Raw genomic sequence first — 57,671 nt, 5'->3', positions numbered from 1 at the left:
GCGACAACGAAGCCGATCAGAGCCAGAGCCTCGCCGAAGGCGGAGCCCATGATGAAGACGGTGAACACGCGGCCCTGGACCTCAGGCTGACGGGCCATAGCACCCGTAGCACCCAGAGCAGACAGGCCGATAGCAAGACCAGCGCCGATAACACCGAGACCGTAACCGATAACTCCCACGATTCCTCCTTTGTCGTGCGTGTCTTATTTCACGCAGGATAACCTTTTTATAACTGCCGGGCTCCATGGGTACGGGCACCGGCGGTTTAACGAATTGCCTTACCTTTAAGGCGCGAACGGAAGGCTACTCCTCCTCCGCGACCTCCTCTGCCTCGGAGACATACACGGCGGTAAGGACCGTGAAGACGTAAGCCTGGATGGCGCCGACCACAAGCTCGATCGCATAGATCAGGATGAGGATGGCAAGCCAGGCCAGCGAAGGCAGGGCGCCGACGGCGTGGGCCGCGGAAACCTGCTGAAGCAGCGGCTGCATGAACATGCTCGCCATGATGGCGAACGAGCCCATGACCACGTGTCCTGCGAACATGTTGCAGAACAGACGGACGGCGAGCGTGATGAGGCGCAGGAAGGTCGAGAAAAGCTCGACGACCCACACAAGCACGTTCATCGGGAAGCTCACGCCCTGCGGGGCGAGGCTCTTGATGTAGCCGATCACGCCGTGAGCCTTGCATCCGTAGTAGATGAAGTACACGAAGGCGAAGATGGCGAGCGCGGCGGTGGAGCCGATTGCGCCGGTGCCGGGCTTCATTCCCGGGATCAGGCCGATCATGTTATTGATCAGGATGAACAGGAAAAGCGAGCACAGGAACGGGAAGTGCTTCTTCCAGTTCTCACCCACGACGCCCTTGCCGATATCGTTCTCGACGTACTCGATGATGTACTCGAAACCGTTGACGAAGAAGCCCTTGGGAACCAGGGTCTGCTTCTTCTTGAACACGGCCAGGACGATCAGGAGCACGATCGTGGAGACGATCAGCCAAAACGAGTACTGCGTGATGCCGCAGCTCAGATCGCCCACGACAGGGGTGGAGCTGAACTCGCTGACCAGATGATTAATCTCATCAGGCAGCTTTTCAAAAATTTCCACGACTTACCTTTCGACCTCATGAGGATCTCGCAGCGCCTTGGCGACGCGAACCGTGCAGGCGGCCATAAAGGCCACGAAGCCGATCGCCTCGCCCAGGAGGAACATGCGAAATGCCTCTCCGAACAACACAAACACAACCAAGGTAAAGACGAGCAGGGCGATTGCCGAGACCGCCAGACTCACCATACCCTTGAGCATGTCCGCATTCTGTTTATCGTCAAGAACCGGCTTGAGCGTAAAGACAAAGGGAAGGAAGGCAATTGCGCCCGCGATGGCGCCTGCAACGATAGCGAGCAGATCGGCTATCTGAAACACTGGCGTCCTCACTTTCCTTTTTAACGCTTCACAGAACAGTTCCCGCCAAACATTGGTGACTATTGTACGAGCCAATCGCTAAAGTACAACCGAAAAAGCATCGGTTAATACGCACCTGTTCGTTTTCTTAAGACCTTCTTTATGCCGCAGGTACGGTAATACGTTTTTCTCGAACCCTGCAGGGCAAAACGTCCGTTAACAGGAGTGCGCGCGGTCGCCTTTTGTTCGTCCGCGCGCACCGTTTCTTCGTATTTGCAGCCGCGGCCGTCTTAGCCCAGCGACTAGAGCGTGCCGTAGATGCGGTCGCCGGCGTCGCCGAGGCCGGGAACGATGTAGGCAGCCTCGTTGAGATGGTCGTCGATGGCGCAGGTATAGATATGCACATCTGGGTCCTTCTCGGTCAGCGACTTGAGACCCTCGGGGGCCGCGACGATGCACAGCATGCGGATGTCCTTGACACCGCGCTCGCGCAGGTAGCTGATGGCCATCTCGGCCGAACCGCCCGTGGCGAGCATGGGGTCGACGACCAGGCAGATACGCTGGTCGATATCCTTGGGCATCTTGCAGTAATACTCGTGCGGCTCGTGGGTGACCTCGTCGCGCTCCATGCCGATGTGGCCCACGCGAGCGGAGGGCACCAGGTCGAGGATGCCGTCGACCATGCCAAGGCCCGCACGCAGGATGGGCACGATGGCGAGTTTCTTGCCGGCAAGCTGTTTGAACGTGGCGGTAGTGATGGGGGTCTCGACCTCGACGTCTTCCATAGGCAGGTCGCGCATGGCCTCGTAGCCGTCAAAAAGCGCGAGTTCGCGCACGAGCTGGCGGAACTGGTTGGTGCCGGTGTTTTTATCGCGCAGGATCGACAGCTTGTGCTGAACGAGCGGGTGATCGACAAGCGTCACACGGGACGCATCGTAGGTGACGGTCATGGGTTGATTGCCCCTTTCGTTGCGGCCGCAAAACGGCCTTGCTGACAAGGGCGCGCAGCAATGTCGCTACCGCACGCCATGCATTAGTTTAGCGGTTTGTTGTATCGAGCAGCTCATCGCGGCCCTACTGTGCGGTACTGAGCGAGCGCTTGACTGCATCACGCCAGCCCGCAAGGTTTTGCTCGCGGCGCTCGGCGGACATGTGGGGAAGGAAGGTCCTAACGATCTGGGCATTTTGCTCCAGCTCTTCCAGGTCTTCCCAATAGCCGACGGCAAGACCCGCCAAGTACGCGGCACCGATTGCCGTGGTCTCCACCGTCTCGCATTGCAGCACGGGGATATCCAGCAGGTCGGCCTGGAATTGCATGATGAACTCGTTGCGCGAGGCACCGCCATCGACAGACAGGCGCTCGATCGAAAGCCCCACGTCCTGCTCCATGGCGCGCAGCACGTCGTAGCTCTGATATGCCATGGATTCGCAGGCGGCACGTACGATGGTCGCACGGCTCGAGGCGCCGGTCAGACCGCACACGATACCGCGAGCATGCGGGTCCCACCAGGGAGCACCCAAACCCGCAAAGGCGGGAACGAAGTAGCAGCCCTCGTTGTCGCTAATCGAAGCGGCGAGTTGTGCCGACTCGCTCACGCTCGAGATGATGCCCATGTTGTTGCGAAGCCAGTTCATCGTTGAGCCGGCGGCAAAAATAGAGCCCTCGAGCGCATAGCTGACTTTGCCGTCCGCAGCGATACCGATGGTGGAGACCAGGCCATTCTTGGATTCGACGATCTCGTCGCCGGTGTTCATGAGCATAAAGCAGCCAGTGCCATAGGTGTTTTTGGTCTGGCCGGGACGGAAACAGCAGTGGCCGAACAGCGACGCCTGCTGGTCACCCGCCACGCCCATGATGGGCGGCATGTTGGTCATGATGTCGCTCGCGACGCGGCCGTAGTCGCCCGAGCTCCAGCGAACCTCGGGCATCATGGAACGTGGAACGTCAAAGAGTGCCAGCAGGTCGTCGTCCCAATCGAGCGTATGGATATTAAAGAGTGCCGTGCGGCTGGCATTGGTGTAGTCGGTGGCAAAGACCTGGCCGCCGGTGAGGTTGTAGATGAGCCAGGTGTCGATGGTGCCAAACATGAGGTCGCCCGCCGCCGCGCTTTCGCGTGCGCCGTCGACGTTGTCGAGAATCCACTGCACCTTGGAGGCCGAGAAATACGGGTCGAGCGTGAGTCCCGTGCGGGAGCGCACCAGCCCTTCTGCGCCCTGCTCGACCAGCTCGTCGATCAGAGGTGCGGTACGGCGGCACTGCCATACGATGGCGTTATAGATCGGCTGACCGCTCACACGGTCCCAGACCACCGTGGTCTCGCGCTGGTTGGAGATGCCGATGGCGGCAATGCGGTCGGAGTGGATACCGCTCTTAAACTGGACTTCCATCATGACCGCGATCTGGCTGGCAAGGACCGCCATGGGGTCTTGCTCTACCCAACCGGGACGCGGGAAGCTGGTTTTGACGCTGCGACGTGCCTGCGCGACGATGCAGCCGTACTCGTCGACGATGGTCGCAAGTACCGAGGTGGTGCCGCAGTCGAGCGCCATGATGTAGGAACCGCCAAAGTCAAACGAGGCATCTTCCATGCCCAGGCTGCCCAGATTCAACGACATCGCTTAAACCTTTCTATTGCATCGGGTCGGACAGGACCCGTTCGATCTCTGATGCGGGAAGTGCGCCTTGGCGCAGGATCTGGAGCTCGCCGTGCTGAAACGACACGATGGTCGAGGCGTCGCGACACGGGGTCTCACCGGCGTCGACGGCAACATCGACCCCCTCCAGGATGCGACCCTCGACGGCGGCAAAGCTTGCCGGCGAGGGCGCGCCGTGCGTGTTGGCGCTCGTGCAGGCAAGTGGACTGCCGCAGGCGCGGATGAGCGCCTGCACCACAGGCGAGGCCGACGCGCGAAGAGCCACCGTGTCATCGGCGGCGCGCATAAAGGTCGGCACGCAGGGGGCTGCCTTAATCACGATAGTCAGGGCTCCCGGCCAGCATCGTCGCGCGAGTACGCGGGCCTCGTTAGGGATATCCACGCCATAGCGGTCGAGTGCCTCGGCATCATCGACCAGCCAGGCAACCGTTTGGGTGAGCTCGCGCTGCTTGAGGGTAAAGATACGACGATAGCCGGTACCGAGTGCGGGGACCGCGGCGCCGTTGACGGTGGCCTGCGGATCTCGCGGCCACGATGGGAATTCGCTTGTATCTTGGGGCACGGCGTCCGAGAAGGCGTTGACTGCCACGGCGACACCGTAGACGGTCTCGGTCGGGATCAAAGCCAGGCCGCCGCGGCCGAGCACCTCGGCCGTGCGCTCGACGGCAAGCCGATGCGGCTCGCGCGTTCCCTCGTATACCCGATAGACCGTCTGCATGTGTATGCCAGCCCCTTACGCTCTGGTGCAAGTTTGTTTACTGTGGGGCATTCTCGCACGAAACGTTCAACCTATTTGCCCAGAGCGCATGTTGGTTTGGTGAGCGGCTCTAGTAGTCGGTGAAAGTGAGGGGGTTATTGGACTGCGACGAACTTCTTTGGCCTGCCGGCGTGGCGTTCTTGGGCGGCGTAGCGCTCGATGCTGTCTATCGTTATCATCCGACGGCCGTCGACGAGTTCAACATCGAGCTTTCCGGCTTTGACCAGCGCGGTAATCCGCGGAGCGGAGACTTTGAGGTCCAGCGCTGCGTCTTTAAATGTTCGGCACGCCGCTTCCCGAGCGTCCTCGTGGTCGATTTCGACTGAAAGGGCCACGACCTCGGCCGAGCGTTCGTACCCTGCCGGAGTCAAACCGTTGTTGAGGTCGTCGGCCAAAAACGCCATCAGTGCCTCGGTGGCATGGGCAATCGCTTCTTCGCGCGTATCGCCATCGGCAAAGGCGCCGGGAATCTGCGGGAAGCTAGCGCAGTAACCGTCGTCTTCTTTTATGAGAACGCAGTCATAGGTAAATCGCTGCCTCATTTTGCCTCCAACTACCATCCAGCTTGGCGACGAATACTTGCCCATGTGCCCTTCTTTGGTCGATCGCCACCAGAGCCGTTCACGGTGACAACACGGTCACCAGAAACATACTTAGCATGACTACCGACTTGCGCAACCTTCACGAATCCATCGTGCTTGAGTAGGGCAATGATTTCCCGAAAGGTAGGGGGTTGCATGGGCCGACCTCTTTCAGCCGTCCTAATTATAAACTAATTTATAATTTTTGCTAACCAGTTAATAAATATTACTGGCGCTGTTTGGGCTCGGTGACGATGGCTCGGACGATGCGGGGGCGATCGGTGAGGTCGTGGACGATGCGCACGTCCGACAGACCCGCTTGGCGGCAGAGCTCGGCCGCAGCGTCGAGCGCGCCCTCGTAGAGCTCGCAGGCAAAGAGGCCGCCGGCGCGCAACATGTAGGGCGCCGCGTTGAGCAAGCGGCGGAAGATATCGAGGCCGTCGGCGCCACCCTCGAGCGCCAGATCGGGCTCAAAGTCCTTGACCTCGTGCGGCAGCGAGCGCATGACATCGGTGGGGATGTAGGGCGGGTTGGAGACGAGTACGTCAAAGGTGCCCCACTCTTCACGGGGAATGGAGCTCACCAGGTTCGTGAGACTGAAGGCGACCTCGTCGGACGTGAGCCCGAGCGCATCGCGATTTTTGGTGGCCAGATCGATGGCGCGCGGCTCGATATCGGTAGCGGTGCAGGTAACGTGGCCGCGTCGCTCCCAGGCAAGCGAGAGCGAGATGCAGCCCGTGCCGCAGCCGACCTCGAGAACGCGGGCGATGCGGGGCTCGGTTGGAGCAGGCGCAGCGGCATCCTGAGCTGAAGCCATCTTCTGATCGGCACACTCGATGGCGATGCCGTATTCGTCGAGCTCGGGCTCGGCGGCTTTTGCGGCTTCGGCTTCTGCTGCCTGCGCGGCGGCTTCCTCTGCCTCGCGGTCGGCCAGCTCCTCGGCATAGGCACGGCTACCGAGCACGTCGCTACCCAGCGCAGCCTCATCGGCGGCCGTCAGGTTGGCAGCACGGCGCTCGGCGGTCGCGCGTTCGTCGGCCAGCGCCGCTTCGGCTTTGCGGGCCTGCTCGACCTCATCGTTCCAAGGCAGCTCAACACGCTGACGGGCAGCAGCCTCGGGGCTCAGCACCTCGGTATCCAGATAGTTCAGGACTTCTTCGACGAGCATCTCGGTCTCGGGGCGCGGGATGAGCACGCCGGGGGCGCACGCGACGTCGATCATGCGAAACTGCGTGCTGCCGGTGATGTACTGCAGCGGCTCGCCCTTGGCGCGACGAACGACGGCCGCGTGCATGGTCTCGAGCTGGGCCGCGTTAAGCGTCTCGTCCATGCGCATATATAAGTCGATGCGCGCCAGACCCGTAGCTGCGCACAGCAGCCACTCGGCAGAAAGACGGGGGTGCTCCTCGCCGCGCTCGGCTAGGTACTCCTTGGTCCACTCGAGACAACGCTTGATGGTCCAGATCTCGTTTGCCATGGGGCCCTCCCCTCTTAAGCGCCGGACGGCGCGCGAATGTCGGAGCAGATTGTACGCGAGGCCAGCGCTTGGCAAGGGACGATTGAAGGCGATTATCGATAATCAGCCCAGAATTTTGCTTGGAGCCTGCCTAGAGCGTTCATTCGTCGACGTCTAAATCTGCATCCGTCAAGCTTTTGGCAAGGTTGCCCCAAAACTGACCAATATCTAACCAAGAACTTGTCACATCGCTTGACGCGCGACCCATCAAAAATCGCTCCGCGACTTCTCGGACGCTTTTTCGAGCAATATTTTCGATAGCGGATATATGCCGTCAATTGCCTTAAGCAGGTAAGCAGCTCAAATGCCATCACAGCCGACTGAATAAAATATCAAGGCAATGTCACCAATGACTCCCTACGGATCATTTGACAACCAAGGAAACGCCGATGTTTTGGCAATGTCAGCGAGCGCCGCCCAGGGCGAACAAGTTGGCATGAAAAAGGCAGGGCATAGACCTTCTGGTCATGCCTTGCCTTTTGAATGACAAATTGTCGCCCTGGGCGGCGCGCAGCGTCAACCGGTCCGCCGTTCGGTAGAACGGCGGAACTTAAACTGCCTGTGCCAGCTTCTCGGCTCGCTCGGCGGCGGCGAGTGCCTCGATGACGGTGCCGAGCTGGTCGCCCAGGAGGACGCCGTTGTAGGTGGAGTTGAAACCGATGCGGTGATCGGTCACGCGGTCCTGGGGCTGGTTGTAGGTACGAATCTTCTCGGAACGGTTGCCGTGGCCGATCTGGCTCTGGCGCTCGGCACCGAGCTCAGCCTGCTGCTTCTCGAGCTCCATCTCGTACAGACGGGCGCGCAGCATCTGCATGCAGACCTCGCGGTTCTGAATCTGGGAGCGCTGCTCCTGCGACTGCACCACGGTGTTGGTGGGCAGGTGGGTGATGCGCACGGCGGAGTAGGTGGTGTTAACGCACTGACCGCCAGGGCCGGAGGCACAGTAGGTGTCGATGCGCAGGTCGGACTGGTTGATCTGAACGTCGATTTCCTCGGCCTCGGGAAGTACGGCGACGGTCGCCGTGGAGGTCTGGATACGGCCCTGGGACTCGGTCTTGGGAACGCGCTGGACGCGGTGCACGCCGGACTCGAACTTCATGACGGAGTAGACGCGGTCGCCCTCGACCTTGAACTCGATAGACTTAAAGCCGCCGGCCTCGCTGGGGCTGGAGTCGAGCACGGTGGTCTTCCAGCCGCGCGACTCGCAGAAGCGCTGATACATCTTGTACAGATCGCCGGCAAAGATGGCCGCCTCGTCGCCACCGGCGGCGGAGCGAATCTCGACGATGGTGTTCTTGTCGTCGTTGGGGTCGCTCGGGATGAGCATGTACTTAATGTCTTCCTCGAGCTGGGGAAGCTTGGCCTCGTTTTCGGAGATGTCCATCTGGAGCATCTCCTTCTCATCGGCATCGGTAGTATCGTGGAGCATTTCCTTGGCAGCCTCGATGTCATCAAGCGCGCCGATGTACTCGCGCGAGGCGGCGATGAGGTCGGACTGGTGCGCGTACTCCTTGTTGAGACGCGTGAACTCCTTGATATCGGAGGCGACGGCCGGGTCGGAAAGCTTCTTCTCGAGCTCCTCGTAGGCCTTGATGATCTTTTCGAGCTTGTCGCGCATGACGGGACTCCTTTATATGCGTGAAGGTGAAAATCGGCAGAATTGATGGGGCGCGGGGCGCCGCTGCGGGGGTAAGTCCAGCTAGAGCATGTCGATCTTCAGATACATGCGCATCCCTTCGCGTATGGGGTACATAGTTGCGGTCTAACCCATATATGATAGCGTGCGCAGGCAAACCTGCATATAACCCGCACGGAATGAGTGGACGTAGCCGTTGGGGACGTTCCTTAACGGCTAGTCGTTTAAGAACGTCCCCAACGGCTAACAAAGGGAGCGTCGCTTTGTCACATTCTAGAGCGTGTGGAGCAGGGCGATGAGGAAGCGAACACCCTGGAGGTAGGCGCGGCGGGTGATGCGCTCGTTGGTACCGTGGACACCGCGCTCGCACTCGTCATCGTCGACCACAAACGCCGAAAAGCGAATACATTCAGAGCAAATGCGCTGGTAGTTGGCAGCGTCGGTCGCGCCAATCACGGTCGAGGGGACAATCGCCAACGGCTCGGATGATCCGTTTTCCTCCGTCCCCTTTGGGTCGCGGAAGTAGCGGGCGGCAATGGCGCGAACCGCCTCGAGGCCGGGACCACCGATGCGCGGGGACGGCGAGGGTTCGGAGCTGCCGGGGCCCAGCTCCACTTCGACACGACCGGCAAGGTCCGCCCCGGCAACCGCCTCACGGCAGCGCGCCACAACGTCGACCACGCTCGTGCCCTCGAGCATGCGGAAGTTAATGTTGGCCCACATATCCTGCGGCATCACGTTAGCACCGGTGCTACCGCCCTCGATCTGCGTGGGCGCGCAGGTGGTCGTCACCAGCGGATAGAGCTTTTTGCTGGCGAGGCAATCGCGGACAATGGCGCCCCCGTTGGCGGCAATCTCATCCGCCGTGTAGAGCCCCAGCTCGACAAGCTGCGCGGCAAGCAGATCGGTCACGCGCGTCGGCCACTCGATATCGCAGATTGCGGCGATGGCACGGCTGAGCACCTCGAGCGACGTACCGCCGTAGGGGTTGGACGAATGCCCGCCCGCGCTCTTCGTCTTGAGCACGATATCGGCATAGCCCTTTTCGGCCAGGTCGGCATGCATAAGCCAGCCCTCGCCCGCGCCGTACTCGGCAGCCGAAACGATACGGTAGTCACCCTCGTCGACCAGGTATTCAAGTTCAATACCGCGCTCCTCGAGCACGCGGCCGATAGCCCCCGCGCCGCACTGCGTAGTCTCCTCGTCCTGGCCAAAAGCCAGCAGCAGGGTGCGCTTATGCTCCCAACCGTGCGCCAGCGCATACTCAACAGCCTCGAGAATGCCTGCGACCTGGTCCTTCATGTCGATCGCGCCGCGGCCCCAAATGTAAGCGTCGTCCACGTGCCCGCTAAAGGGGGCGTGCGTCCAGTCGGCCTCGGTACCCGGCACCACGGGGACCACGTCCATGTGGCCCATGAGCATAACGGGCTTAAGAGCAGGGTCGGAGCCGACAAGCGTCACCAACAGCGAATGGTCGACGAGCTCGACCTTACCCGCCGCAAATACGTGCGGCCAGGCCTGCTGCATATACGCGCGCAGGTCGTCAAACGGCTGCCAATCCACCGCCTCGGCATCCATGCTCGAAATGGTCGGAAACGACAGCACGCGACCCAAGCGCTCGCACGCGCCGGCCTCGTCTATATCGGCAAAATCGTCCTCATGCGCAAAGAAGCGCCAAACCTCGGCCATGACATCCTTTCGATAGTGACGACAAAGGCCGCCCCACGGGAGCGGCCCTGCAACGTAAGCGTTTGCGGTCGGTTATTTGTCCTCGAGATAGCGAGAGAGGAACTCACGAGTGCGCTGGTGTTTGGGGTTGCCGAAGAGCTCGGCCGGCGCGGCATCCTCGAGCACCACGCCCTTGTCCATAAAGACCACGCGGTCGGACACCGTGCGGGCAAAGGCCATCTCGTGCGTGACGACGACCATGGTCATGCCGTCGGCGGCGAGCTTGCGCATGACCTCGAGCACCTCGCCCACGATCTCGGGGTCGAGCGCGGAGGTCGGCTCGTCGAACAGCATGATCTGCGGATTCATACATAGGGCACGAGCGATGGCCACGCGCTGTTTTTGACCACCGGACAGGCGACCCACGGCGGCGTGCGCGAACTTTTCGAGTCCCACGCTCGTCAGATGCTCCATCGCGACCTTCTCGGCCTCGGCCTTGCTCATCTTTTTGAGCGTGACGGGCGCGAGCGTGCAGTTGTCGAGCACGTCCATGTTGTTGAACAGGTTAAAGCCCTGGAACACCATGCCGATGTCCTCGCGCAGCTTGTTGATGTTGCAGCGCTCGGCCGTAAGGTCCTGACCGTGGAACCAGATGTGGCCCGCGTCCGGGGTCTCGAGCAGGTTGAGGCAGCGCAGGAAGGTCGATTTGCCCGAACCCGAAGCGCCGATAATGGTAACGACCTCGCCAGGATTGACGGACAAGTCGATGCCCTTGAGCACCTCGAGCGAGCCGAAGCTCTTGCGCAGGCCCTCGACGCGGATAAGCGGCTCATTGGTCTGTGCGGCGGCCGCAGTGCCGGTAGTGGCGATATCTGCCATGATGATTCTCCTCGTCTTGAGCCTAGTTGGAGCTGGGCAGCGTTGCCGGGGCCTCGGCGCCGAGCTTTTTGCCAAAGGCCTCGAGCAGGCGGCTCGCCACGAGCGTCAGGATCAGGTAGACCACGAGCGCCACGCAGTAGACCTCCATCTGGCGGTAGTACACGCCGGCGACCGTGGTAGTAGCGTACATAAGGTCGAACACGCCGATGACCGAGAGCACCGACGAATCCTTGATGTTGATGATGAGCTCGTTGGTGAGCGCCGGAATCGCGTTTTTAATGCCCTGGGGGAACACGACCTTGCGCATAGCCTGCCACTGCGACAGGCCCAGCGAGCGTGCTGCCTCGGCCTGGCCGGGATCGATGGACTCGATGCCGCCGCGCAGGACCTCCATCATGTAGGCGGTGGAGTTGAGCGAGATGGTGACGAGGCCAGCGGTAAAGGTGCTCCAGATCTGGTTGGCCTGGGCGGTCTCGAAGCCCATGCCGCGCAAAACGGTGAAGCCCGCGTAATAGATGAGCAGACCCTGGACCATCATGGGCGTGCCGCGCACGATGGTGGAGTAGACGGTCGCAAAGCCGCGGCCGATACTCTTAAAGAAACGCACCAGGTCGTTATCCACGCGGTCGAACGTCTGAATACGCAGGAACACAAAGAGCAGTGCCAGGAAGAATGCGATGACCGTGCCGAAGGTGGCAAGCGCGATGGTGATCTCGATACCGCGGATAAAGAAGTCGCCGCTCTTGTAGGTCATGTAGACCAGGCTCGACAAAAAGTCGCTGGGGTTGGAGTCCGAGACAATGCTCACCTGCACCAGATCGATAAACGACATGACGCAGCGGTCCACGAAAAAGATCGCCGCGATGGCGACCACGACGTAGCTGCCCAGGCGTGCGCCACGGCGGCAACGCTCGGAGGCGAACGGCGACTTTTCGCGATAGTCGTTCCAGTGCATAAGCTTGGTGACCAGCGCCGCCGCCGACACGACGAGCCAGGCCCAAAGGATCGCCCAGAGGCAGTCTTGGAACACGCCCGTAGGCGCCAAGAAGCTCAGCGGCGTGGGGTTGCGTTGGCTAAATGCCAGGCCGAGCGCCGCGATAACGCTCGTGCCCAGGTATACATAACGGTGGTCTGCCTTGATAAAGGAGGCCAGGCGATTGATGGTTTTCATGCTGCCTCCCTATGCCGGCTGACGGTCGAGGCACGCGTCCCACATTTGGTCGCGCTCCTCTTGGCTAATGCCCTTGAGTGTCTTGTCGATGAGTTTAAGCAGCTTGTCCGAGCCCTTGCGGCAGCCGACGTTTGCCGTGACCTCCTGCTTGAAACCCTCGCCCTCGGCAAATTGAATCGGCACGATACCCGGGTTTTGGGCCATATAGCCCTTCTCATTCTCGGTGTTGTAGGTCACGGCGTCGCAGGTGCCCTGCAGCAGGTTCGAAAACACCGTGGGGACGGAGTCGACCGGGTTTTTGTGCACAACGCCCGGGATCTCGTCGATGACGGTATCGAGCATGGTGTCCTTTTGGCCGAGCACCGTGGCGCCGCTAAAGTCGCTGAGCTTGGTCGCGTTTTGGTAGGGCGAGCCCTCTTTTACGAACAGGCCAAAGTAGCCAATGAAGTACGGGTCGGAAAAGCCGACGGACTCCTCGCGCTCGGGCGTGGCGCTCATGCCGGCAATGATGAGGTCGATCTGACCGTTGTTGAGCGAATCGATAAGGCCCGAGAAGCTCTGCTTGACGGCGACGGGCTCGCCGCCGAGGGCCTTGCAGACGATCTTGGCGATCTGCACGTCGTAGCCATCGGCATAGGCGCCCTGCACGTTGTCGATGGGGATCGTGAACTCGCTGGCCTCGGAAACCTGCCAGTTGTACGGGGCGTAGGCCGCCTCCATGCCGATGCGGATCTTGTCCTTGCCGATAACGGAATCGGACAGGTCGTCGCGACCGCCGCCCGTCGTGGGCTGAACCACCTTGAGCGTGGACGGGCGCTGACAGCCGGCGAGCGCGCCGGCGACGACGGAAGCGCTCGCAGCGAGAGCGCTACCCAAGAAGATGCGACGGCTGCATATCGGCTGCGGATGCGCGTCGCGTTGATGGGGAGAATGCATAATCTGCCTTCCCTGTTGAATTGTATGCTGACGACTTAACAGGATATACGCCAGCGACCAGCAGCGCAGCACAAGCTCGAAAAATTAATAGACACGCGGTAGTCATTGGGAACGTCGATGTTTTGGCAATGCCAGCGAGCGCCGCCCAGAGCGAACAAGTTGGCATGAAAAAGGCACGGCATAGACCTTCTGGTCATGCCGTGCCTTTTGAATGACAAATTGTCGCTCTGGGTGGCGCGCAGCGTCGACCGGTCCGCCGTTCGTTAGAACGGTGGAACCTCTAGAGCAGGGTGACGCTAAAGGAACGGGTGTCGGTAGCGCCCGGCGCCAGCGTAATGGTGTTGACCTTGTGCTCAAAGACGTCGTCCTCGGTGTCCATGGTAGTGTGGCCGGTCCAAGGCTCGAGCGCCACAAACGGAGCGTCTTTGGCGGCAGACCACACGCCGATGTACTTAAAGCCCTCAAAGTCGATCTTGACGCCGTGGCCCGACTTGCGACCGCGCAGCGTGAGCGTGGAGCCCGGGGTATCGGTGAACATGATGGCGTCGTTATCGAAGCTGCGGTGCGTGATGGGCAGCACGTCCGAGTTATCGGGAGCCTTGTAGCTACCCTCGAACGTCATAAGACCGTCGGGCGTGATGATGGGAGCCTCGTTAGTCCAAGCCTCGGTAAACGCCAGCTCGTAATCCTCGAACGCCTCGTCCTCGGCACCGGGGGCGGGCACGTTAAATGCGGGGTGGCCGCCCACCGAGAACGGCAGGTCCACGTCGCCGGTATTGGTGACGGCAAAGGTCTGGGTAAGCGTGGCGTCACCAGTCAGGGCATAGGTCATGTTGAGCTTAAAGTGGAACGGGAACGCCTTGAGCGACTCGGGCGTGTCAGTGATCTCGTACGTTACCGAGGAGCCGTCCTCCGAAACCTCGACCAGCTTGTGCTCGACGATGCGCGCGAGGCCGTGGCGCGGCATCTCGCAGGTGCCAGCCGCAGACGTCGCCGTGTTGTTGCGCAGCGAGCCCACAATGGGGAACAGGATAGGCGCATGCTTGCCCCAAAATGCCGGGTCACCCTGCCACAGATACTCGTTGCCGTTGAGGGCAAGGCTCGTGAGCTGGGCGCCCATGGAATCGATGGCCGCGGTGAGGCCGCCGCGCTTGATGGTAGTGACGGTAGACATGCTACTTCCTCCAAAAGTAAACAACAGTGTCGAGGGCTATTGTCCCACTCTTGGCGGCAAGGAGAAGCGGCAGGCGCAGTTATTGAGCGATTGCGTAAAGGTCGAACCCGCCCTGCGGCGTGCTATCGATCGTATCGGGCGCCTGTGAATTAAAACTCACGGGAACCATGCGCTTTGAGGCGCGGAAGCGCGTGCCATCGGTGACGACGGGCGGCTCATCGACCGTAAGCTCGTAGTCGCCGGGCTTGAGTTCGATGCCGTCACCAGCGGAGTTGACATATTGATACTCGTCAATCGCCTGCCCCCTGAGTGTGCGGCCCACGATATGGATGAGCATCTGGCTGTCTCCGCGGGCGGTGTCCCATGTCGCACCGTCCTTGACCTCAACCGCCACATGCACCGAGCGCGTACGACTGAGCGATTGCTCGACAGACATCTCGACCTTGGCGGCGTCTTTGCGCTGTTGCTCCACGTGGCTCCAGACATTTCCGATCGCCGAGCAAGCGATGACGCCGGCCATGAAGGCGATAAGGATGGGGCCGAGCGGCGAGCGACGTCCTGCATCTTCCTCGCGAGACAGATTGGGGCGACGTGTGGGCGCGGGCGCCTGAGCACCCTGCGAGGGCACGTCGAGAATGCTGAAGGATGCCGTGCTGTCGGGGTCGATGGTATGGCGAGGTTGCGGGGTCTTTGCCGGCGAGATGGACATGTCGGCTGGCTCGCCGAGCGTGGCCGTAGCGTCGGCCTTGGCCTCGTCTGCCTCGGCCTGGGCCCAGGCCTGTTCAAAGGTTAGGGGCTCGACGGGGTCGAGAGCGGCGTCCGAGTCGGCGGCGACGACGTTGCCGGTCTCGTCCTCGTCGCTCGACACGTCACGCGGCGCGGGCTCGTCCCACTCTTCGTCCGGAGCCTCGCCCTCGCTATACCACCATTCAAAGTTATCAATATCCATACGGGGCGCCCCCTTGGCCTCGCAAATAAACACTTGCCAGCCTTATACCCCCAGATGGCACGGCGGCTCGCATGGAATGTAACAAAGGGACTATCCCTTTGTCACATTTTGCGTTTAGCCGTGGGCGATCTTGTTTCTCAGCAAGAAGTCGACCGCCCCTACGATTCTGATGCCGTCGATGTCTGTTGGATGCTCACCATCCCTGACGATCAGGATCTTCTCGTACGAATCAGGGATTTTTCCCAGCGTGTTTAGTTTGAGCGGTCGCAGCTCGCGCTCTCTGGTCGCCTCGGCATCGATCCGTTCGGTAACCTGGATATATTTACGGTCCGATCCCTCGCCGATTGCGACAAAGTCGATTTCCCCCGCGCGCAGATGGCCGCAAAACACTTCGTATCCTTCAAAGACAAGCTGGTTGTAGATAACGTTCTCGAGCATCCTTCCGCTATCGCTGCCTCTATATCCGTCAAGATAGCTGCGGATTCCCGTATCGGCTATGTAATATTTACCGCCTGTCTTGAGAAGCTCCCGCCCCTTGACGTCATACCTTTTTACCTTGGTAAACAGGTACGTCTCTTCCAGAGCGTCAATATACGCCGACACCGTCGATGCGTTGGTCTTACCGCCCGCCGATTCGTTGAGCGTCCCTACGATTTTGTTGACCGAGGTTTGATTGGAGATGTTGTCTGCCAGATACGCACAGAGCCGCTCGAGAACGCCGCGCTTGGTGATAGCTCCGCGACCTCTACGCGTCGCGCGCAATAGGATATCGCGCGCGACAATCGTCTGATAGAGGCTGCGGATGTAGTCACGGCACGGTTCGCGTCTCGGCTCGTCACGAGCCAGAAACGGCATGCCGCCATAGGTTATGTACTGCTCGAGCACGGTGTTTGAATTAAGGCGATCGCCCGTCTTGGAAACGAGCTCGGCCCTCTCGCCAAGCCCTTCGGCGACGACCGCATCAATCGAGCGAAAATCAAGATACTCGCCAAACGTGAGCGGCTGCATCTTGACCTCGATATACCGGCCCGAGATAAGCGTTGCAAGCTCGCTCGATAGCAAAAAGGCATTGGAGCCCGTGACATAGATATCGCACGGCAAATCGATTCGGAGCGAGTTAACCGCCTTTTCCCAGCCCTCGACATTCTGGAGCTCGTCAAAGAACAGATAGGGGCGATCGACACCGTCAACGCGCTCCCGAACCATGCGATAAAACGTCAGGTAATCTGTAATCCCCGCATACTCTAGAGATTCCATCTTGAAGGTCAGCAAACGCTCGGCCGGCACCCCCTGTTGCGCCAGGTGCTCCCTCATCATGTCCAATAACGTGGATTTGCCGCAACGGCGTATACCCGTCACGATTTTGATGAGGTCGGTATCCTGAAAAGCAATGAGTCGATCAAGATAGCGGCTTCGGCGAACGATGTTCATAGAGTCTCCCTAGCGCCCGGCCAGACGTAACATCTTATAAACTTGCATTATTTGCAAGTTTATAAGATGTTACCTTAGAAACTTGCAGATTTTGCAAGTTTATAAGAAATGGGCGTGGATGTGACAAAGGGACTGTCCCTTTGTCACATTGCGAGGGTGACGGGGATTTGGATGCAGCAGAAGTCCTCTTGGTGGGACTCGTCGTAGCTCGTGGTATCCAGGTAGCAAAAGTCGAAGGCGTTGCCGATGGGCTGGAGCGCGTGCTCGTCCATGCAGGCAACGATGGCGCGGATGCCCTCGGGCTCGTACGGCATACCCCAGCGGCTCATGCACAGATACGTGCCCTCGGGCAGCACTTCGATGCCGATCTCTGCCAGCTCGGCGGGATCGCTCGGCAGTAGCCCCTCGGCACCGCGCGGCAGCACGGCAAAGGAGCCGGCGCCGGCGATGGGGTCGTCGGAATGCAGCGCCTCGCGACGTAGCATGGCGCCCCAGCCGCGCATGGGGCGCGTGCCCGTCAACGTACGCATGCGCAGAATCGCCCGCATGAGCGTGGGGTGAAGCATCGAGCGGCCACGCTCGATATCGCCCGGGAACTCCTCAAAGACCACGTAGCGGCGCTCAAACTGCTTGAGCTCCGGCCTGCCCTCGCGCTCGCGCCAGTAAACCGCCTCGTCGTAAAAGCTCAGGCGCTCCTGCACGCTCGCGCGCTCGGCTTTGAGCTCGGCGATCTGCTCATCGAGCGCCTGCACCCGTGAGCGCAGGTGATCGGTCATCTCGCCAATGTCGAACGTCGAGGTCAGACGGTCGATCTCGTCGAGTTCGAGCCCCAGGTCGCGCAGCATGCAGATCAGACGCATGAGCGGGATCTGCGTGGGCGAATAGAAACGGTAGCCCTTTTCGTTAACCACGGCGGGCTTAAACAGACCGATCTTGTCGTAATAGATGAGCGTTTGGCGCGAAACGTTAAACAAGCTCGCCATCTCGCTAATCGCATACATGCCCGTCTGCATAGATCCTCCCGACACACCAAAGCCCGCCGCCCACAGGGGCAGCGGGCTCAAACACTACTCGTATCCTACCCTAAAGACGCCTATGACCAGCGCTTATAGTTTGCGCATGACACGCCGACGGCCTCGAGTGCCTTGGCGGCGATGTGATGCACCGCGTCGTCGAGCGTGACGGGGCCGTTGTAAAACGTGAGCATGGGCGGCATGAGCATGACGCCCGGTACGCGCGCCAGGCGCGCCATGTTGTCGACGTGAATGGCGCTGAAGGGCGTCTCGCGCACCATGAGCACCAGGCGGCGCTGCTCTTTCATCTGCACGTCGGCCGCACGCAGCAACAGATTGTCGCTGTAGCCGCTCGCGATGCCGGCGAGCGTCTTCATGGAGCAGGGTGCCACGATCATGCCATCGACCGGATAGGTGCCGCTTGCGATGGCGGCGCCGATATTCTTGTTGTCGTAGACCACATCGGCATGCGTGGCATACTCGTCGAGCGTCATGCCGAGCTCCTGCTCGATGGTGATCTCTCCCCCGCGCGTGACGACAAGCGCCGACTCGGCACCGGCCTGACGCAGACATTTGAGGCACTCAAGGCCCAGCGCGGCACCGCTGGCGCCAGACACGCCAACGACAATGCGACGGGGACGGCCAGAAGACTCAGGCATGACAACTCCTTAACTACTTGGTAGGGCTACTTACTAGAAAGCAATCTCCTTGGCCCACTTGTCTGTGTCGATCTCCATGAACTGCGAGCGGATGAAGTTCTTCTTGAGGTCGAACGGGACCGTGCAGTCGAAGATGGCCTTGCAGGCGATGCCGTGCTCGCGGATCGAAGGATCGAACGCGGGGTCGTTGGACGGGTCGAGCACGTGGCAGTGGCAGCCGGGGATGGTGATGAGGTCGACGTCGGCCTGGAAGCGCGTGGTCATGGCCCACATCACGTCGCTCATATCGAAGATGTCGACATCCTCGTCGACCAGAATCACATGCTTGAGCTCGGAAAATGCCGAGAAGGCGAGCATGGCGGCGTTGCGCTGACGGCCCTCGTCATTTTTGCTCGACTTCTTGAACTGCATAATGGCAACGAACTTGCCGCCGCCGCAGGGAGCAGCATGGACGTTGAGCAGGCGGCCCGGGATAGCGGTCTCGACCATCTTGTAGATGGAAGCCTCGGTGGGAATACCGGCCATGGACACGTGCTCGTGCGAAGGGCCGATGCAGCTCTCCATAATGGGGTTGACACGCGTGGTGACGGCGGTGATCTTGATCACCGGGCAGACCTTGGCGCCGCCGGTGTAGCCGGGGAACTCGGGCATGGCGTAGCCGTGGCCGTTGACGTCCTCGTTGATGGTCTCGTCGTGCATGAGGTAGCCCTCGAGCACGTACTCGGCATTGGCGATGCACTTCTGCGGAACGGTGACGCAGTCGGCAAGCTCGACGGCGTGGCCGCGCAGGGCACCGGCGATCTGCAGCTCGTTAAAGCCGAGCGGCGTGGTGGGCGCCTCGAAGCCACAGCACATGTACACGGCGGGATCCAGGCCGATGGAGATGGAGATGGGCATGTCCTCGCCGCGCTGGCAGTACTCGTCAAAGAACGCGCCCAGGTGACGGCTGCCGGGGGTAATCCACATGGCAAGCTTATCCTTGTCGACGCAGGAGAAGCGGTGGATGGTCACGTCGGACTGGGAGCCGTCGGGGCTCGTGCCATAGGCGAGGCCCATGGTGATGTAGGGGCCGCCGTCGACGGGCGTGTTGGTGGGAGCGGGGACGATCTTGCGCAGGTCAAAGCCCTCGTCGGTCGCCTTGTACACGACCTCCTGGCAGTCGACGTGCGTACCCTCGGCAATCTGCTCGGGCGCGATCAGGTTCTCGAAGCGCTTGCCGATTTCGAGGCCCAGGTGCTCCTCGTCCAGGTTGAGCAGGGCGGCAACGCGCTTGCGGCTGGCAAGCATGCCGATGCAGACCTTGGCATCGTCAAAGCCCTTGACGTTGTTGAAGACCATCGCCGGGCCCTCTTTGGTCGGGCGCATAACGGTGCCGCCGGCACCGACGTGGCGATAGACGCCCGAGACCTCGGCATCGGGATCGACCTGGGTGTCGGTCTCGAGCAGCTGGCCCGGCATCTCGCGCAAAAAGTCGAGCGCGGAGCGCAGGTCGTGGATCTGGGAAGCATCGGTAGTGGACATAGCATGCTCCTTTCGGGAGAGTGCCCGGCGGCGAGGATGCCGCCGGGCTGGGTAACGTAGTGGGGCCGCGACGCTCATAGATGGGACGCTCGGCCACTCGCAGTTCAAGCACTCGGCTGCTTACAGCCCAGCGCTCGACCGCTTACATCAGGCCAAAGAGATGGAACCAGGCGGCCTCGACCAGCACGACGATAAAGACGACCGCGGTGAGGGGAATACCCATGCGCATGGCCTCTTTGGAGGTGTAGCCGCCGGCGTCCTTGCCCTCGCCGATAAGGATCGGCAGGTTATGGAACGGCAGGATGTAGTGGATGTTGATGGACGTGAAGACGATGAGCGCCACGGCGAGCGGGCTCACGCTGGAGCCGGCCGCGAAGCTGATGAACGCCGGCACGCACACACCGAGCACGGCCATGACCGAGCCCATGAACATGTGGATGACCATGGAGAGCGCGGCGACAAGCAGGGCGAACAGGAAGATGTTCTCGGGCACGGAGCTGGGAAGCACGACATCGGCGATCCAGGCGTTCATGCCGGTGGCACCGCCCACGGAGCCCACGGCCATGGCAGCCGTCAGGAACATGAGGGACTTGATGTCGACAGCGCTCCAGCTGGCGGGGGTGAGGACCTCGCCGATGATGGGCATGGCGAGAGAAACGCCGATAGCCAGGGTAACCCAGCCGATGTAATCGCCCGAGACGGTGAGCCACAGCGCGATGGCGATGACAAGCCACACGATGGTGCGGATCTCCTTAACGGAGAGCTTGCCGAGCGCGGCCTGCTTGGCCACGATCTGCTCGCGATCGTAGACGAGCTCCTTGCTGGGCTTAAAGAGGAAGAGGCCCAGGAACAGGGTGCACAGCAGCGCAACCAGCATGGGCACGCTCATGTACAGGAACCAGTCGACGAAGGACGGGCTCATGCCGCCGGCCTCGGCGCTGTACTGCGCAACGAGCGGGTTGAGCGTGGAGTCGCCCGTCAGGAAGAACATGGAGCCCGGGGCGGCAGCGGCAAACACGAGGAAGCCGAGCTTGCCGCGGTCATCGTCACCGTAGCCGGCGGACTCGGCGATAACCGAGACGACGGCGAGGATGAGGAAGGCACGGGGGAACGGATGCGGGATCAGCAGCGACAGCACAAAGGTGAGCGCGAAGATCGAGATGATGAGCGACTTGGCGTCGCGCACGAACTTGAGCATGAACGCATAGGCGATGCGCTCGCCCAGGCCCGACTCCTTGACCGCGCTGGCGATGAGGTAGGCGCCGATGACGAGCCACATAGTGGCCTTGGTCCACGAGCTAAACGTGGAGGCGACCGTCGCCGAGATGCTCGCAGCGCCCGTGTCGTCCACGCACACCTTAAACAGAACGAGCAGCGCGCAGTAGAGCAGGCCCACAAAGCCTGGCTGCGCCACGCCACATGCCCAGAACACCACCGTGGCGAGCGTCAGTGCCAGACAGGTCTGACCGCCGACCGTGAGCTCGACCGTCGAGCTCAGCTCCGCCAAAGGAAGAAATTTCACCAGCAAAAAGACAACGATACCCAGCACAAAGCCAATTTCGCGCTTGGTGATCTTAAATGCCTTCTTTTCCGCTTCCATCTCCCCACCTTTCTTGTTGGGGGCGCTCCGAATTCGCAGCCACGTTGCCACTTAAAAAGGGGCGCCCGTTATCGGACACCCCTTACGTTGCGCTGTGTTGCGACAATACAGTCAAGCGGGATTTTTTAGATGGGAAGCGATCCTCTGGGCAAAAACCGTCACAACATTCGACGCTTTTCCTCGATTTCGAGATTTTCATCGAATGTTGTGACGGTTTGGATGTGGCAAAGGGACTGTCTTTTTTCACATAGCGAGGGCTGCGCGGATGGAGGGGACCTCCAGGGCCTCGCGGAGCCAGGGGGCCAGCTGCTCGGGGTGACCCTGCAGATAGCCGTCGAGCTCGGACGGGGCCACGCGGCGCACCTCCGAGATCTCCTCTTGGTTGATATGCAGCTCGCCCGGCTCAACATGGGCTGCGAACACCTCGCACCATTCGCACTCGCAGCGGCCGTCGCCGTGGTCCTCGCGGTACACCACGTGTCCGAGGTGCTTGAGCTGATCGGGCTCGCGCGTGATGCCAAGCTCTTCGTTGATGCGGCGAGCCGTCGCGGCGGTAACGTCCTCCCCGGGGAGCGGATGGCCGGCACAGCTATCGGCCAGCACCCCGCCCCACAGTCGTTTGAGAGGACTGCGGCGACAGAGCAGCAGGCGCGCGTCTTCGCCCCGGCCCTCGACCAGAAGCGTCAGAAATGCCTGATGCAGAATGTCCTCATCGGCATGGGCATCGATGCGGTCGACGGGGCCAAGCGGCTCGCCGGTCGCGGCATCGACCGCCACGACCTCGGCGCCCGCGCCGCCCTCATCCCAGCCGGCACGCAGAATGCGCGTGGCGGCTTCCTCGAGCGCGGCGATGAGCTCCTTGGTGGTGTCGAGCACGCGCTGCAGGTCGTCCTTGCTCGCCTGCTCGACATGAAAACCTGTGCTCGCCGTAACGGGCACGCTAAAGCGCGTGGCCAACGCCGCCGCGATATCGTGCGCCGGGATCTCGTCGCGATGGCACGGAACGGCCAGGATGCTCACCGTCGCCGTGCGGCCGGGCTCGGGACGCGGAATGGCCTGCGCCGTGGCGCCCAGGTGCGCGAACTCCGGCGAGCAAGCGTACACCGCCATGCCTTGCGGCGTCACCGTCAACTGGGCCTCGAGCGCAAACTTGCCCTCGCCCGCTGCAACCTTTGTCGTGTGCATACCCATGGGATCTCCTGTCGCCCGCGATGTACCTGAGACCATCTTCGCCTGTATTGCGACTATACAGGCAAGCGCAGCCTGCGACAAAGGGGGCAGGTACCTGACACATTCTGCTAGAGTTGCAGAGATTGAATCCCGCTTATTCATGCGACATTGGAGTGACAACCTTGACCGCCGCAACCACGTCTAAAAGTAAATCAACCGCCGCCGCGCTCTCCCCCGCGCGCACCAAGCTCTGCCTGGCGCTGCTCGTGCTGCTGGGATTCTCGCTCGGCTGCTCCGAGTTCGTGGTCATCGGCATCGAAAGTGACTTGGCGACGGAACTCGGCATATCGCTTGCCACTGCGGGCCAGCTCATCAGCGTTTTTGCACTGGTCTACGCCATCGCGACGCCGGTGCTTGCGCTCAGCACGGGGCGTTTCCGTCGTTACCAGCTGCTCGTGTGCTACAGCGTTATCTTTGTGCTCGGCAATCTGGTCATGGCGTTGGCGCCCAACTTCCAGGTGCTGTTTATCTCGCGCATTGTCCTGGGATCCGTCTCGGGCGCACTGCTCGCCGTGGGCGTGACGTACATCCCCGAGCTGCTGTCCCCGCAGCAAACTTCGCTTGCCATCTCGGTGGTATATGGTGCGTTTTCCGTGGCAATGGTCTCTGTCACTTCGATCGGCAAGTTCGTGGCCGACACGCTCGATTGGCACGTGGCCATGTACGGCACGCTGACCTTTGCCGTTTTGATCTGCGGAGCGCTCGTGGCGTTTATGCCGCGCGCTGGGCAAACCGACGAGCCTGCCACCTTTCGCGAGCAGGCGGGGCTTCTACGCGAACCGAGCATCATCACCGGCATGCTCATCTTTTTGTTTGGCGTGGGATCGGTCTATGTGTTCTACGGCTACGTGACGCCTTATCTTGAGCAGGTGCTGGGCATGGGCACTGTTCAGGCGAGTACCACGCTTATGGCCTACGGCGTGTTCTGCCTGATCTCGAACATCTTGGGCGGATGGATCGACGCGCGCTTTGGCATGAAGGCGCTGCTCGTGACGTTTGTGCTGCAGGCTGTGGCGTTACTCGGGTTGTTTGCTGTGGGCGGCACCATGCCGCTCGCGCTGGTCTTTGTCTTTAGCTTGGCGATGCTCATGTACCTGTTCTCGGTGTCGTGCATCACGCACTTTATGGACGTGGCGCGCAGCCGCCATCCCAAATCGATGGTGCTCGCGAGCTCGGTTGAGCCCATGGCGTTTAATGTCGGCATTTCGTTTGGCACCGCGGTGGGCGGCGCCGTGGTAAGCGGAGTTGGCATTGCATACGTAGGCGCAGTGGGCGCCGCGTTCTCGCTTGTGGCCTGGGCCCTTACGCTGGTGACGATTAAGCTGGCTCGCTGGGAGCGCAAGCGGGCGAGGGCGTAAGCGCAGATGCGATACTCGAGCTCGATGATGGCGATCGAAAGGAAACCGCATATGCAACGTGTACTGTTTATCTGCTATGGGAATATCTGTCGCTCGACGATGGCTGAGTCGGTGTTTACCGAGCTGGTGCACCGCGCTGGGCGCGCGGGCGAGTTTGTCATCGATTCTGCAGCGACCTCAACTGAGGAGATCGGCAACCCGCCGCACCACGGTACCGTTGCCAAACTGCGTGAAGTCGGGATTCCTGTCGTTGCCCACCGTGCGCGCCAGGTGCGTCGCGCGGAATATGGCGACTGGGATCACATTGTCTATATGGATGCTGAGAACGCGCGTGGCCTGCGTCGCATCTTTGGCGACGACCCCGACGGCAAGATTACGCGCTTGCTCGATTGGACCGAGCGCCCCGGCGACGTGGCCGATCCCTGGTACACCGGCAACTTCGACGCCACCTACCGCGATGTGCTCGCCGGCTGCACCGCTATGCTCGAGCAGCTGTAGGTTCGCGGGCGCGCGAGGTGCGCCATTGGCATAAAACGAGCGTGGATTATCTCCCGCATACAAATTGAGCGTGGATTTTCTCCCACTTTGAGCGTTCAAGTGCGCTCTAAACGGGAGAAAATCCACGCTCATTTTCTCGGTGGGAGAAAATCCACGTTCAACTACTCGTCGACGATCTCGGCGAGCCAGACGTTGAGGGTGTCGACCTCGGGGCAGCAGAACTTTGCCGTACCAGGCTCGTTGCCAGGCACGGTTCCGCCATAGCGCAGGATATCAATATAGGGAAAGCCCACATGGCAGGCCATGGCGCACATCTTGCCGCGGTCTCGGTCGAAGTCAAAGACGTCGCCCGGCTTGTGACCATGGTGGCAGCGGCACGCACCCAGCTGGTCCACGCAGCTCACGCGGATACGCGGACGCTTGCCACGCGGCGCGCTGAGCGGCTTGTTCTCGCCCGCAGGCTTGACGCCGCCCTCGCCAGCGTTACTCATGGTCGATCACGTCCAGGCAGGCCTCGATGGGAAGGCCGGCGGACTTATCCTCCTGGCCGGCATTGCGCTCGATAAGCTCAGCTACCACACGCATGGCATCGGACGTCGCGCGCTGCAGACTCCAACCGGCCATAACGCGGCCGACGAGCACCGCCGAGAACGTGTCGCCCGTGCCCGGGAAATAGACCGGAATGAGCTCAAAGGGAATCGTAAAGTACTCCCCCGCTACATGGTCGTAACCGATAACCGCGTTCGTGCCATTGACCACGGCGCTCGTAATGACCACCGACTTGGCACCCAACTCGCGCACGGCGTCCACAAGGGCGCGGGCCTCATCGGGCGTGATCTGCTCTGCAATAGGCGTATCGGTGAGCAGACACGCCTCGGTGTAGTTGGGCACCGCATAGTCGGCGCACTCGAGCAGGCTGCGCATGAGGCCGATCGTGGACTCGGGCACGCCGGCGTAGAGCTTGCCGTTGTCGCCCATGATGGGGTCGACGAACACCTTGGTGCCCTTTTGCGCGCGACGGTGGCAAAAGTCCGAGATGATACGCGTCTCTTCCTCGGTCACGATAAAGCCGGTCGAGATGGCGTCGAACTCAAAGCCGAGCTCCTCCCAGATAGCGAGGCTTTGGCGCACATACTCCGTGGTGTCATGGATGTAGAACTTGGGGTAGTTGAGCGTATCGGAAACGAGGGCCGTCGGCAGGTTGTGGATGCGATAGCCCATGTGCGACAGCACCGGCAGCATGGCAGAAAGCGCGACCTTGCCGTAGCCGCACATATCGTTAATCAGCAGCAGCTGAGTATTCTTCATGAGGGTCTCCCTTGTTTCGGGCGCGGCGCGGCAGCGCCACGGTGCGACTAAGTGTAGCGCAGGGGACGTTGTGAGCGGAGGCGAGCGGTGCGAAGTGCAAATTGTTGCGGAAAGGTTTCGGAAAATGATCCCTTTTCCTCCGTCCCCAAGGGATCACATGCACCGAAGCGGACCGTGGCGGAATCACAGGTTGAGGACGGACAGCGAAAACGTTCCTAAGCGAGCAAGGTGGCGCGAAAGAGGAGGGCATAGGCCTTGTGGCCATGCCCGACGATTGAACGCCAGATTGCCGCTTAGGAACGTTTGCAGCGTCGAGCCGTTACGCGGTTTGGTAAAACCGCGTAATCACTAGTTTGGTACCTTGACATTCATTTCTCATGCTCCTAGATTGGTTAGGCACAAAACAATTCCACTACCTAACTAAAGAAAGGAGCAACACTAATTCATGTGCGATGAACCTCTTAACCTTTGTTCGCACGAGCCCGGCGGCGACCCGTCACAGCCGGCGGATGCACCCGAAGCGGTTAGCTCAGAAGACAAGCTTGCCAAGCGCATCCTCAATGGCCTGGGCTTTTGCGGCCATTACATGCATTTTCATGGCGGAGGCGTGTCCGGCAAGGCGCCCATTATCTGCCTGCTGGCCAAGCAGCCCGGCGGCGAGATGTCGCAGCAGGAACTCGGCATGCACTTCGACCTCAAGCCGGGGTCGCTTTCCGAGATCCTGTCCAAGCTCGAGCTCAACGGCCTCATCGAGCGCAGCCGTAACCCCAAAGATCGACGGCAACTCACCATTCGCCTGACCGAAACCGGCCGAGAAAACGCCCGCATCGATCAGGCGGCCCGCATTCGCTTTAGAGAGCAGGCCTTTAGCGCGCTCACCCACGACGAGCGCGAGGACCTCGCCGAAATGCTCGAGAAAATCCGCGTAACCTGGGAGGAACTGGATGATTAAAACCCTTATGGGCAGCATCCGCGATTACATGAAGGTCACGATCGCCACACCGCTGCTGGTGCTTGGCGAGGTAATCTGCCAGATGATGATCCCGTTTATCACCGCCGACATGATCGACGCCATCAAGGACGGCACCGCCGTTACCGAGATGCTGCCCACCGCCGGCCTTCTGGTGCTCATCGCGCTGACGTCGCTCGCCTTTGGCGCCGCCGCGGGCATCACCTGCAGCCATGCGAGCTGCGGCTTCGCCAAGAACCTGCGTCACGACCTGTTCTACAAGATCCAGACGTTCAGCTTTGCCAACATCGATGAGTTCTCGAGCTCCTCGCTCGTCACGCGCCTCACCACCGATATCAACAACGTGCAGCAGGCCTTTATGATGATCATCCGTATCGCCGTGCGCGCGCCGCTGGTATTGATCTTCGCCTTTACCATGGCGTTTATCATGGGCGGCAGCGTTGCCATGGTCTACCTGGTCATCATTCCGCTGCTGGGCTTTGGACTGTTCTTTATCATCTTTAAGGTGCGCCCCATCTTCTCGCGCGTCTTCCACAAGTACGACGCGCTCAACGAATCCGTTGAGGAAAACGTCACCGGCATGCGCGTGGTCAAGAGTTACGTGCGCCAGGACTACGAGAAGGAGAAGTTCGCCACCGCCGCGCGCGACGTCCAGATGGACTTCACCCGCGCCGAGAAGCTGCTCGCCTTCAACAACCCCATGATGAACATCTGCGTCAACGGCGCGTTCGTCGTCATCATCTACCTGGGTTCCAAGCTCATCATCACGAGCCAGGGCACCCTGTTCGACGTGGGCCAGCTCTCCTCGACCTTTACCTATGGTTTCCAGATTCTCATGAGCCTGATGCAGCTGTCGATGATCTTTGTCATGGTGACCATGGCCGACGAATCGGCACACCGCATTACCGAGGTGCTGGCTGCCGAGCCCACGATCGCCGATCCCGCCGAGCCCGTGCTCGAGGTTGCCGACGGCTCCATCGACTTTGACCACGTGAGCTTTAAGTATTCCGAGTACGCGAAGCGCCAGGCGCTCGACGATATCGACCTGCATATTACGAGCGGCGAGACCATCGGCATTATCGGTGGCACCGGCTCGGCCAAGTCGACGCTCGTAAACCTGATCGCCCGCCTGTACGATGTCACGGAGGGCACCGTGCGCGTCGGCGGCGTGGACGTGCGCGACTACGACCTGGACGCGCTGCGCCACCAGGTAGCCATGGTGCTGCAGAAAAACGTGCTGTTTAGCGGCACCATCGCCGAGAACCTGCGCTGGGGCGACCCGAACGCCACCGACGAGGAAGTCCGCGAGGCCGCACATCTGGCCTGCGCCGACGAGTTTGTCGACGGCTTCCCCAAGGGCTACGACACCTGGATTGAGCAGGGCGGCTCCAACGTTTCCGGCGGTCAGAAGCAGCGCCTTTGCATCGCGCGTGCCCTGCTGCGTCGCCCCAAGATCTTGATCCTGGACGACTCCACGAGCGCCGTCGACACCAAGACCGACGCCAAGATCCGCGAGGGCCTGGCGAGCTATCTGCCCAACACGACCAAGCTCATCATCGCCCAGCGCATCAGCTCCGTGCAAGACGCAGACCGCATCATTGTCATGGAGGGCGGCCGCATCAAGGACATCGGCAACCACGACGAGCTGCTTAAGACAAGCGAGATCTACCGAGAGACCTTTACCTCGCAAAACAAGATGTCTGCCGAAGGTACGCAAGACGCCGACGACGTCTCTGGCGACGCGAACACGGTGACAGACAACACCGACATGACCGCAACGCAAGCTCAGACCCAGGAAGGAGGCGAGGCACATGAGTAAGGCAGCTACCGCCGAGCGCGCACGCAACCGCAAGGGTGGCACCATGACGCGCCTCATCAAGATGCTCTTTGGCTTCTACCCGGTGCTTTTGCCCCTCGTCGTCGCCGGCGTGGTGCTCTGCGCCATCATCAATTCCATCGGCGCGACGTTTCTCCAGAGCGCGCTGCAAGTCATCAGCGAATCATGGCAGTCGGGCGACTGGACGGCCGCGCAGCCCAAAATTCTGAAGCTTGTGACCACCCTCGGCTGCATCTACGCCGTGGGCGTCGCGTCTTCGCTCTTCTGGAACCGCGCCATGGCCGTCATCACGCAGGGCTCGCTCGAGAAGCTGCGCGAGAAGATGTTCAACCGCATGCAGGACCTGCCGATTCGCTACTTCGACACGCACCAGCGCGGCGACATCATGAGCCACTACACCAACGACATCGACACGCTGCGCCAGATGATCAGCCAGTCGCTGCCCAACCTGCTCATGACGATCATCGTCATCGTCACCGTGTTCTTCATCATGCTGTATTACAGCGTGTGGATGTGCCTGGTCATCATCGCCGGCGTCACCTTTATGGCCTTTATGACCAAGCTGCTCGGCTCCAACTCCGCGCGCTTCTTTATCGCGCAGCAGACCGAGCTCGGCGTGGTCGAGGGCCATATCGAGGAAGTCATGAACGGCCAGAAAGTCGTCAAGGCGTTCTGCCACGAGGCTGCCGCCGAGGCCGACTTTGACGAGCGCAACGAGAAGCTCTTCGAGGTCTCGCAGAAGGCCAACATGTACGCCAACATCCTCATGCCGATCCTCGGGAACCTGGGCGACCTGCTCTACGTGCTGGTCGCGCTGGCCGGTGGCATCTTCCTGGCGCTGGGCGTGCCCAACCTGAGCCTCTCGGGCCTGCCGCTCTCGATCGCCGTGGTGGTACCGTTCCTCAACATGACCAAGCAGTTCTGTGGCCAGATCGGCCAAATCTCGATGCAGATCAACGCCGTGGTCATGGGCCTTGCCGGCACCGAACGCATCTTTGAGCTGCTCGACGAGGAGCCCGAGGCCGACGAGGGCTACGTGACGCTTGTCAACGCGCAGGTGAACCCCGAGACCTGGGAGCTCGAGGAGGCCGACCACCACACCGGCATGTGGGCGTGGAAGCATCCGCACCGCGCGACCGGCGAGATCGAGTACGTGACACTGCGTGGCGACCTGGTCATGGACAACGTGGACTTTGGCTATACGCCCGACCACGAGGTGCTGCACGGCGTGTCCGTGTACGCCAAGCCGGGTCAGAAGGTCGCGTTTGTCGGCGCCACCGGTGCCGGTAAGACGACCATCACCAACCTCATCAACCGCTTCTACGACATTGCCGACGGCAAGATCCGCTACGACGGCATCAACGTCAACAAGATTCGCAAGTCCGACCTGCGCCGTTCGCTGGGCGTGGTACTGCAGGACGTGAACCTGTTCACCGGCACCGTGATGGACAACATCCGCTACGGCAACCTGGATGCGACCGACGAGGAGTGCATCGCGGCAGCCAAGCTCGCGGGCGCGGACGACTTTATCACCCGCCTGCCCGACGGCTATGACACCATGCTCACCGGCAACGGCGCCCAGCTGTCGCAGGGCCAGCGCCAGCTGATTTCGATCGCGCGCGCCGCCGTCGCCGATCCGCCGGCAATGATTCTGGACGAGGCCACGAGCTCCATCGACACCCGCACCGAAGCCATCGTGCAGGCGGGCATGGATAAGCTCATGGAGGGCCGCACGACGTTTGTCATCGCGCACCGCCTTTCCACCGTGCGCAACTCCGACGCGATCATCTGTCTGGACCACGGCCGCATCATCGAGCGCGGCAACCACGACGAGCTGATCGCCAAGCGCGGGTATTACTACCAGCTGTACACGGGTGCGTTTGAGCTCGAGTAGATAGGCTTGTTCCACGGAGGTCTCCCAGGCGGGCCGGGGTGTAACCTCCGTGCTCAAACATTCTCGCTTCGCTGCGAAACTGCGCGCGGAAGTTACACCCCGGCCCGCCTGGGAGACCTCCTGCGCGCAATCAGCCCGTCGTTTAAAACGGAATAAAAGTTAGTGAGGCCCTGGCCGTTTGGCCAGGGCCTCGTTTTGTTAGTCTTTTTGGGACGGGGCTTTTTAGCTACCCTGTGCCAAATACGGCGTCATGCTTCGACGGCACCAGATTGGGTAGCTAAAAAAGCCCCGTCCCAAAAAGACTACTCATCCCAAATGAACTAGTTGAGGAGTTGGGCCATGGCGTTGACGAATTTTTGGACTTGGAGGGTTGGCTCGAGCGGGTAGTGCAAAAAGACCGGCACCTCGCGGCCGCACAGGAACGGCACGCCCACAAAGGCCGGGTGCACCCCCGACCACGCCCCGCAGGTGAGCACCGCATCGCCCTTTTCCTCCGCCTCGTTAAAGAGCGCAAAGTCAAAACTGTCCACGTCGATCACGTCCACGCCGCCATCGGCCAAAAGATCGATGCGCAGGCTGTCCATAGCGTCGTTGCCGTGACGGAGCACGCGCAGGCGCATGCCCTCCAGGTCGGCAACCGTGATGCGCGTCTTGCGCGCAAGCGGGCTCGTGCGCGGCACATCAATATAAAACGGTACGTTGACGATAAGGAGCTTTTGGCAGGCGTCACCCCAGCGCGGGGTCGAAAAACTCGACTGCACCACATCGACCTCGCGGCCTAAGCTGCGCATAACGGCCTCGCGCTCGTCGTAGAGGTCGCTCACCGGCACGATCTCGAAGCGCAACGATGGCTCCAGCTCGTGTACGCCCGTCCACATCGACAGCGTTTGGCGCCCCGGGCACATCATCGACACGCCCAGGCGCACGGCACCGCCATCGCCCGCCGCGCGTCGGGCACGGCGCAGCGCGTCCTCGGACTGCCGCATAATCGAGCGCGCGTCGTCCACCAGCAGAGCGCCCGCCGGCGTCACCTTGACGCCCGAGTGCGAGCGTTCGAACAGCGTAATACCGAACTCCGCCTCAAAACCCGATACCTGCTTGACGAGTGCCGGCGTCGACACACGCAGCTTTGCCGCCGCCCGTGAGAAGCTTCCCAGCTCCGCGGCGGCCGATATGGCCTCGAGTCGTCGATCGTACACGTCAATCTCCTGTTTCCAGACGCATGGCAATGAACTGCCGAAGGGGGTCGTTTTCGCAGGTTACGCGCTCAATTGAGCATAAACTGCACCGTACGGTGTAAACCTGCGGTTAACGCTATTCTAACAAATATGCAATTCACCTGCGCAAATGCAAAGCATACGATAACCAGCGAAAACCACGTGGGTCGATTAATGGGAGCGACCCACAGGGAGGCACAAGAAGGGAAGTTCCTATGAGCAATTGGCTTAAGCTCGAGGGCGATGTCTGCGCTGTGACTGGAGCGCTCGGCGGTATGGGCGTCGAGATTTGCCGCGAGTTCGCCCGCAACGGCGCCAACGTCGTCCTGCTCGACCTGGACGAGGAAAAGGTCAAGGCCGCAGCCGCCGACCTCGCCGCCGAGTTTGGCATCCACGCCGAGGGCTACAAGATGAACGCCACCGACGAGGCCGAGGTTCAGGCCGCCGTCGACGCCACCATCGCCGACTTCGGCCGCGTCGACGTTCTCGTCAACACCGCCGGCATCCTGCGCTTCGCAGCCATGGAGGACCTGCCGCTCTCCGACTGGAACGAGGTCATCAACGTCAACCTCACCGGCTACTTCATCACCTCGCAGCGCTTTGGTCGCGAGATGATCAAGGCCGGGCAGGGCCGCCTGGTGCACATCTCGACCGTCGCCAGCCACTCCCCCGAGACGTTCTCGGGCGTGTACAGCTCCACCAAGGCCGGCGTCAACATGATGTCCAAGATGCTCGCCGCCGAGTGGGGTCCCTACGGCGTGCGCTCCAACTGCGTCGAGCCCTGCTTTGTTAAGACCCCCATGTCGGCGAGCTTTTACGCCGACCCCGAGGTCGAGAAGAGCCGCAGCCGCCTCATCGCCACGCGCCGCATCGGCGAGGTCAGCGATATCGCCAACGCTGTCATGTTCCTGGCGTCCAAGCGCTCGGACTTTACCACCGGCGACGCCATCAAAGTCGATGGCGGCTTCTCCAATATGATGGGCGACCTCACCGCCAAGCCCGGCGGTCGCCGAGCCTTTGCCGACAACTACCTCAAGAACAAGGGCGTCGAGCTTTGGTCCGACGAGTCCGGCGTCGCGAAGCCGACTGACCAGTAAACCAACCTGACAGGGAGGCCCGCGGACACGCCCGCTCCTCCCCCCGTATCGATTAGAAAGAGTCCAATGGCTTCCACCAACTCCAACAAGGGCCGCGCCGTCGTGCTTTCCGCCGCGTGCGTCACCATGTTCTTCATCAGCTCCATCGCGCTGTATTCCGTCGTAAGCAAGAACCTGCTCGCCGTCTACCCCGAGTGGTCCAGCGCCCTTACCTGGGCTTTCCCGGTCTTTCAGACCATCATGGCCGTGACGGGCATCTTCGCCGGCCGCATCTCCGATAAGATCGGCCCGCGCAACGTCGTAATCGCCGCCGCCGTGTGCTACGGCGTGGGCTGGTTCATGTCCGGCACCGTCACCGACCCGTGGCAGTTCTACCTGTGGTTCTCGCTCATCGCCGCCATCGGCAACGGCCTGGGCTACAACCCGGCGCTCACCACCGGCCAAAAGTGGTTCATCGACAAGAAGGGTCTCGCCTCCGGCATCACCCTGGCCGCTTCGACCGCTGGCCCCGCCGTGCTGTCCCCGGTGCTCGCCTCGCTGCTCATCCCGAGCCTGGGTATCTTTGGCGCCCTTAAGGCACTCGGCGTCATCTTCTTTGTGATGATCGCCGCCTCCGCCCTGTTCCTGAAGGCCCCCGAGGCCGGTTGGCTGCCCGAGGGCTTCGAGGCCCCCAAGGGCGGCGCGCACGCCGGCACCTTCGGCGACCTCACCCCGGGCGAGATGGTCAAGACCCCGCGCTTCTGGATCCTCATCGTCACCTTCGCCTTTGCCGCCACCGCGGGCACCCTGCTCGTGGGCAAGGTTGCCTCCATCGCCGCCGTCCAGCTCTTCGCCGACCCCACGAGCGCCGCGGCCGTCGCCCTCGGCGGTGTGGTGGTCTCCGTCAACACCTGTGCCAACCTGGTCGGTCGTCTGTCCTTTGGCCAGATCATCGACAAGCTCGGCGCCTACAAGTCGCTGCTCATCAGCCTTGTCGTCACCATCGTCGCGCTCGTCATCATGTCGATGAGCTTTACGCAGAGTATGTTCTTTGTGGCGCTCGCCCTGCTCGGCTTTAGCTTTGGCGCCCTGCTCGTCATCTACCCGCCGCTCACCGGTGGCGCCTTCGGTACCAGCAACATCGGCGTCAACTACGGCATCATGTTCTTGGGCTACGCCGCTTCTACCTGGATCAGCCAGCCCATCACCGCCGTGCTGTATCACGCCGAGGCCGGCAGCGCCGCCTACCAGCAGTCCTTCTACGGCGCCATTGTGATCGCCGCCATCGCCGTCGTGCTCACCGTCTACATGATGGTCTCCGACAGCAAGAAGAAGTCCGCCTAGTTTTGCTTGACGCGACAAGGGCCGTCCTCTTGTCGCATTCCACCGGTCACCAGTATTAAGGAGTCGAAATGTCTGAGCTCAACCCCGTCCGCATTGCCGTTATCGGCGCCGGCGCCATGGGCCGCAACCACATCCGCTTTGTTACTGAGGAGCCCGAGGCCGAGCTCGTCGCCATCGCCGACGCCTTTGAGGGCGCCCGCGCCACGGCCGAGGCCGCCGGCGTGCCGTTTTACACCGATCCCGCCCAGATGATGGACGAGGTCAAGCCCGAGGCCGTCATCATCGCCACCCCCAACGACCTGCATCTGGGCGTTGCCCGCGAGGCCGTGAAGCGCAACATCGTGCCGCTGGTCGAAAAGCCGATCTCCAACGACCTCGAGGATGCCCAGGCCTTCGCCGCCGAGGCCGAGACCGCCGGCGTGCCCGTGCTCGTGGGCCAGCACCGTCGCCACAACCCCTTCGTCAACAAGGCCAAGGAGATCATCGAGTCCGGCGAGCTGGGCAAGCTCACCGTGTCGAGCTTCCATTACATGATCTATAAGAACGATGAGTACTTTGACGTCGAGTGGCGCCGCAAGAAGGGTGCCGGCCCGATCCTGGTCAACCTGGTGCACGACGTCGACCTGCTCCGCTACCTGCTGGGTGAGCCCGTTGCCGTCCAGGGCATGCAGTCCAGCGCCGCCCGCGGTTTTGAGACCGAGGACTCCGCCGTGGTCAACGTTCGCTTTGCCGACGGCGCGCTCGCGAGCATGACCATCTCCGACGCCACCGCCAGCCCCTGGAACTGGGAGGCCACCGCTCGCGAGGATCCGCAGTACCGTCCCTTCGACGCCGACGCCTACTTTATCGGCGGAACCTTGGGCGCCCTTTCGCTGCCCCGCCTGCACCAGTTCTCCTACGACGGCGCCTCCAACTGGCACAAGCCGCTGCAGATGGAGATCCCGGCCGTGGACCCGGCGCTGCCGCACAAGATGCAGCTCAAGCACTTTGTGAAGGTTGTCCGCCGCGAGGTCGAGCCCGTCGTGACCCCCGCCGACAACGTCAAGACGCTCACGCTTCTCAACGCCATCAAGGAGGCCGCCGAGACCGGCCAGCTCGTCGAGCTGTAACGCCTTAAGAGCGGCCGCGGCAGAAACCCCATGCCGAACCCTTCGGTCCGCCACCAACAAGCCCCTCTTCTTTGCCCCGCGAGCAGCCTCCTGCCCGCGGGGCCTTTTGCTACCTTGCCGACGATTTTTCTGGGGCGGGGGCTATTTTGCACCTCGGCTTGATTCGTTCGCCACGAAACGCGCCTATCTACTACGTTTAACCGATCACCCTTAACCATGCCAAATTTCGCGGAATAAAAACCGCAGGTAGACGGGTTGCGCATTTTCGGAAAACCGGGGGATGGTCGACCCACACGGTTCAAACGTAGTAGATAGGCCGCTTTCGTGGTTCCGCGCCAAAACAGTCTTTTTTGGGCGAAGTGGCAGGTGGTATCCTTGGTAGCTCTGTGCTGCAAACGCACCTTAAACGCAAGGAGTCCCATGGATCTTATCGCCCAGCTCGCCCGCGAGCTCAACCTTAAGGCCGCCAACATCGAAGCGGCCGTCAAGCTCATCGACGAGGGCAACACCATCCCCTTTATCTCGCGCTACCGCAAGGAGGCCACGGGCGGCATGGATGACGTCGCCCTGCGCGCCCTCGACGAGCGTCTGTCATACCTGCGCAATCTTGAGCAGCGTAAAGAGGACGTCATCCTGCTCATCGACGCCCAGGGCAAACTCACGCCCGAACTCGAGCAGCAGATTCGCGAGGCCACGCAGCTCCAGCGCGTCGAGGACCTCTACAAGCCCTGCCGCAAAAAGCGCATGACCCGCGCGCAGAAGGCCCGCGAGGCAGGCCTGGAGCCACTCGCCAACATGATCATCATGCAGGCCTCGGCCAAGGGCAGCGCGCTCGACGCTGCCGCGGCATACGTCAACGAGGATGCTGGCTTCGACACGCCCGAAAAGGCGCTCGCAGGCGCGGCGGACATCGTGGCCGAAACGGTGGCCGAGGATCCCGAGAACGTCGCCGACCTGCGCGCCTTTACGCAAAACACCGCCGACATCGTCGTCGAGGCCACCGACCCCGCCGAGAAGACCCCCTACGAGCCGTACTACAGCTATGATGAGCCGCTGCGCCGTATACCCAACCACCGCGTGCTGGCTATCGACCGCGGTGAGCGCGAGGGCAAGCTCCGCGTGCGCGTAAACGTCGACGGCGCCGCCGCCACGGCGCGCCTCGGCAGCCGTTGGCCCCGCCGCCAAGGCGTCTTCGCGCCCGTCTTTGACGCCGCCATCGCCAACGGCTACAAGCGCCTCATGGCCCCCTCGCTGGAGCGCGAGGCCCGCGCCAAACTCACCGTTCGCGCTCAAACCGAGGCCATCAACGTCTTTGCCAAGAATCTCGAAGGCCTGCTCTCAGCACGCCCCGTGCGCGGCGCCCGCGTGCTCGCGCTCGACCCGGGCTACCGCACCGGCTGCAAGGTCGCCGTCATGGACGAGACCGGCAAGCTACTCGACCACGGCGTGGTCTACCCCACCAAGCCGCGCCACGACGTCGACGGCACCAAGCGCGAGCTCGCCCGCCTCGTCAAGAAGGACGGCGTCAACACCATCGTCATCGGCAACGGCACCGCCAGCCGCGAGACCGAGGAGGTCGTCTCGGAGTTTATTGCCGAGCAGGCGCCCAGCCTTCGCTACACCATCGTCAACGAGGCCGGCGCGTCGGTGTACTCCGCCTCCGAGCTCGCCAGCCAGGAATATCCCGACCTGGACGTCACCGTACGTGGCGCCATGAGCCTGGGCCGCCGCCTGCAGGACCCGCTGGCAGAGCTCGTCAAGATTCCGCCCCAGTCCATCGGCGTGGGCCAGTACCAGCACGACCTCGACCAGGCCGAGCTTTCACGCACCCTGGGCCACGTGGTGGAGGACGTCGTTAACCGCGTGGGCGTCGACGTCAACACCGCAAGCGCAAGCCTGCTGGGATACGTATCGGGCATTACACCGAGCGTGGCCAAGAACATCGTGGCATACCGCGAGGAAAACGGCGCCTTTACCGATCGCCGTCAGCTTAAGAAGGTCCCCAAGCTGGGACCCAAGGCATATCTCAACGCCGCGGGCTTCCTGCGCATCAGCGGCGGCAAGAACCCGCTCGACGCGACAAGCGTCCACCCCGAAAGCTACGAGGTGGCCACGGCCGTCCTGGAGCGCGCCGGCGTTGCGGCAAGCGAGCTCAGCCGCGGCGGCGTGCCCGACATCGAGCGCCGCCTGGGCAGCATATCGACACTGGCAAGCGACCTGGACTGCGGCACCCTCACGCTCATCGACATTGTCAACGAGCTCAAGAAGCCCGGTCGCGACCCGCGCGACGACGCACCCGAGGTGGTCTTTAGCCGCTCAGCGCTTTCCATCGACGACCTGGAGCCCGGCATGGAGCTCAAGGGCACGGTGCGCAACGTCGTCGACTTTGGTGCCTTCGTCGACGTGGGCGTGCACCAGGACGGCCTCGTGCACATCTCCAAGCTGGCCAACCGCTTTATCAAGCACCCGAGCGACGTGGTGCGCGTCGGCGACACGGTCAAGGTGTGGGTCGAGAAGGTCGATCGCGACCGCAAGAAGATCTCCCTCACCATGGTGCAGGGGAAGTAAACCGCCAAAGCAAGGGTCCCCCCTCTCGCGACGTGCAAAATCGCGAGTATTCTGCAGATTCCACCGTTCCGGATGCCCCTCAGAGACGAAAAAGCAAGAAACAGCCCCCGTTTTAGCGTCATCAGAGCCAAAACGGGGGCTGTTCCGTGCTTCAACCAGATGGTAAAAGCCTTTACCTTGCTGAATACTCTCGATTTTGCACGGCGCAGGCGGGGGTACCTTTGTCCACGGCAGGATATGGGAGCCTATCACCAACCTACCGGCAAGCTCGTGTCGGCAGCCCCGGCCTTTCCTTTGCCTAGCGCGACCCTCGCGAAGCGCGTGAGCGATAGGGAAAGGAAAGGCCGGGGCGAGCAGCCCGCGGCGTAGTCAGTGTTCGCGTTACGGCAGGATATGGAAACCGAGCGCGGCGATATCCTTGGCAAAGCCGCGCACGGTGTCGAGCGAGACCTCGTACGGGTCGCGACCGATGTTCTTGCGCTTGGCCAGGATGCTGTTGGGCACCGTGATGATCTGGCAACCGCATCCTTCCGCCTGGTATATGTTGATGAGCTCGCGCGTGGACGCCCACAGGACCTCGCAGTTGGGCTTGGTGGCAGCCTTCTTGACCGACTCCGTCATAAACGGAATGGGATCGACGCCGGTGTCGGCGATGCGGCCGGCAAAGAGCGAAATAATGGACGGCGTCTCGGCGTCAACGGCCTCGACCATCTCGTCGACCTGCTTAGGCGTAAAGATGGTAGTGACGTTGACCTTGATGCCGTCGGCCGAAAGCTTGCGGACCAGCTCGGCGGTGGACTCGCCCTTGGTAGTCACGCACGGAATCTTGACGTAGACGTTCTCGGCCCAGGTAGCGATCTCGCGGGCCTCGACCTCCATGGTCTCGACGTCGTCGGCAAAGACCTCAAACGACACGGACACATCGGTGATGTGGGCCAGGACCTCCTTGGCAAACGCACGGTAATCCGTCACGCCGCCCTTCTTCATAAGGGACGGGTTGGTCGTGAAACCCTGAACGTTGCCGTTCTCGTACATGTCGAGCATGCCCTCGAGGTTTGCACCGTCAGCGAACACCTTGATTGCCATCTGCCTGATTCCTTTCGCTTGCACATGGACGTTAAACTGCTAAACACTTTACCTATGTTTATCAAGGCGTGAGCTGCGGGTTTTTATCTTCTCGGCGAACGGTATAAACACCTCAGTGTTTGGATTGATAAATCGATTGAGCATGCAAAAGCAAAGAGTCGCAGTTTGAGCAAACGTCAGAAGGCGGGATTCATTAGATGAGGCCGAAATGCTGCATCGCTGAGACGGTGCCATCGTGTGCGACATCGTCGGTCACGTAGTCGGCGACCGCCTTGACCTCGGGCATGGCGTTACCCATGGCCACGGCCGTCTCGACGGCGGCGAGCATGCCCAGGTCGTTACCCGAATCGCCAAAGCCAAAGGTGCACGCGTTGCCAGTGCGGCCCAGATACTCCAGCGCTCGCGCCACGCCCACGCCCTTGTCGATGCCCTTGGGGCTCAGCTCGCGATTCTGGCCACCGGTGTTGCACAGCTCAAACTCGCGATCGATAAAGCCATCATCGTTGGCCACGCGAGCCAGGTCGCACGCGTTAATGCACACCTTGCCTACGCGCAAATGCCCATCGACGCGCATCTGATCAACGCCATGCACCACGCCGGCGCCTAGCAGAAATGACTGTTCGACACCAACCGGCTCAAGTGAATAGGTGGCACCGTTCGTCTCGAACAACGCCTCGCCGCCCGCCATAGTAATGCGACGCGCGAGCTCCTCAACAATGTCCTCGTCAAAGCAGTCCTCGTGTACCACGCGGCCTTCGACCTCGAGCGTAGCGCCCGCCATGGCAACGACGCCCGCGGGGTCGAGCGCACGCAGACTATCGGCGATGAGCCACAGGGGGCGACCCGTGCAGATAAACGCCTTGTGCCCCGCGTCGCGCAGACGATGAAACGCCTCGACGACCGTCTGCGAAGGGTGAACCGCCGAAAAGTCCTTATCGGTCATATCGTCGGGATCGAACGACGTCAGCGTGCCGTCCACGTCAAAAAAGAGCACGGCGGAATCGGGGCACGCATCAATCATATGGGTTCCTTTCGAGGATAAGGGCAAACGAAGCATCCATCATATAATGGAGCGACGCAACCAGAGAGGTCACCCATGGAATTTTACGCAAGCTGCCCCGAGGGCTTTGAATCCGCACTCGCCGACGAGCTTAAACGGCTCGGGCTTTCGCATGTCCGCCGCCTAAAAGGCCGCGCTACGTTTGAGGGCGAGCTCGAAGAAGGCTACCGTGCCTGCCTGTGGTCGCGCCTGGCCAGCCGCGTGTTTGTGGTGCTTGGGCGCTTTGAGGCGCAGGATGCCGATGAGTTGTACGACGGCGTTTACGACATCGCCTGGGAGAGCATCATCCGCCCCGGCGCCACCATCGCCATCACCGCCCGCGGCTTGACCGAGCAGCTGCGCAACACGCGCTTCTCGGCTCTGCGTGCCAAAGACGCTCTGTGCGACCGTCTGGCCGAGACCACGGGCCGTCGCGCCGATGTCGATGCCGCCGACCCCGATGTTCACCTACTGCTTTCGCTGCGCCAGCGCCGCGCGAGCATAAGCCTGGACCTTTCGGGCGACCCGCTGTTCAAACGCCTGCCGGCCGCTGCGACCCGTGCCGGCGAGGGCGCGCACGTGCTGCGCCCCGACTACGCCGCCCTGGTGCTGGCGCAGGTCGGCTGGACCGCACTGTGCGAGCATGAACTGACGGCCGATGATTACGAGAATGAAGCCCTGCCCACGCTGATCGATACCTCGTGCGCCGGCGGCGGCCTGTTGCTGGAAGCCGTGAACATTCTGACCGACCGCGCCCCGGGCGCCACACGCGAGCGCTGGGGCTTTGAGGGCTGGCAGCTGCACGACGCCGCCCTGTGGGAGCAGCTGCTTGCCGAGGCGCGCGAGCGCGAGGCGGCAGCGCGCGAGCGCCAGGCGCGCATCGTGGCCGCAGACATTGACCCCGCCGCCCGCAAGACTGCCGAGCGCATGGTCAAGTGCGCCGGCTACAAGCGTTTTGTCGATTTTTGTGCCGCCAAGTCCGCCACCGTGCTGGACCACGCAGGTGCCGTTGCCGGTGCCGCCGTAGTCGCGGATACGACCGAGACACCGCTTCCGCTCATGCACGACGCAATGACGCTCATCGGTGAGCTGCGCCGCGCGCCCGAGCTTGCCGCGGCGCCGGTCACCGCGCTCACCCGCGATGGCCTTATGGCCCGCGCGCTCCACGCCGAGCCCGCGCGCTCCATCGCCGTCATGCCCAACAACGAAGAGGCGACCGTCGAAGTCTGGCCTTCGCTCGACCACGCCGCCGCAGCGTTTGAGGCTGCGAACAGCGCAAACGCCGAGGGCGAGACCGCGGACGCCGACGACGTCATCAGCGACGAAGCCGCCGGCGCCCTCATGCCCGAGCCTGCCGCCACGCTCGACCTGGGTGACGGCAAGCCGCTGCCCGTGCTCATCCCCGAGTCCGAGCAGTTCGCCAACCGCCTGCGCAAGAACGCCCGCCTGCGTCGCAAGTGGGCAAAGCGCGAGGGCGTGAGCTGCTACCGCGTCTACGATGCCGACCTGCCCGATTACTCTGCCGCCATCGATCTGTACGAGGGTTGCCCGCAGACGCCGGGCCGCTGGCTCGTCATTGCCGAATACGCCGCGCCCAAGACCATCGACCCCGCACTGGCCCAGGCCCGTATGCTCGATATTCTGGCCATCGCGCCGCGTATCTTGGATGTTCCGGCCGAGCACGTGCACGCCAAGGCCCGCATGCGCTCGCGCGGCGGCTCGCAGTACGGCAAGCAGGGCGCCGACAAGGGCGGATCGGGCGAACGCGCCAACATCGAGCGCCGTCGACTGCCGCTCATCGAGGAGGGCGGGCTCACCTTTGCCGTCAACTTTGACGACTATCTGGACGTCGGCATCTTCTTGGACCACCGCGTCACCCGCAACCTGGTGCGCGAGCACGCCAAGCAGGCGCGCCGCTTCCTCAACCTGTTTGCCTACACCGGCACTGCCACCTGCTATGCGGCAGATGGCGGCGTCGAGGAGACCGTGACGGTCGACCTCTCCAACACCTATCTGGACTGGGCCGAGCGCAACATGCGCCAAAACGGCTTTGTGGGACCGCAGCATCACTTTGTGCGCGACGACGTGCTCGCCTGGATTCGCGACCAGCGCCAGACGCGCAACCGCTGGGACCTGATCTTTGTCGACCCGCCCACGTTCTCGAACTCGTCCAAGATGGGCCGCCGCACCTGGGATGTCCAGCGCGACCATGTTGAGCTTTTGGCTGGCGTATCGCGCCTGCTCGCGCAGGGCGGCCACGCCGTCTTTAGCTGCAACCTGCGCGGCTTCCGCCCCGAGACGCGCAAGCTCGCACGCGCGGGCGTCGTGCTGGAGGACATTACGGCGCAAACCATCCCCGAGGATTTCGCGCGCAACCAGAAGGTGCACCATTGCTATATCGTGCGCCGCCTGCCCATCGAGGACGCCATGGCCGAGGTCGGCTTTAGCGCCGAGGAGATTGCCGAGCGAACCGAGGAGCTGCGCAACCCCGAGGCGCGCAAGCCTCGTGCAGCAGCGCCCGCGCACGCGCAGGCCGGCAACGGCAAGTCCAACTTTGCCGGCAAACCCTCCCCCGCCGGTAAGCCCAAAAAGAAGAAGTTCTACGCCAGCAAGCCCAAGGGCAAATAACAAAGTTGCGGTGGAATACGGACTGTTTTGCCTGGAATTAGGTAAATTTAGACCGTATTTCACCGCAACTCATATTGGGATGGTGGTTGGCGATCTAGCCTTGGGTAACTAGGCGGTAGCCAATACCTACGTGCGTTTGGATATAGCGCGGATGCGCGGGGTCGGACTCGATCTTCTTACGCAACGTGCCCATAAAGACGCGCAGGCTCGCCAGGTCGCTCTTAGTCGCCGTGCCCCAAATCTCGTGCAGGATAAACTGGTGCGTCAGCACCTTGTCGGCGTTATGCGCCAGCAGGCACAAGAGCTTGTACTCGATCGGCGTCAGATGCAGTTCCTCGCCATCCATCGTGGCGATGCCGGCATCAAAATCGATATGCAGCTCGCCGGTATCGAACGAGCCCTCGGAGGCAACGCCGCCCGTCTGTGCATACGAAAGACGCCTGAGCGTCGTGCGAATGCGCGCGAGCAACTCCTCGACCGAAAACGGCTTGGTCAGGTAGTCGTCGGCACCGGCATCGAGCGCGCGGATTTTGTCCGCATCCTCGCTGCGCGCCGAGACCACGATAATCGGCATGCCCGACCATGCGCGCACCGACTCCACCACCTTGACGCCGTCCATATCGGGCAGGCCCAGATCGAGCAGCACAATGCTCGGCGCCTGCGACGAGGCGGCGGCGATGGCGGCATGGGCGGTCTCCACAGCCATATGGCGCAAGCCGTGCGCCTCGAGCGCGGCAACGATAAGATTGCGAACGGCGGGGTCGTCCTCAACGACCAAGATGAGCGGTTTTACGGCAGAGTTCGGCACGGCGCTACTCCTTATCAAACGAAACATCGGCGACGGGAAGCTCGATCGTAAAGACCGAGCCGTGCGGGTCCGCCGCGGCAACCTCTATGCTACCGCCATGTGCCAGCGCAATGGAGCGGCAGAGCGAAAGCCCCAGGCCCACGCTGCGGTGGCTGTCGGCCAGGCCATGGTTGGCGGTGTAGAACGACTCAAAGATGCGCTCACGGTCCTCGGGCGCAATGCCCGGCCCGTCATCGGCCACCGAGCACGCCACGTGCCCATCGTCGACGCCAATCGAAATCACGATATGCGAGCCTGCGGGCGTATAGGTGATGGCATTGTTCACCAGGTTCACCACGAGCTGTACCATCAGACGCGCGTCGACGTTAACGAGCGCCGGTTCATCGCACGCCACCACCTTAAGGTCGTGCTCGCGCACGGCCGGACTTACGTGGCGCAGCGCCTCCTCGACGATATCGTCCATAAGCTCGAGCGTAGTCGACAGATGCATGCCGCCGCCCTCGAGCTTGGTGATGGCAAGCAGGTTCTCGACGGTGGCGTTGAGCCACAGCGCATCCGAGCGAATGGATAGAAGCAGGCCGCGGCGCGTCTGGGCATCGAGCACCGCGGTGCCGGTCGAGCCCTGATCGAGCAGCACGTCGGCATTGCCCGAAATACTGGTGAGCGGCGTACGCAGATCGTGTGAGATGGAGCGCAGCAGGTTGGCGCGCAGCTGTTCGTTTTTGGCGAGCACCGCCGCCTCCTCGCGGGCCTCCATGGCGCGGGCGCGATCGAGTGCCAGCTCGCCTTCGCTCACGATGGCATCGGCAAGTGCCCGCTCCTCATGCGTCAGCACGTCGGGCTCGGCAACGATAGCCAGCACGCCTACCACCGAGGCGGGGTCGCCCGAGCGCACGAAGCCGTCGCCCGCGCGAACCGTCAGGTAGATGCCATAAAACGCCGAGCCGCCATAGGTGGCATCGAGCGGCGTTCCCACATAGGCGGACGCCGAGAGCCGCGGCGGCATCTGCGGCGCCAGCTCGTGCACCGGCGCGGCATCGCCCACGGCCGTGTATGTCGCACGCGGCAGCAGGTCATCGCCCTCGGCGTCGGCGCCGTACCACACGACCGGACGGCCCGAAAGACGCGCCAGCTGCGTGGCCATAGCGTGAACGATCTGCTGTTCGTCGGCGCAGCGCTGCAACATGCGGTTGGTCTCGAGCACCATATGCGTGCGGCGGTCGCTGGCGGCAGCCTGTGCCAAGGCGCGGCGCAGGGCCAACGCAATCGAGCTCGACACAAGCGAGACCACGAACATGATGAAGAACATGCCAGGATAGACGCGGTCGATAAGCGACAGCGAGTAGCGCGGGTCGACAAACAAGAAGTTGTAGAGCGCCACGGCGGCAGCCGAGCTCAGCAAGCAATACAGGCGACTCCAGGTAAAGAATGCGCACAGCTGAACGGCGAGCACATAGACGATCATGATGCTCGGCGCGAGACCCGGATGGTCGAGCAGCGCGCCCACAATCGTCGCCGCGACCAGCAGCCCCACCGATACGCAGGCGTCATACAGAGGGCTGCGACGCGTCAGCGTTGTGCGCCGCCACCAAAAGCTATCGGCAATATCGCCGTCCGTACGGACGTCCATCAGCGCCCCGCCCCTCTCTCAAAAACAAAAACCACCACAAAGGGGACAGGCACCTTTGTGGTGGTTTTCCCTCGTGGTGGTTCTAAGTGTATAGCCTTTGCAACCTGCGGTCGTTAGACAAACAGCACGTGCGCGAGCAGGGCACACACGCACACCGCTCCAAATACCAATGCCACGATCGAAATCACGCGATCGGCCATGTCCATGTTGGCACGATTCGTAAAGAACCGATCTTCGGCGGCGTCGACGCACGCCTCACGCACCAGCTCGGTCGCAAGATCGCGACCGTCAAGCACCTTTGCATCCATGGTTTCCTCCCAGGACTCAATCCCCGTCATTACAAGCCCGCCCGTTCGCAGACAAACTTCGAGCGTCGACTACGGGCGCTCGTTGGGGGCCAGGCGCTGCATCTTGCTCACAGCCTTGAACTTGGTGAACAGTGGCACGTACTCAAAGCTCACGTTGGAGTTCTCCAGACCATACCAACGCGCGGGCGTACCGGCGGCGCGGCGGATGATGTACTTGAGCGTAATGGCCGTACGCTCACTCGGCTCCACGTCGCTTTCGGGTGCCAGAAGCTTGCGGATCATGACGAACTTGAACGTGCCGATATTGCCCGGATCCTTGTAGACCGAGTAGTCATGCGTCTGCGCCGGCAGCTCGCCGGTGGCAGCCAGGTCCTGAACGACCTGACGCAGGTAGGCATTGACGCGCTGGTTGATCTTGTAGCCCAGGTACAGATGCACGCGGAACACGTAGTCGGTGCCGAACGTCTCGACCGAATAGGCAAAGGTATGCGGCTCGTCCATGGTCTCGACATTCACGAACCACCAGGCGCGAGCGCGCTTGGGATGCTTGTCCAAGATCGAGTAGACGATATCACGGTCAATGTAGTCGGTATGGGTGTCCTTGGTCAGGTACACGATGTTGTCGCCCAGACGCTCGTAACGATCGTCATCGCGCAGGCGCTTGAGCTGCGGCAGGTAGCTGCGCAGCGGCAGCAGCGTAAACTGGCGCTGCTCGACCGCCGTGCCGTTGTACCAGCACACCATAATGCCCATGATGAGTGCAGCCATGAGGATGGTGAAGTAGCCGCCGTGGAAGAACTTGGTGAGCGAGCTCACGAAGAAGAAGCCTTCGAGCAAAAGGAAGAAGGCCGCGAAGATCCACGGAGCAACCTTGAGCTTGCGCTCCTCGTGCAGGTAGAAGAAGAGCAGCAGCGTGGTGCACATCATAGTCAGCGTAATGGCAAGGCCGTAGGCGGCTTCCATATGCGCCGAGTTCTGGAACAGCAGCACCACGATGACGCAGCCCACGAGCATGACGTTGTTGACCATGGGGATGTAGAGCTGGCCTTTGGTCTCGGCAGGGTAGAAGACCTGCATGTGCGGCATGAGGTCCAGACGGCTGGCCTCGGACACCAGCGAGAACGCGCCGGTAATGAGCGCCTGCGAGGCAATGATGGCCGCGATGGTGGAAAGGCCGACGGCAAACGGGCGCAGGCCCGGAGCGAGCATCTGGTAGAACGGGTTAAGGTCGGCAATGCCCATGAGCTCGGGGTTGGCAGCGTTGTTGATAAGCCAAGCGCCCTGGCCCATATAGGAAAGCAGCAGACAGCACTTAACGAACGGCCAGGTGGCGTAGATGTTGCCGCGGCCGACGTGACCCATGTCGGAGTAGAGCGCCTCGGCACCGGTGGTAGCGAGGAAGCAGCTGCCCAAGATCATGATGCCCGCATGGTTGTTGGGGCTCAGCAAAAAGCCGATGCCGCGCAGCGGGTTGAGGCACAGCAGCACCGCAGGGTACTGGAAGACAAAGAACAGACCCGTGCCGCCCAGGAACAGGAACCACAGCGTCATGATGGGGCCAAAGGCGTGACCGATCTTGGCCGTACCGATGCGCTGTACCAAGAAGAGCACGATGATGATGGCGAGCGTAATGGCGACGACGCGGCCCTGGTCATCGCCCAGCACGGCATGGACCGCCGGGATGGTGCGCAGGCCCTCGATGGCCGTGGTAACGGTAACGGCCGGCGTCAGGATGCCGTCGGCGAGCAGCGCGGCGCCACCCAGCATGGCGGGGATGATAAGCCACTTGCCGCAGCGCTTGACCAGGCTGTACAGGGCAAAGATGCCGCCCTCACCATGGTTATCGGCGCGCAGCGAAATGAGCACATACTTGATGGTGGTCAGCAGCGTGACCGTCCACACGACAAGGGAGAGCGCGCCGAGCACGAACTCCTCCGTTACGCTTCCGATGCCGCCGTTGCCGGCAACGAGCGCCTTGGTTACATACATAGGGCTGGTGCCGATATCGCCGTACACCACGCCCAACGTGACGAGCATCGCCGAGATGCTCACAGGAATCGCAGCGTGCGAGGCTGCCTCCTTGGCCTTTTGTTCCATAAGCCGGTTTCCTCCCAACTTTAATGTTCGAAGGGATTATAGGTAATCGGCCCATGTTTGATTGGCACTGTCTTCCCAGCTAGATAAACATTTATACGGCCTTTAGGCCACCGCGGCGATATGGAATGTGACAAAGGGGCTGTCCCTTTGCCACATCTGTCATTTTCCGAGCCAATTTTTGAACCACCACTCCATGGAGCGGCTCATCTCGGCCATAAAGGGGCTCGTGTGCTTGCGGGTGTAGATATCCACGACGCGCTCCCCCACCTCGCGGGCATGCGGGCGAAACATCTTGTCCATCTCGGCCACCTGCGCGTCCATGGTCGCGGCATCCGCACGGCAGTAGCGTTCCTCGTGCACCAGGTTCACCACGGGATGCGCAATGGCCGGGCGCTCCTTACGGGGCGTGCCGATGATGAGCATCGACAGCGGCATAGTATAGGGCGGCAGATCGAGCAGCTCGGCGACTTCCTCGGCATTCTCGACGATATCACCGATGTAGCAGCTCCCCAGCCCCAAGGCCTCGGCGGCAACCACGGCGTTTTGCGCAGCGATCACGGCGTCCTGGGCCGCGATGGCAAAGTCGCCCAAACCCGGCACGCGGCGGGGCGCCTTACCCGTGCGCTCGACAAACTCGGGCTCAAAGCAGCCCACATGCTCAAACAGATCGATCCACTTGGCATAATCGACCACAAATATTAGTGCCCAGGGCGCCTTGGCGATCATGGGCTGGTGATCGCACAGGTCGGCGAGGCGGTCCAATGTGGCCTGCTCGCGAATGCTCACGATGGAATACATCATCATGGCGCCTGCCGACGGCGCGCGACTCGCCGCATGCAAGATCGCCGCCCGCTGCTCGTCGGTCACCGCTACGGGACGGTCGCTGTCATCGCGCGCAAAAGCGCGCGTGGACGAGCGATGCTCCAAGATGTCCAGCACCGCGTTGCCCGTAGTCTCGACCGGATAGCCGCACGTATCGACCGCCGCTCCGTCGCCGCCCATGTCCGCCTTGCAAACCTGCTCGCTCATCGCCCTACCCTCACCATTTCTTTAAGAAGCCTTTACGTTTCCGTGTAATTCCCGTCCATTATCGCGCAGGTCGACACTACATTGCGCCACACCGCCACACATGCGCGTTAATATGGCTGGTTGTTGTGCGCAGCCACCAATTGCAGCGCATATCTTGGTAACAATCGGGTAAACCCCCGCTTTCGTAGGTTTTAGTTTGTGAGGAGTCTCAGCATGTTCGCTGCCGCCATCTCGCTCGTCGGTCTTGCGGCGACCGTCTACCTTGTCTTGCGCGAGGCCAAGGCCATTCGCGCACAGTCGGGCACCGTTGCCAAAAGCGCCATCGCCTGGAGCGTCGCCTTCGGTCTGTTCCAGGTCTTTTTGACCATTTGGGGCGCCGTGGGCCTCGTCGCCCAAAACGAGCCGCTCGCCTTTGTGATGCTCATCCTGACCAATGCCATCCTTACCGGATGCGCCTGGGCCAGCATCGCCCGCGACCGCATCGCCCCGCGCGTCTTTGCGTTCGCCGGGTCCGATGCCCCCGCCCCCACAGGCAAGCTCGCCCGCCTGCGCGGCGCCTTTGTGGGCCGCCCGCTCGTCGCCGCCGTCTTGTGCATGCTGCTCGCCGGTGTCTTTGCGCTGCTGGGCATGGAGGTCTCGTCCAACCACGACTTTACCTGGGTCTACCCCCTGTGCATCCTGCTCGAGTGGGCCATCATCACCGTGCTCATGATCGGCTTGTTCTTCCTGTTCCAGCGCCACGGCGCAGCTCCCGCGATCCTGGCCTTTGCCCTCTTTGTCCTGGGCATTGCCGAGTTCTTCGTCATCACGTTTAAATCCATGCCCATCCAGCCGGGCGACCTTTCGGCCATCTCCACCGCTGCCGCGGTCGCCGGCACCGGCTACACCTTCTCCATCTCGCTGTTCTGCGTGCTGTCCATGGGCTTTACCGCCATCGCCATGCTGCTGTGCGAGTACGCCGGCCTGGTCGCGCCGCATCGCCAGAAGGGCACCGCCAACGCCAAGCGCATGCTGCTCACCAACCTGCTCGTGGCAGTGCTGTGCCTGGGCGGCGTGACCGCGCATGTCACGCTCATCGACTACTACAACACCCTCGGCATCACCGTCTACACCTGGCGTCCGCTCGAGAGCTACTGGCGCGAGGGCTACCTGCCTGCCTTTATTAGCGCGGCACAGTCCATCAAGCCGCCCAAACCCGCCGACTACTCCGTCGACGATGCCAAGGCCACGCTCAAAAAGTACGCCAAGGCCTACGACAAGTCCGACGCGGCCAAGAGCGACGAGCGCGCCGCCGCAAAGGAGCAATTCGACAGCGAGAAGCCCACGGTCATCGCCATCATGAACGAGACCTTCTCGGACCTCTCCATCTACCAGAACATGCGCGCCGGCTACGAGGGCCCGCAGTACTTTAAGAGCCTGCCCAACTGCCTCAGCCGCGGCAAGCTCTATGTGAGCGCCTACGGCGGCGGTACCGCCAATACCGAGTTTGAGTTTATGACCGGCAACTCCATGGCCAACCTGGGCTCGGGCGTGTACCCCTACACCATCTACAACATGGAAACGACCGGGAATCTGGCAGAGCAGTTCAAGTCGCTCGGCTATTCCACCACGGCCATGCACCCCAACCACGCCACCAACTGGAACCGCGAGAACGTCTACAAAGACTTTGGCTTTGACCGGTTCCTGTCCATTAACGATTTCCAGGGCGCCGATACCCTGCGCGGTATGGTGACCGACCAGGCTACCTACGACAAGATTCTTGAGCTGCTCGACCAGAACGCCGATCCGCAGTTTATCTTCGACGTGACCATGCAGAACCACTCGGGCTACGACACGGGTCTGGTGCCGGTCGACAAGCAGATGCACCTAAACATCGACACGACCGACCTGGACGCCAAGACCATCGAGGACGGCACGCTGTCCGATGTCGACGAGTACGTCTCGTGCATTGAGCAGTCCGACCAGGCGCTTCGCTACTTCCTTAACGCCCTGAGCAAGCTCGACCGCAAGGTTGTCGTGGTGTTCTGGGGCGACCACCAGCCGTTCTTCCCGTCCAAGTTCAACGATAAGTGGTTTACCGGCGAGGACGACGCCACCCACCAGGAGCGTTTGTGGCAGACCGACTACATCATTTGGGCTAACTACGACGTTGCCGGTTGCGACCAGACGAGCGAGGTCGACGACCTGTCCACCAACTACCTGTCCACCCAGCTGATGCAGCTGATCGGCGCACCGCTGACCGACTACCAGAAGGCACACATGACGCTGCGCGAGTCGCTGCCCGCCATCAACTCCGTGGGCTATGAGGACGCCAGCCTGCGCTGGGCGCTTTCCTCCAACGTCACCGGTGACGACGCCGTTGCCGCAGCCACCACCAAGGCACGCGAGGATTACGCCAAGATGCAGTACTACGAGATGTTCCGCGACGGCAAGAACGTGTACACCGAGCACTTCCAGACCGAGGCCAACGAAACCGACCCCAACCTGGCACCGGGTACGACCAAGATTAAGTAGCTGCTAGCTGCTGAGCCACAACTGAAACGTCTGTCCGGGCGGAGGCATTTAGAAGATGGACCTAGCGCTTATCCCTCCGGGATAAAAGCAGCGCGGCCATGAAAGCAATGATTGTAAGCGTCAGCAACACCAAGAGCAATGCGAGCGTGCTGTCGCCGGTTGCCGCCAGGCCAAACAGACCGGGGCTCTTACTGCCAGCAGGTTGTACGGGAATCTTCTCGCCATCGTCCTCGGCGGTAATCTCCCAGCGAATAGCCTTGTTTGCGTCGGCAAGCTCGTTGCCCACCGACGACGGGACACTTAGTTGCAAATTGAGCACCGTGCTGCCATCGCTCGTAAACGTTGCGACCTGCGTGGGATGGGCAAACACGCTGCCCGGCGCTCCCGCCTGAAGCCAGCCCGCCGACGCATCGCCCGTCGATGCCGTCAAGGCGATTGGCGACAGCATGCGTGCCGTCTCGTGATCGACAACGGCACGCACAAATACGCGCACCTGGGACTTTACGCCCGTGGCCCGTATCTCAATCTGCTGATCGCGCGTATCACCGGGCATCAAATCTTTAAAGGCCGGAAACAGATCGGGCTCCCCAGAGGTGCCCGTTGCTCCCGAGACCGTCAGCTGGTGCGCGTTGCCGTCATAGGCAATCGATGGAGCGTCGGCAAATGCACGGGCAGGAACGGCGATCGCGACCATGCAGAAAATGGCCGCGACCATGCAACGCAAGGAGCACGCAACGCCTTTGCGAATTAGAAACGCCATACTTACGCACCTCCATGCGGCGGCACCAGCACGCCATCATTGACCGTGCAACCCCATGCCTCTTTAACTGCATCGTCGGGCGTGGACTGAATTGCCTGGGTCGAAATGTCGACGACCAGGTTCTTACCATCCGTCTTCTTCTCGGACACGCTCTTGATGAGCACGCCCGTCTTGCCGAGCGGCGCAACGGGAGACGTCCAGTAGTAGAACCCGTCGGCCGAGCGAACCCAAGACGAGGCGCTGCTAGTAGTTGAGGCATTGGACACGTCGCCCCACACAATGGCGTAGTCGGTACCCTCGACCGGCTCATCCCACAGGCGTGCGCCATCCTTGTCCTGCCAGTAGATATCCACCGCAACGCGCAGGTATGCCGGAGCTGAACCGCTATTTTTAACCGCAACGTCGCTCTTCACATTATTGTCGAGCGTCTCGTCCACCGAAGGCGCCACCGAGCCAAAGCCAAACTCGTTGACCAGCACGCCCGTAACCGAAAGCCACGCAAAGGTGCCGACGACGCCGGCCAAAAGGAGGACGCCGACAAGGAGGGCAACGATCCGCTTGCGCTTAGTCATCCTTGTCCTCCCTCCTCAGCGTGCCGTTTTCCCAAACATTCTTGGCACGCGAGCCGCCATCGACCCATTTGTCCTTCGCGCGCGTGTTGACGCACGTCACCACCGCATCGCCCGCGCTCGAAGCAGACGAAATCGTCAGCTCGGCAGATTTACCGGGCGCCTTGCCCGGCGTGCTCAGCTCGCCCTCGTAGCGCCATGCCCAATTCGTGTCTTCCTCGACGGTATAGATGCCCGTCGGCGCGGCAAATTGCACGCTGCCGACATACCAGGTCTCGCCGTCTTCGTCGCGCCTCTCGCTAACTTTCACCTCGACCATGCGCGTCTCGGCAGGAGAATCCTCCGACGCCTTTCGCGTTACCTTAAAGCGGAACGTTTGCCCCATTGCGCTGGCGTCGGTAGTCTTTTTAACGATCGTCAGCGCATGAGTCTGGGCAAATTTGAACACGGCATTACCGGGACCTTGCTCGCCTTCGCCTGTCTTCTTGGACTCCAGACGGTTGGCCAGGTCGAACGAGCCGCCACCCGAACCCAGGCTGTAGAGCGAGACAAACTTGCCGTTCACAGGCTTTTCCGCCGCAGAAACGCCCTCTGCACCAGGGCCGTAGCTTGCCTGCGTTACCGTAACGGTCAGTTGTGTTCCCATAAACGGCTCGGCAAAGCAGACCTTAAACGGCGCCTTGTCGGCACCGTCATCGACGGTGTTGGCGGCGGCGGGATCGAGCAGCCATTTAAGCTGCGCGGTCATGGTTACGGGTTTCGCGGGATCAGACGTATCGTTGGCAACCACGCGATACGTCACGGGATACAGGTCCATGTCGCCCTTGACTGGCTCGCCCTTGAACTCATCCCAAGACTTTGCAGTGCCATCGGCACCCACATATCGCCACTCCAAGAAGAGCTCGCGCTTATCGCCATTGGCAGCAGCCTGTTCATCGAGCAGCGCGACGATCTTGGAGTGGGCGTCCGGATCGTACGCCACGGATTTTTGCTCCATCACAGGATTGCCGTCGTTGTCGTAGACAGGGTTGCCGCTCTCGTCCATTTTGGGAACATCGACCGTGTAGACAAAGCCAGGCTTACCGTCCTGCGCGCGCTCGTCGCCCGAGTCGACCGTCGCCGTAAAGATGACCGCCCCGTCGACGCTGTGATAGCGCACCTTATACGGCGTGACCTTGTACACCGCGGTATACGTCGCGCCCTTAAAGGGTTCACTACCCTCGAGGGGATACTTATCGTCTTCGGTCATCAGAGTGTATTTACTATCGGATTCATAGTCACGCGACCAGCCGACAAAGTCGTACTTGGTGCCATCCTTGCCGACAACCTCAGCTGTAGCTCTTACTTCCAGCGAAATTTGATCGCCAGAGTCGGTGCGCGAAAGAGAACGCACGGAATCGGGGTTATCCAGATTGGCATCGATATTCGATTGGACAATTACCGCGCTGGCACGGTAGACCGGGTACAGCTCCATGGGGGCGTTAACCACAGTGTTTGTATTCACCATGGGAAGGCCGTCCGACCAAACGACATAACCGTTGCCGGATGCCGGTTTAGTTTCCGTCCAGCCTACGAAGGCATTGTATGCGTTCGTTGCATCATCGATGTCGCCAACGTTATACGTCGGCAGCGGGATGCCGTCCTTAAGGCTGCCGAGCGTATCGCCCTGCTGGGCTACCTTGCCATCCACATCTTTAGCATTGAGATGGTACACGACCGCCAACGGCGAATAGTACGCCACAAATGTATAGGCTCCGCCGGGTTCCACCTGATAGGAATACGAGTTATCGCCGTTAGGTTCGAGCTTTTTAACCTCACCGTTCGGAAGTTCGATTTCGACCTTATTCAGCTTGTATAACTCGCCGCCGGACTTGTATACCGTCGTTTCGATATCAGGAGTCACCGTTGCCGTGGCGGGATCGTTGTCCGCATTGAGATTAGGGGTGATGTCATACCTAGGAACATTCACCTCGGAAGTGCCATTAAAACCGGCGCGGTGCAGGTTGGTGGTGTAGTTGACGTCGAACTTTGCGTAGACGGGATAGGCATCCTGACACTGGGTGACCTTGGAGTCATCCGTCGCCAAGTATGGCGCCGCCTTTTCCGGATTGCTCGTCACATAGGGGTCGTTGGCGACATCATAGATATATTTCCAGACGGCAGAATCCTTCTTGACCTCGGCGGTCGAAATCCAGCCCAGGAACTTATAGCCCGGCACGGCCATGTCGGCATCGGTCGGGGAAGCTTCGAGGGTCAGGGGGCTCTCATACGATCCCTTCTCACCATCTTCTGGCTTTTCGGCCACTTTAACCGACTTATTAACATGCGGGTAGTAATACGTGAACGTCGGATCCGCCCCGTTCACCTTGGTCTGCAGCAAGTTACTCTCATAGCGCCGCGTGGCAGTCCTCACGACATTATCGCCCTTGTTGTAGAAATTAACGTCCGTGGTAATCATCGCGCGAACGTAGTACTTCTTATCTGTACGCACCATGCTCTCGATGGGATTTTTCACATATGTCCAGTATTCACCATCGCGCTCAAGCGTCCAGAAATTCAGGCGATAGCGATCATTCACCAGTTTGGCCGTTACGTTCAGCGAAGCCGAAGTCCAAGTATCGCTTAGCGTTGCAGCGCCTGGAAAATCGGTATCGGCATAGAGGTTTTTCAGAGTATCGGCTCCCGTATCGTTTTTAACGTTGTGCGAGTACGCATTAAGGGGACTCACGACAAGGGTATTCGCCGTGAAGCGCGTGCCACACGTTTCGTCATACCTATCCTTTATACCGTGGTCAACATGCTCCGGACCCCAGTGGACGACGTTTTCACGCACGAAGGTACTACCGACGTTTTCCTCAAAGGGCGTTTGATAGCGATTCCAAACGGAACAAAGTAGCTTGCTGTCCGTAAACTCATGGTTGGTATAAGCCCGAACGTAATAATCCACTCGGTACTCAAAGCGGGCGATGTAGGTATGCGGCGCGGTTAAATCGACATCTGCGGGGAGCGTATAGCTGGGATCGCGGCTTACGCGCACCTCGAGCGGAGCATCCTCGGTTCCCTTGTTTTCGTACCAACCCAAGAAGCGATAGCCATCGGGCAGCTTGCCGCCATTGGACAGGGGCGTACCTTCCGTGTTGCACACCTGTACCGTGTAGACGCTGGTGCCGTCCTCGGTAGTCTGGACGTCGACATTGGTTTTGCCCACACCGTCGCGCAGAGTCTTATCGTCGGTTGTGTCCTGCTCATTGCCCTCGAACACCGTTATGATGTTCGACACGTAGTCGCTGTACACCGGGTAGAAGTCGGTAGGACGGACAACCGTGATCTCGCTACCCGCAGGATAAAAAGCTCCCTGATTTTTAAGCTCGGCTAACTGAGTCGAGGTGATGGCGGCATAGCCACCATTCATCCCCGCCTCGCTGCTAGGCTGCGTGGTCCAGCCGATAAATGTCGCGGTAGGCTTCAAGTTGCCGCGATCCGCGGGGGCAGCGGGCGTCAAACCCACGCCATAGCGGTACCAATCAGTTGACTTGCCGTGCGCAGCACCGGTTTTCCAATCAAGCGTCTTGCCCTTAACGTTATAGAACAGCACCTGTGCCTCGTACGAAGCGATAAACAGGTCATTGCCCTCAAAAGCCTTGGACCCTTTCGCGTTATCGGCAGTATAGGTTGACGTTTCGTCGTGCAACTCGCTCTTCTGGACCTGCTTGCCAGCAGCCACAGCATCGGCATCGGTCTTGCCGTCAAACCAGCTGTTGTCTTGTCCAATTCGATTCACTTGCACATCGGGCTCGCGGAACCAGCCCATAAAACGGTAGCCGCCGTTCTCCTCGCTCAGCCCCTCAGGCTTTGCGGAGGTATCCTGCTTAAACGTTACCGACGTATCGCCCTGGGCCAAGCCCTGGGCCGTTCCCGCCAGCACGGCACTCACGGCAAAGGTATACGGATCCGAGGTCGCCTGATCAATACCGAGTTTGGTTGCCTCGATGGTCGCGATGCCTGCACCGGGAAAATCAATCGTCGCCTTAACGCTCTGGCCATGCACGGGAATATTCAGTTTGTAGTCCATCGCCCACTCATTGGGGTGTGAGTCATTCAGATACGCATCGTTAGCAGTCGAGCGCATGGTGCCGGCACAGAAGTCGTAATCATGCTGCTCCCACAGCTCACGTGTGACGTAGCGCTCGTCGTCCCAGGGACCGAATCCGGCACCGGATACCGTGCCATCACCCGCAAGGGCGTAAATCTTCTTCTTGGCTGCCGTACCCTGACTAAACCCGGATAGGCTGACACTGGGCTTGAAGTAGCAATCGGTGATAGTCGCATCACCCGCATTAGCGCGTGCAGCAATACCGCCCAGGTTCACGTCGTTTTGAATAATGGGGATCACGGCGATGGGGTTGTACTGGCGCGAGCTCAAATCGCCGGCGAAATGGCTGCGAGTGATTTCATTACCGCTCTTAGACAAGATGCGGCCTGCAAGACCGCCCGTCCAAGCGCGCGTTACGGAGACAACGCCCACGTAAGAAGCAGCATAGCTATAGCATTTCGCCGTTGAAAAGCAGTCAATGACTTTAGCGCCTTCTGCCATGCAGCCCACAAAACCCGAGGCGTACACGTTGTTGCCGCCCAGGGCGCCAATGGCCACATCGTATTTATTGGTAACGTCGGTCATGCCCTTCTCGGCAATCGAGCCATCCTTGTTGCGCGTAGGCGTCACGCGGCAATACTCGATGGTCGAGTTCTTAACGTAGCCGGCAAACGCCGCCATGTACAGGCCCTCGCCACCGATTGCCTGTACGCCCGAAGTCGTGTTGTTGACGGCGCGGCCGCCACAGACCTCGCAGTTGTAGAGGGTGCAGCCGTCGAGCTCGCCGGCAATCAGGCCTCCCTCAAAGCCCGCGTTGGTAATCACATTGAGCATGTTGTTGGCACACGTAACGTGCAGGGTGCTCTCCATGACCATAACGTTTTCGAAGTGGGTGTTGATCGCCCTGCCCACGATAATGCCGCCGCGGAAGTCAGCCCAAATGTTGGCATCCTTGACCAGGAAGTTCTTGATGGTGGCGCCATCGGTCTCGGCAAAAAAGCCCGTATCGCGCTCGGGATCCAAGACCTTATTCTCGTAGTTCAGGCCCTTCACGGTATGGTTTTGACCGTCAAAGACGCCCTTAAAGGGATGTTCTTTGTTGCCAAAGGAGAGGTGCTTGACCGTATCCTCAACAATGGCATTCATATCATCAT

At 61.2% G+C, this 57,671-nt stretch carries 46 protein-coding genes (1 of these 46 running past the window's edge); 11 read left to right on the top strand and 35 right to left on the bottom strand.

Features of this window, described 5'->3' with window-relative positions; genetic code table 11:
* From ACEG18_RS08875 to ACEG18_RS08770, 22 genes are all read right to left on the bottom strand, one after another.
* Positions 1-179, bottom strand: the 5' portion of a protein-coding gene (locus ACEG18_RS08875) for an ATP synthase subunit C-like protein (RefSeq protein ID WP_022094262.1). It extends 16 nt beyond the left edge of the window; the window shows 179 of its 195 coding nt (coding positions 1-179); the start codon lies at positions 177-179; the stop codon falls past the left edge of the window.
* 124 nt (positions 180-303) lie between these two features.
* On the bottom strand, positions 304-1,107 hold the full coding sequence (gene atpB, locus ACEG18_RS08870; protein WP_022094263.1) for a F0F1 ATP synthase subunit A: 804 nt from the start codon (positions 1,105-1,107) through the stop codon (positions 304-306).
* Between the two features lie 3 nt (positions 1,108-1,110).
* Positions 1,111-1,422, bottom strand: coding sequence for a hypothetical protein (locus tag ACEG18_RS08865; protein WP_022094264.1), 312 nt, complete (start codon positions 1,420-1,422; stop codon positions 1,111-1,113).
* Between the two features lie 281 nt (positions 1,423-1,703).
* Complete coding sequence (upp, locus tag ACEG18_RS08860; RefSeq protein ID WP_040359658.1) at positions 1,704-2,351, bottom strand: uracil phosphoribosyltransferase; 648 nt, start codon at positions 2,349-2,351, stop codon at positions 1,704-1,706.
* 124 nt (positions 2,352-2,475) lie between these two features.
* Positions 2,476-4,017 (bottom strand): glycerol kinase GlpK, encoded by a 1,542-nt coding sequence (gene glpK / locus ACEG18_RS08855; RefSeq protein WP_099432318.1) that lies wholly within the window; start codon positions 4,015-4,017, stop codon positions 2,476-2,478.
* Between the two features lie 13 nt (positions 4,018-4,030).
* Positions 4,031-4,774: an L-threonylcarbamoyladenylate synthase gene (locus tag ACEG18_RS08850; RefSeq protein WP_372542384.1), complete on the bottom strand. Its 744-nt coding sequence runs from the start codon at positions 4,772-4,774 to the stop codon at positions 4,031-4,033.
* Between the two features lie 134 nt (positions 4,775-4,908).
* A complete protein-coding gene (locus ACEG18_RS08845; RefSeq protein WP_128620077.1) occupies positions 4,909-5,400 on the bottom strand; it encodes a type II toxin-antitoxin system HicB family antitoxin in 492 nt (163 codons plus the stop codon).
* Positions 5,367-5,552 (bottom strand): type II toxin-antitoxin system HicA family toxin, encoded by a 186-nt coding sequence (locus tag ACEG18_RS08840; RefSeq protein ID WP_089573106.1) that lies wholly within the window; start codon positions 5,550-5,552, stop codon positions 5,367-5,369. Before ACEG18_RS08840 ends, ACEG18_RS08845 begins: the two co-directional genes overlap by 34 nt.
* Positions 5,553-5,620: 68 nt before the next feature.
* The gene (locus ACEG18_RS08835; protein WP_372542382.1) at positions 5,621-6,871 is read right to left on the bottom strand and encodes a N5-glutamine methyltransferase family protein; all 1,251 of its coding nucleotides are present in this window, start codon (positions 6,869-6,871) and stop codon (positions 5,621-5,623) included.
* Between the two features lie 589 nt (positions 6,872-7,460).
* On the bottom strand, positions 7,461-8,528 hold the full coding sequence (prfA, locus tag ACEG18_RS08830; protein WP_055252487.1) for a peptide chain release factor 1: 1,068 nt from the start codon (positions 8,526-8,528) through the stop codon (positions 7,461-7,463).
* 291 nt (positions 8,529-8,819) lie between these two features.
* The gene (locus ACEG18_RS08825; RefSeq protein ID WP_372542380.1) at positions 8,820-10,235 is read right to left on the bottom strand and encodes a M20/M25/M40 family metallo-hydrolase; all 1,416 of its coding nucleotides are present in this window, start codon (positions 10,233-10,235) and stop codon (positions 8,820-8,822) included.
* Positions 10,236-10,307: 72 nt separating this feature from the next.
* Positions 10,308-11,093 (bottom strand): amino acid ABC transporter ATP-binding protein, encoded by a 786-nt coding sequence (locus ACEG18_RS08820; protein ID WP_006235692.1) that lies wholly within the window; start codon positions 11,091-11,093, stop codon positions 10,308-10,310.
* Positions 11,094-11,115: 22 nt separating this feature from the next.
* Complete coding sequence (locus ACEG18_RS08815) at positions 11,116-12,264, bottom strand: amino acid ABC transporter permease (protein WP_372542378.1); 1,149 nt, start codon at positions 12,262-12,264, stop codon at positions 11,116-11,118.
* 9 nt (positions 12,265-12,273) lie between these two features.
* A complete protein-coding gene (locus ACEG18_RS08810; protein WP_372542376.1) occupies positions 12,274-13,200 on the bottom strand; it encodes a transporter substrate-binding domain-containing protein in 927 nt (308 codons plus the stop codon).
* Positions 13,201-13,480: 280 nt separating this feature from the next.
* A complete protein-coding gene (locus tag ACEG18_RS08805) occupies positions 13,481-14,374 on the bottom strand; it encodes an aldose 1-epimerase family protein (protein WP_372542374.1) in 894 nt (297 codons plus the stop codon).
* Between the two features lie 79 nt (positions 14,375-14,453).
* Positions 14,454-15,323, bottom strand: coding sequence for a hypothetical protein (locus ACEG18_RS08800; RefSeq protein WP_372542373.1), 870 nt, complete (start codon positions 15,321-15,323; stop codon positions 14,454-14,456).
* 114 nt (positions 15,324-15,437) lie between these two features.
* Positions 15,438-16,754: an ATP-binding protein gene (locus ACEG18_RS08795; RefSeq protein WP_372542371.1), complete on the bottom strand. Its 1,317-nt coding sequence runs from the start codon at positions 16,752-16,754 to the stop codon at positions 15,438-15,440.
* A 143-nt stretch (positions 16,755-16,897) separates the two neighbouring features.
* The gene (locus tag ACEG18_RS08790) at positions 16,898-17,767 is read right to left on the bottom strand and encodes a MerR family transcriptional regulator (RefSeq protein ID WP_372542369.1); all 870 of its coding nucleotides are present in this window, start codon (positions 17,765-17,767) and stop codon (positions 16,898-16,900) included.
* 80 nt (positions 17,768-17,847) lie between these two features.
* On the bottom strand, positions 17,848-18,426 hold the full coding sequence (locus ACEG18_RS08785; protein ID WP_372542368.1) for a UbiX family flavin prenyltransferase: 579 nt from the start codon (positions 18,424-18,426) through the stop codon (positions 17,848-17,850).
* A gap of 33 nt (positions 18,427-18,459) precedes the next feature.
* Positions 18,460-19,947, bottom strand: a complete 1,488-nt coding sequence (locus tag ACEG18_RS08780; RefSeq protein WP_372542366.1) for a UbiD family decarboxylase — start codon at positions 19,945-19,947, stop codon at positions 18,460-18,462.
* 142 nt (positions 19,948-20,089) lie between these two features.
* Positions 20,090-21,547, bottom strand: coding sequence for an SLC13 family permease (locus tag ACEG18_RS08775; RefSeq protein WP_372542364.1), 1,458 nt, complete (start codon positions 21,545-21,547; stop codon positions 20,090-20,092).
* A 243-nt stretch (positions 21,548-21,790) separates the two neighbouring features.
* Positions 21,791-22,738 carry an isopentenyl-diphosphate Delta-isomerase gene (locus ACEG18_RS08770; protein WP_372542362.1) on the bottom strand — a complete coding sequence of 316 codons (948 nt, stop codon included), beginning with the start codon at positions 22,736-22,738 and terminating at the stop codon, positions 21,791-21,793.
* Between the two features lie 161 nt (positions 22,739-22,899).
* Here ACEG18_RS08770 and ACEG18_RS08765 point away from each other — a divergent pair, with 161 nt between their 5' ends.
* Positions 22,900-24,135, top strand: a complete 1,236-nt coding sequence (locus ACEG18_RS08765; RefSeq protein ID WP_372542360.1) for an MFS transporter — start codon at positions 22,900-22,902, stop codon at positions 24,133-24,135.
* A gap of 51 nt (positions 24,136-24,186) precedes the next feature.
* A complete protein-coding gene (locus tag ACEG18_RS08760; RefSeq protein WP_372542358.1) occupies positions 24,187-24,633 on the top strand; it encodes a low molecular weight protein-tyrosine-phosphatase in 447 nt (148 codons plus the stop codon).
* A 161-nt stretch (positions 24,634-24,794) separates the two neighbouring features.
* Here the strand turns inward: ACEG18_RS08760 and ACEG18_RS08755 are convergent, their stop codons facing one another.
* Together ACEG18_RS08755 and ACEG18_RS08750 are read right to left on the bottom strand one after the other, a co-directional pair.
* Positions 24,795-25,124 carry a TIGR04076 family protein gene (locus tag ACEG18_RS08755; RefSeq protein WP_372542356.1) on the bottom strand — a complete coding sequence of 110 codons (330 nt, stop codon included), beginning with the start codon at positions 25,122-25,124 and terminating at the stop codon, positions 24,795-24,797.
* Entirely contained in the window at positions 25,117-25,941 is an 825-nt protein-coding gene (locus ACEG18_RS08750) for a PfkB family carbohydrate kinase (protein WP_372542355.1), read from the bottom strand. The genes ACEG18_RS08755 and ACEG18_RS08750 overlap by 8 nt, the downstream gene beginning before the upstream one ends.
* 445 nt (positions 25,942-26,386) lie before the next feature.
* Here ACEG18_RS08750 and ACEG18_RS08745 point away from each other — a divergent pair, with 445 nt between their 5' ends.
* Genes ACEG18_RS08745 through ACEG18_RS08735 form a run of 3 tightly spaced genes read left to right on the top strand, consistent with a single transcriptional unit; the run spans position 26,387 to position 30,642 of the window.
* A complete protein-coding gene (locus ACEG18_RS08745) occupies positions 26,387-26,893 on the top strand; it encodes a MarR family winged helix-turn-helix transcriptional regulator (protein ID WP_099432335.1) in 507 nt (168 codons plus the stop codon).
* Positions 26,886-28,730: an ABC transporter ATP-binding protein gene (locus ACEG18_RS08740; RefSeq protein ID WP_372542353.1), complete on the top strand. Its 1,845-nt coding sequence runs from the start codon at positions 26,886-26,888 to the stop codon at positions 28,728-28,730. The genes ACEG18_RS08745 and ACEG18_RS08740 overlap by 8 nt, the downstream gene beginning before the upstream one ends.
* On the top strand, positions 28,723-30,642 hold the full coding sequence (locus tag ACEG18_RS08735; RefSeq protein ID WP_372542351.1) for an ABC transporter ATP-binding protein: 1,920 nt from the start codon (positions 28,723-28,725) through the stop codon (positions 30,640-30,642). Before ACEG18_RS08740 ends, ACEG18_RS08735 begins: the two co-directional genes overlap by 8 nt.
* Before the next feature lie 320 nt (positions 30,643-30,962).
* Here ACEG18_RS08735 and ACEG18_RS08730 read toward each other — a convergent pair whose 3' ends face one another.
* Positions 30,963-31,841 carry a LysR family transcriptional regulator gene (locus tag ACEG18_RS08730; protein WP_372542349.1) on the bottom strand — a complete coding sequence of 293 codons (879 nt, stop codon included), beginning with the start codon at positions 31,839-31,841 and terminating at the stop codon, positions 30,963-30,965.
* A 233-nt stretch (positions 31,842-32,074) separates the two neighbouring features.
* Between ACEG18_RS08730 and ACEG18_RS08725 the strand changes: the two genes are divergently transcribed.
* The 4 genes from ACEG18_RS08725 (at position 32,075) to ACEG18_RS08710 (ending at position 37,956) form a co-directional block, all read left to right on the top strand.
* Positions 32,075-32,956 (top strand): SDR family NAD(P)-dependent oxidoreductase, encoded by an 882-nt coding sequence (locus ACEG18_RS08725; protein WP_117786805.1) that lies wholly within the window; start codon positions 32,075-32,077, stop codon positions 32,954-32,956.
* 66 nt (positions 32,957-33,022) lie between these two features.
* Positions 33,023-34,279 (top strand): MFS transporter, encoded by a 1,257-nt coding sequence (locus ACEG18_RS08720; protein ID WP_372542348.1) that lies wholly within the window; start codon positions 33,023-33,025, stop codon positions 34,277-34,279.
* Between the two features lie 68 nt (positions 34,280-34,347).
* Positions 34,348-35,388, top strand: coding sequence for a Gfo/Idh/MocA family oxidoreductase (locus ACEG18_RS08715; RefSeq protein WP_117655361.1), 1,041 nt, complete (start codon positions 34,348-34,350; stop codon positions 35,386-35,388).
* A 420-nt stretch (positions 35,389-35,808) separates the two neighbouring features.
* The gene (locus tag ACEG18_RS08710) at positions 35,809-37,956 is read left to right on the top strand and encodes a Tex family protein (RefSeq protein ID WP_372542347.1); all 2,148 of its coding nucleotides are present in this window, start codon (positions 35,809-35,811) and stop codon (positions 37,954-37,956) included.
* A 381-nt stretch (positions 37,957-38,337) separates the two neighbouring features.
* On the opposite strand, the gene ACEG18_RS08705 is transcribed toward ACEG18_RS08710, so the two are convergent.
* Together ACEG18_RS08705 and ACEG18_RS08700 are read right to left on the bottom strand one after the other, a co-directional pair.
* A complete protein-coding gene (locus tag ACEG18_RS08705) occupies positions 38,338-39,042 on the bottom strand; it encodes a transaldolase (protein ID WP_372542346.1) in 705 nt (234 codons plus the stop codon).
* A 193-nt stretch (positions 39,043-39,235) separates the two neighbouring features.
* Positions 39,236-40,063 carry an HAD-IIB family hydrolase gene (locus tag ACEG18_RS08700; RefSeq protein WP_372542345.1) on the bottom strand — a complete coding sequence of 276 codons (828 nt, stop codon included), beginning with the start codon at positions 40,061-40,063 and terminating at the stop codon, positions 39,236-39,238.
* 75 nt (positions 40,064-40,138) lie between these two features.
* On the opposite strand from ACEG18_RS08700, the gene rlmKL reads away from it, so the two are divergent.
* Positions 40,139-42,709, top strand: coding sequence for a bifunctional 23S rRNA (guanine(2069)-N(7))-methyltransferase RlmK/23S rRNA (guanine(2445)-N(2))-methyltransferase RlmL (rlmKL, locus tag ACEG18_RS08695; protein WP_372542343.1), 2,571 nt, complete (start codon positions 40,139-40,141; stop codon positions 42,707-42,709).
* A gap of 94 nt (positions 42,710-42,803) precedes the next feature.
* Here rlmKL and ACEG18_RS08690 read toward each other — a convergent pair whose 3' ends face one another.
* The 5 genes from ACEG18_RS08690 to ACEG18_RS08670 all read right to left on the bottom strand — a co-directional run bounded on the left by ACEG18_RS08690 (position 42,804) and on the right by ACEG18_RS08670 (position 48,581).
* A complete protein-coding gene (locus ACEG18_RS08690; protein WP_117648427.1) occupies positions 42,804-43,517 on the bottom strand; it encodes a response regulator in 714 nt (237 codons plus the stop codon).
* 4 nt (positions 43,518-43,521) lie between these two features.
* Positions 43,522-45,147, bottom strand: coding sequence for a sensor histidine kinase (locus ACEG18_RS08685; protein WP_372542341.1), 1,626 nt, complete (start codon positions 45,145-45,147; stop codon positions 43,522-43,524).
* Positions 45,148-45,260: 113 nt separating this feature from the next.
* Positions 45,261-45,455, bottom strand: coding sequence for a hypothetical protein (locus ACEG18_RS08680; protein WP_372542339.1), 195 nt, complete (start codon positions 45,453-45,455; stop codon positions 45,261-45,263).
* A 69-nt stretch (positions 45,456-45,524) separates the two neighbouring features.
* The gene (locus tag ACEG18_RS08675) at positions 45,525-47,552 is read right to left on the bottom strand and encodes a KUP/HAK/KT family potassium transporter (RefSeq protein WP_372542338.1); all 2,028 of its coding nucleotides are present in this window, start codon (positions 47,550-47,552) and stop codon (positions 45,525-45,527) included.
* 159 nt (positions 47,553-47,711) lie between these two features.
* On the bottom strand, positions 47,712-48,581 hold the full coding sequence (locus ACEG18_RS08670; RefSeq protein WP_372542336.1) for a nitroreductase family protein: 870 nt from the start codon (positions 48,579-48,581) through the stop codon (positions 47,712-47,714).
* 213 nt (positions 48,582-48,794) lie between these two features.
* Here ACEG18_RS08670 and ACEG18_RS08665 point away from each other — a divergent pair, with 213 nt between their 5' ends.
* The gene (locus tag ACEG18_RS08665) at positions 48,795-51,095 is read left to right on the top strand and encodes an LTA synthase family protein (RefSeq protein ID WP_372542334.1); all 2,301 of its coding nucleotides are present in this window, start codon (positions 48,795-48,797) and stop codon (positions 51,093-51,095) included.
* Positions 51,096-51,156: 61 nt separating this feature from the next.
* On the opposite strand, the gene ACEG18_RS08660 is transcribed toward ACEG18_RS08665, so the two are convergent.
* The 3 genes from ACEG18_RS08660 to ACEG18_RS08650 are packed head-to-tail and all read right to left on the bottom strand — an operon-like array spanning position 51,157 to position 57,663.
* Positions 51,157-51,855 (bottom strand): hypothetical protein, encoded by a 699-nt coding sequence (locus tag ACEG18_RS08660; protein ID WP_372542333.1) that lies wholly within the window; start codon positions 51,853-51,855, stop codon positions 51,157-51,159.
* A 2-nt stretch (positions 51,856-51,857) separates the two neighbouring features.
* Entirely contained in the window at positions 51,858-52,427 is a 570-nt protein-coding gene (locus tag ACEG18_RS08655) for a hypothetical protein (RefSeq protein WP_372542331.1), read from the bottom strand.
* Positions 52,420-57,663, bottom strand: a complete 5,244-nt coding sequence (locus tag ACEG18_RS08650; RefSeq protein ID WP_372542329.1) for a hypothetical protein — start codon at positions 57,661-57,663, stop codon at positions 52,420-52,422. The genes ACEG18_RS08655 and ACEG18_RS08650 overlap by 8 nt, the downstream gene beginning before the upstream one ends.
* Positions 57,664-57,671: the final 8 nt, after the last annotated feature.

It is taken from the genome of Collinsella aerofaciens, from assembly GCF_041537385.1.
In the GTDB taxonomy this organism is placed as follows: Bacteria; Actinomycetota; Coriobacteriia; order Coriobacteriales; family Coriobacteriaceae; genus Collinsella; species Collinsella aerofaciens_BV.
This window is presented reverse-complemented; position numbering and strand designations above follow the sequence as displayed.

Excerpts from the sequence above, each read along its gene's own strand:
- upp (WP_040359658.1), bottom strand. The coding sequence starts at position 2,351 with ATGACCGTCACCTACGATGCGTCCCGTGTGACGCTTGTCGATCACCCG.
- glpK (WP_099432318.1), bottom strand. The coding sequence starts at position 4,017 with ATGTCGTTGAATCTGGGCAGCCTGGGCATGGAAGATGCCTCGTTTGAC.
- ACEG18_RS08850 (WP_372542384.1), bottom strand. The coding sequence starts at position 4,774 with ATGCAGACGGTCTATCGGGTATACGAGGGAACGCGCGAGCCGCATCGG.
- ACEG18_RS08845 (WP_128620077.1), bottom strand. The coding sequence starts at position 5,400 with ATGGGCAAGTATTCGTCGCCAAGCTGGATGGTAGTTGGAGGCAAAATG.
- ACEG18_RS08840 (WP_089573106.1), bottom strand. The coding sequence starts at position 5,552 with ATGCAACCCCCTACCTTTCGGGAAATCATTGCCCTACTCAAGCACGAT.
- ACEG18_RS08835 (WP_372542382.1), bottom strand. The coding sequence starts at position 6,871 with ATGGCAAACGAGATCTGGACCATCAAGCGTTGTCTCGAGTGGACCAAG.
- prfA (WP_055252487.1), bottom strand. The coding sequence starts at position 8,528 with ATGCGCGACAAGCTCGAAAAGATCATCAAGGCCTACGAGGAGCTCGAG.
- ACEG18_RS08825 (WP_372542380.1), bottom strand. The coding sequence starts at position 10,235 with ATGGCCGAGGTTTGGCGCTTCTTTGCGCATGAGGACGATTTTGCCGAT.
- ACEG18_RS08820 (WP_006235692.1), bottom strand. The coding sequence starts at position 11,093 with ATGGCAGATATCGCCACTACCGGCACTGCGGCCGCCGCACAGACCAAT.
- ACEG18_RS08815 (WP_372542378.1), bottom strand. The coding sequence starts at position 12,264 with ATGAAAACCATCAATCGCCTGGCCTCCTTTATCAAGGCAGACCACCGT.
- ACEG18_RS08810 (WP_372542376.1), bottom strand. The coding sequence starts at position 13,200 with ATGCATTCTCCCCATCAACGCGACGCGCATCCGCAGCCGATATGCAGC.
- ACEG18_RS08805 (WP_372542374.1), bottom strand. The coding sequence starts at position 14,374 with ATGTCTACCGTCACTACCATCAAGCGCGGCGGCCTCACCGCGGCCATC.
- ACEG18_RS08800 (WP_372542373.1), bottom strand. The coding sequence starts at position 15,323 with ATGGATATTGATAACTTTGAATGGTGGTATAGCGAGGGCGAGGCTCCG.
- ACEG18_RS08795 (WP_372542371.1), bottom strand. The coding sequence starts at position 16,754 with ATGAACATCGTTCGCCGAAGCCGCTATCTTGATCGACTCATTGCTTTT.
- ACEG18_RS08790 (WP_372542369.1), bottom strand. The coding sequence starts at position 17,767 with ATGCAGACGGGCATGTATGCGATTAGCGAGATGGCGAGCTTGTTTAAC.
- ACEG18_RS08785 (WP_372542368.1), bottom strand. The coding sequence starts at position 18,426 with ATGCCTGAGTCTTCTGGCCGTCCCCGTCGCATTGTCGTTGGCGTGTCT.
- ACEG18_RS08780 (WP_372542366.1), bottom strand. The coding sequence starts at position 19,947 with ATGTCCACTACCGATGCTTCCCAGATCCACGACCTGCGCTCCGCGCTC.
- ACEG18_RS08775 (WP_372542364.1), bottom strand. The coding sequence starts at position 21,547 with ATGGAAGCGGAAAAGAAGGCATTTAAGATCACCAAGCGCGAAATTGGC.
- ACEG18_RS08770 (WP_372542362.1), bottom strand. The coding sequence starts at position 22,738 with ATGGGTATGCACACGACAAAGGTTGCAGCGGGCGAGGGCAAGTTTGCG.
- ACEG18_RS08760 (WP_372542358.1), top strand. The coding sequence starts at position 24,187 with ATGCAACGTGTACTGTTTATCTGCTATGGGAATATCTGTCGCTCGACG.
- ACEG18_RS08755 (WP_372542356.1), bottom strand. The coding sequence starts at position 25,124 with ATGAGTAACGCTGGCGAGGGCGGCGTCAAGCCTGCGGGCGAGAACAAG.
- ACEG18_RS08750 (WP_372542355.1), bottom strand. The coding sequence starts at position 25,941 with ATGAAGAATACTCAGCTGCTGCTGATTAACGATATGTGCGGCTACGGC.
- ACEG18_RS08745 (WP_099432335.1), top strand. The coding sequence starts at position 26,387 with ATGTGCGATGAACCTCTTAACCTTTGTTCGCACGAGCCCGGCGGCGAC.
- ACEG18_RS08740 (WP_372542353.1), top strand. The coding sequence starts at position 26,886 with ATGATTAAAACCCTTATGGGCAGCATCCGCGATTACATGAAGGTCACG.
- ACEG18_RS08735 (WP_372542351.1), top strand. The coding sequence starts at position 28,723 with ATGAGTAAGGCAGCTACCGCCGAGCGCGCACGCAACCGCAAGGGTGGC.
- ACEG18_RS08725 (WP_117786805.1), top strand. The coding sequence starts at position 32,075 with ATGAGCAATTGGCTTAAGCTCGAGGGCGATGTCTGCGCTGTGACTGGA.
- ACEG18_RS08720 (WP_372542348.1), top strand. The coding sequence starts at position 33,023 with ATGGCTTCCACCAACTCCAACAAGGGCCGCGCCGTCGTGCTTTCCGCC.
- ACEG18_RS08715 (WP_117655361.1), top strand. The coding sequence starts at position 34,348 with ATGTCTGAGCTCAACCCCGTCCGCATTGCCGTTATCGGCGCCGGCGCC.
- ACEG18_RS08710 (WP_372542347.1), top strand. The coding sequence starts at position 35,809 with ATGGATCTTATCGCCCAGCTCGCCCGCGAGCTCAACCTTAAGGCCGCC.
- ACEG18_RS08705 (WP_372542346.1), bottom strand. The coding sequence starts at position 39,042 with ATGGCAATCAAGGTGTTCGCTGACGGTGCAAACCTCGAGGGCATGCTC.
- ACEG18_RS08700 (WP_372542345.1), bottom strand. The coding sequence starts at position 40,063 with ATGATTGATGCGTGCCCCGATTCCGCCGTGCTCTTTTTTGACGTGGAC.
- rlmKL (WP_372542343.1), top strand. The coding sequence starts at position 40,139 with ATGGAATTTTACGCAAGCTGCCCCGAGGGCTTTGAATCCGCACTCGCC.
- ACEG18_RS08685 (WP_372542341.1), bottom strand. The coding sequence starts at position 45,147 with ATGGACGTCCGTACGGACGGCGATATTGCCGATAGCTTTTGGTGGCGG.
- ACEG18_RS08680 (WP_372542339.1), bottom strand. The coding sequence starts at position 45,455 with ATGGATGCAAAGGTGCTTGACGGTCGCGATCTTGCGACCGAGCTGGTG.
- ACEG18_RS08675 (WP_372542338.1), bottom strand. The coding sequence starts at position 47,552 with ATGGAACAAAAGGCCAAGGAGGCAGCCTCGCACGCTGCGATTCCTGTG.
- ACEG18_RS08670 (WP_372542336.1), bottom strand. The coding sequence starts at position 48,581 with ATGAGCGAGCAGGTTTGCAAGGCGGACATGGGCGGCGACGGAGCGGCG.
- ACEG18_RS08665 (WP_372542334.1), top strand. The coding sequence starts at position 48,795 with ATGTTCGCTGCCGCCATCTCGCTCGTCGGTCTTGCGGCGACCGTCTAC.
- ACEG18_RS08660 (WP_372542333.1), bottom strand. The coding sequence starts at position 51,855 with ATGGCGTTTCTAATTCGCAAAGGCGTTGCGTGCTCCTTGCGTTGCATG.
- ACEG18_RS08655 (WP_372542331.1), bottom strand. The coding sequence starts at position 52,427 with ATGACTAAGCGCAAGCGGATCGTTGCCCTCCTTGTCGGCGTCCTCCTT.
- ACEG18_RS08650 (WP_372542329.1), bottom strand. The coding sequence starts at position 57,663 with ATGAATGCCATTGTTGAGGATACGGTCAAGCACCTCTCCTTTGGCAAC.